Source organism: Phocaeicola sp. RTP21198st1_B8_RTP21198_201120 (genome assembly GCF_040929485.1).
Lineage (GTDB): Bacteria > Bacteroidota > Bacteroidia > Bacteroidales > Bacteroidaceae > Phocaeicola > Phocaeicola dorei.
The window spans coordinates 230,686-288,356 of record NZ_JBCOCI010000002.1 but is presented as its reverse complement, the minus strand read 5'-3'; the positions used below and the strand labels follow the sequence as shown (position 1 = coordinate 288,356).

Here is a 57,671-nt window from a genome sequence, read left to right as displayed (position 1 = left end):
AATTTCTAGGGTACAACTATTATCTGGATGGAACGGTGGTAGATGGCTACAAAGTAGGCAGAAAAATAGGATTCCCCACAGCTAACTTGCAAGTGGATTGTAGCGACAAATTAATTCCCTCGGAAGGAGTTTATGCAGTATACGTGTATGTGGAGGGGAAAAAATGGGTAGGAATGTTAAACATAGGACACCGCCCTACTATCAATAATGGCAACAATGTAAGTATCGAGGTAAACATCCTCAATTTCTCGGAGGATATCTACCACAAAGAAATGCGCATAGAGTTCGTAAAGTATCTTCGCCCTGAAGAAAAATATGGCACAATAGATGAGCTCATCGCCCAAATGCACAAAGACAGGGAGGAAACCGCTAAAATTCTTCTTTAATATGACGGAAAAAAGCAAGTGCACTTACTTTTCCGAAAAAATATATAAGTGGTTTTCTTCCCGAAAGATGTAACCTCCCCCTTCCACCCCTCTCTTCTCGCATAAAAAACGTTTCTTCATTCATTTTTGTCTTATAAAGTATGATAAAGGATATATTTTTATCGTTTTTCGATAATTTTTTCTTGTTTTTCTTTTGTAGTATCAAAATAAGATGTACATTTGCATATCGATAAACGATAAATGAATATCGAAAAACAAGAAAGAACAAACACAAACATTTAAAACACAAAGTAAAATGAAAAAGTCAGTATTTAAATCAGGTTTAGTAGCAGCAATTGCAGTAGTGATGATGAGTTGTACAACAACAGCAAACGCACAAACAGGAAACACGAAGTACATCTACGGTCAAGACGGCACAAACACAACAGTGTATACACTGAATGAAGACGGCAAAACATTGACACGCAAATTGAAGTATGAGTACAAACACGATGAAAATGGTCAGGTAATTAAGAAAAAAGCCTATCGCTGGGATGCTTATCGGGAACTGTGGAAACCGGCTTATTTACTTACAGTAACTCCCGGAGTGTATGAAACCAAACTCAACTATGCCGAATGGAACGTCAAGGAAAGCGCCTTCAACAACAACAAACAACAAAGTATTTACCGTGAAGACAACAACATAAATTTGCTGGCCGACACACAAAACAAGAAATAATGGAAGCACAAACTCAAAAGAACAGTATAACCAACCGATGGCAAACCATCGGAGTTTGTATTGGAATGATTATCGGATTTGTATATCCATCAATCGGTCTAGCTCTGGGTATGCTCATGGGAATAGTTTTTGGGAAACTCATTCTGGTTGAAATTCCATTAAATACTCCTCTGGCACAAAGAGCACAACAAAAGTCCGAGATTATCTTTCTTTTAATATTATTCATCCTATTCATTGAACATTGGTACGTTCCTTGTAAACAAGCCATTGAAAATTTAATAAACTGATAAAATAACAACTTTAAAATACATCAAGATGAAAACATTAAAACACATTTTAGCCGCAACAACCTTACTGGTAACACTCGGTTTCGCCTCCGAAGCCAATGCACAAGTTCCTTTAGAAAACTTCTTCAAGAATCCTGAAAAAGCGGGATACCAAATCTCACCGGATGGCAAATACTTCTCATATATGGCTCCGTATGAAAACCGCCTGAACTTATTCGTACAAGAAGTCGGTTCAGACAAAGCAACCCGAATCACTTCAGAAACGGTACGGGACCTTGCAGGAAGCATGTGGGCAAACGGTCATCGGATACTTTATATAAAAGATACTGCCGGCGATGAAAACTTTCAGCTCTACGGAGTCAATGTAGACGGTACTGACCCCAAAGCATATACCGCATTCCCCAAGGTAAGGACTACTATCATTGATCCGTTGGAAAATATCGACTCACTGGTCATCATCGGTCTGAACAAGCGTAATCCACAAGTATTTGATCCTTATCGCTTGAATCTCAATAACGGTGAACTGACCCAATTAGCTGAGAACCCCGGAAACATACAAGGATGGATGACTGACCACAACGGAAAACTGCGTGTAGCCTTAGCTATTGTAGACGGAGTAAATACCCAAATTCTCTATCGCGAAACGGAAGAGCAGCCCTTCCGTCCGGTACTAACTACCAATTTCAAGGAAACGGTAAGCTTTGCCACCTTCACCCCCGACAATAAAATGGTTTATGCCCTGACCAACATCGGACGGGACAAGACCGCCCTCGTCCTAATGGATCCGGCTACCTGTGAGGAAAAAGAAGTACTTTACACCAATGATAAATATGATATCTCCGGATTGGGCTATTCTGAGCTGAAAAAGAAATTAATCTCCGTATCCTGTACCGGACACAAAGGTACTATCCGCCATTACTTCGATAAGGACGAAGAAGCTATCCGTACCAAGTTGGAACAGAAACTGGAAGGTTATGATATCAACACCACCAGCGAAGATAAAAGCGAAAATATCCGTATTATTTATGCTGGAGGCGACCGCACTTATGGAACTTATTATACCTATAATGTAAAAGAAGACAAACTGACTAAAATAGCTGACTTGGCTCCCTGGATTAAAGAAGAAGATATGGTCCCGATGCACCCCATCACCTATACCAGCCGGGATGGTCTGACCATTGAAGGATACCTCACTCTCCCGAAAGGATACACCATGGAGAATGCCAAAAATCTGCCTGTAGTAGTCAATCCGCATGGGGGGCCGTGGGCACGTGACAGCTGGGGATATAATCCGGAAGTACAGTTCCTTGCCAACCGTGGCTATGCTGTTCTTCAAATGAATTTCCGAGCCTCAACCGGCTATGGACGCAAATTCACCGAACTGGGCTACAAACAATGGGGACAAACCATGCAGAACGACATCACCGACGGCGTAGAGTGGTTGATAAAAAAAGGAATCGCCGACCCGAAACGTGTAGCCATCTACGGCGGAAGCTATGGCGGATATGCAACATTGGCAGGGGTCACCTTTACTCCTGATCTTTATGCATGTGCCATCGACTATGTGGGTGTATCCAACTTGTTCACCTTCATGCAGACTATCCCACCCTATTGGAAACCCTTATTGGACATGATGTATGAAATGGTAGGTGATCCTGTGAAAGATAAAGAAATGATGGAAAAATATTCACCTGTATTTCATGTAGACCAAATCAAAGCTCCTCTCTTTATCGCACAAGGCGCTAACGACCCTCGTGTGAATAAAGCAGAATCCGACCAAATGGTGGAAGCGCTGAAAAAACGCGGTATAGAAGTAGAATACATGGTAAAAGACAACGAAGGACACGGTTTCCATAACGAAGAGAACAAATTCGATTTCTATCGTGCCATGGAGAAATTCCTGGATGCTCACCTGAAAAAATAAATATCATTGAAAGTGTGTCAAAATGATAGGTCGTTTTCATTTTGACACACTTCCAACCTAATAAAATTTTAAACCAATAAACAGATTATTATGGGACGTGCAATTAAATTGATACTTTACTATCTGGCTTATCAATTACTATTCATTTTTCTGGCAACCGGAACCGATGCCACCATTGCTCTTATCGGCGGAGCAAATATTACAGCCAACTTCCGCCCCGGAACAATGGCAATATCCATCGGTATGTTACTCTCCGCATTAGCCATGACATGGCACTTGGTACATTTCCACTATGTCAAGTTCAATAAAGAGAGTATGTATGAAGTTTCAAAAAGAATCATTCTTTTGTGCCTCCCTCTCCTGTTATCCGCACAATTCATAGCAGGAATATTAAATGAAGCGCTCGATCTGACAGACACTAATCAAGAACTATTTATTTCGATGAGCCATAATATCTTCGGTGTTCTCAGCATTGCTATCGTCGTCCCTATTTTGGAAGAATTTTTATTTCGTGGAGCTATAGAAGGACATTTACTAAGAAAAGGATGGTCACCTAAATGGGCCATACTGGTTTCCGCACTCATATTCGGGATCATACACGGCAATCCTGCACAAATACCTTTTGCATTTCTCATCGGTCTGCTCTTCGGATGGTTATATTATCGCACCGGAAGTTTAGTTCCAGGTATTGTGGGACACATTATCAACAACTCATTCGGCGCATGGACCATGTTCACAGCCACCCGAGAGGAACTCAGCCAAACGACTATGGAGACCTTGGGCACAACAATCACTTACATTCTCTTAGTACTAGCCATAATCGTTTTTATAGGTATGTATCTCTACCTGAACAAATACTTGCCGAAACCTACCAACATACAAGTCAAAGCTATTAATGAACAAGATATAACCATTTAACAAACACAACCAATCATGAAAAAGAGACTCAATCTTCTCTGTGCCTGCGTACTTATCGGCCTGCTCCTTTCTACTTCCACGGTAATCAGTCTGATGGTTCAAGCCGTCAGTACCGGGTTTAAAGCCGGATATGAAAGTGTAGAAAAAGGAAAAGACCTCAACATATCCGACTACAAAATAGTCTGTACAATACCTTCCGACCTATTTGCAGAAACAGGAAGCGTGACAAATCTGAAAAATTCCTCACAGGCTTCCATCAAACCAATCATAAGTTTAATAGAAGCCCCGACAACAGGAAGCAGCCTATCCCGAACAGCAAATGAAATCACTACATTAGTTTCGGTCATAGCAGGCATCTTCTGCCTGATACAATTTTTCTATTTGATCCGGAATATCAACCGTGGTGACATTTTCAGTTGGAAGAATGTCAAGTTTCTCCGCAAGCTGGGCGTGTCACTGATACTTCTATTCATTTGTTCTTTTACCACCATCATGATCGGGAACTACGAAGCGGCACAAGTTTTGGAACTCAAGGGATGCGAATACTCTAATATATTTGCGTTTTCCGAACCAACCTTCATATTGGGATTCATCGCATTGCTGGTTGCTGAAGTATTCGCTGTTGGATTGAAAATGAAAGAAGAACAAGATTTAACCATATAAAAATCATACGGTATGAAGAAGTTCAGGATATTAGGTATTATAGCCATTATTGCAATCCTTGCAAATTTCATCGGAGGATTGGATGAAGATTGGAAAGATTTCAAAAAGGGATTTGAAGAAGGACAAAGCGGTGCAACAGAGATGTATGAATCCGGACACCACATGATAACCCGTGTCAAACTAAATGTAAAGCCATTATCTGGAACGACAGTCGATTCACTGAACAACAACCGTGTAGATAGTCCACTTCCTTATACAATAACTGAAATAGAAACGTATGCCAAGCCATCTGCCTGGTATATCCTTGTCATAGGGTTAGCCATACCCGGACTATTCTTTTTTCTAATCGGTTTCTACTCATTAATCCGGCTGCTCATCTCCATCTCACGCCGCGAAGTATTTATACCAGCCAATGTGCTACGCCTACGTTGGTTTGCATACACCAGCGCAAGTTTAAAAATTCTCACAACCATTGGAGAATGGCTAACAGGAAACGCAGCTATGAATCAAATCAGCATACCGGGGTACAAAATCATCAGCTATGTTGGTTACTCCCCCGACTGGGTGGCAATAATCCTTCCTATCCTCTTTGCCGAGATATTTGCTATCGGAGTAAAAATGAAAGAGGAACAAGACCTAACCATTTAAAAAAGAAAAGTTATGAAAGAAAAGAATACTCTACCCTCAAAAGGGAAAAGCATTTTTTATTTGATGCTTTCCTTGATAGCTACTCTGTTTGTAAGTTCATTCATCTATTTCCTGGTGTTGCATCCATCGTTGGACAACAAAGCAGTGAGGATATCAATCAACATTGGATGGACTTGCTTCTGTCTGTATGCCTTTAAAAGACTAACACAACGCTACACCTTTTGGTGGCACGCATTAGATGAGAACCCGAATAAATCCCAAAATAACTAACCTATGCCGATTATAGTAAACTTAGACGTAATGATGGCGAAACGAAAGATTTCGCTAGGAGATTTAGCCGAAAAGATAGATCTGACGCCTGCCAACCTCTCCATACTGAAAACCGGGAAGGCAAAAGCCATCCGCTTCTCAACCTTAGAGGCTATCTGCAGGGAACTAGACTGTCAACCTGGAGATATTCTAGAATATAGGGAAGAAGATGAATGATATAAACAGTCACATACACAAACACTCGAACACTATAAAATTCTCTCATCTTCACCCATACCCCCCCGCAATGAAGCAATTAAAGATTAATTGCTTCATGCGGAGTCTTTTTATGATGCAGTTATAATAAAGTTTTTAACCAAGATTGATATTTCCTCTTTTTCCACTAGGTGGTTAAACCCCTTTCCACTCTGATATAGCATCTTATTTATCAGTCATTTAAAGCCACGAAGTGGTGCAAAAGAGTTCCCAAAATATCCATTCCATCGTTTTTTCCCTCTTATCACATAGCATCTCATCTATTTTCCTCTTTCTTGTTTACAACCATCCTCATCTGCTTTCGGCTGTTTGCCACGGATATCATCCTTCTGCTTACTCTCATTTTCAACAACAGTAGCTGTATAATGAATCTTGGCAAATCCAGCAATTATTTTTTCTACCGTGGTTTTATCAGCATCATACTTAATAGTAACCGTTTTATCCGCCAAATTTGTTTCAATTTCTTTTATACCCTTCTCAAAACGAATATTGTTCTTAATCTTGCTCTCACAGTTGGCACAGTGCATCTGAGGATCAGTGTTTAAAACTACAATTTTAATGTCTTTTGCAAAGCAAGTGGCAGTAAAGCAGACAGCTGCCATAATAGCGATTAATTTTGTTCTCATAATCCATTTCTATTTGATTATCAATATATTAGTTTCTATCCCAATTAAAGCGAAAACCTACATAATACATCGCTCCGTGTACAGGTCCCCAAATCATGGTTGAATCAAAATTTGTCCCCCAAGGATTCGACGCTCCTACAATCGGATTCTTTTGCTTAAAGTTCGTCATATTCTCTCCTCCCACATAAATAGACCAATGCCGGAACCAGCGAGTAATCTGAGCACTTAACAATTGATAAGACTGGTATCGGGTATTCCACGAAGGAGCACCGTCCGGCAATGTATAAGGGGAGGGCATTCTACCACCACCATTCATCTGCAAAGTCACATCAAATTGCCATAGGCCCAGTGGTGTTTGGTAAGAAGCAGTCAAAAGTCCCTTATATTTTCCGGTAAGAGGACGCTCCAATAATTTCTTATTATAAGTAGTTTTCACATCTGTCAAGCGATAAGCTGCAGTTAATGTAAAACCCTTAAAAAAAGGATAAGTTGCCTCGGCTTGAAAAGTATGAGAATAAGACTTCCCTTCCAAGTTAGCAAAATGTACAATGTGGGGGTCCGTATCCAAATCAATAATCATTTGACGCCTAAAATCAGTGTAATAGTATTCGGTATTCACATTCAAGGTTTTACCGAATACCGGAATATAAAATGAAGAGCTGAAACCATAATTCCATGCTTCTTCCTGATCCAAATCATTATCTATCTTTACTTTACGACTGCTGGCAAGTAAATAATTGTTCTCCGCCAACACATGATTAGTGCGATATCCTTTGCCTACAGACACACGTAGGTTCACCCAATCATCAGGAGCATATTTGATATGAGCACGCGGAGTAACAAAGGTACCATATATATCACTATGATCAGCACGAATCCCTCCCATAAGAATAATTTTATCCTTCCAATTATACGTATACTGCACATAAGCACCAGGCACGGTCTCTTTCTCCTTTCCATATAATAAACCTGTATCATCATTTTCTAAACGATAGGTCTGATTGAAATAATCATAGTTCAAACTTAACCCTGCAGAAATACTGTTACGCTCATCGAAATTCGTTTCGAACATTAATGAAGTATACAAATTCTTCTGGTCCACATTATATAATTTATAACCGTATCCTGCATCCTGCTTATGCAAAGATCCCGAGAGAATCAAAGCCAAGTTAGTTCCCTTTTCCTTATCAAAAATATAAGCATTTTTAGTAAATGCCTCATAACGATCCGTATGGATACCTATTTTATAAAGTTCCCTACCTACAAAGCCACCAACAGAATTATCCATATGTAAATGAGTAGCTTGTCCGCTTGTACGATCCTCTTTCATTGCTTTGACAGAAGCCTGAAATACATACTGATCTCCCATCCAAGCCCAACGGTTCTGAAGATTATATTGCTCTACTTTAGGCATATCCAAGAATCCATCTCCATTATCATCATGCGACCTAGTACTATTCTCATAATGTGCCAATACTCCAGTACTCAGTCGGCTATTCAAATGTACATTAGCATCAAAATTAGCCTCATACTTCTCTTTACTGCTAGCAAAAAGATTGACATTCAAGGACTGGGTAGTTTGAGGCTTCTTAAATTCAACATTTATCTGTCCGGTAATCGCCTCATAACCATTCTTTACAGATGAACTACCCTTGGACACCTGTATGCTTTGCATCCATGGGCCGGGAATATACCCCAAAGCAAAAGGAGCGGATGCTCCACGATAATTAGGAATATTCTCTGTCAGCATTTGTACATAAGTTCCCGAGAGCCCCAACAATTTAATTTGTCTGGCCCCTGTGGCAGCATCAGCATAGCTTACATCTACAGAAGGGTTTGTTGTGAAACTTTCACCCAAGTTACAACAAGCCGCCCGAGCCAGTTCCGCACTTGAAATCATATCCTGATTCAACACACTGGAACGGGATTTTACAACTCCTATCTTACGTTCCACCACTTGGACCTCATCCATCATTACACTACCTTGTAATATGATAGCCAGCTCCTTATGGTCATTTTCAACCACAATCGTATCATTCTCATATCCTATAAAACTTACTACCAATTTTTTTGCACCAACAGGCTGTTCAATAGTAAATGTCCCATTCTCATCTGTGACAGTTCCATTTGTTGTATTTATCCAAAAGACATTGGCAGCAACAACAGGTTCACCTTGGTTGTCCTTCACCATTCCTTTTACTTGAGCGCTTACAGGCATCAAATGCCACAGAAAAGCACCTAAGAAAACTATAAATTTCATGTTTTTATTTTTCTTTATCTGTTACACACTTATACAAATTTAGCAATTCCTCCCTACTCAAAGAGTTATCTTACTAAATCAAAAGTGTACAAATAAGATTCAAATACCCTCTTGGAGGCTGTCGACACAATGAGGTATCCGTATAGCAGCTCTCCTTTTTTACAGAAGACAACAGATCGAAGTTTATACTGTATGCATTGAATATCAAATGAATAACGGACAGTGTTACGTTGTCCAAATGAAGTGATGTACCTAAAACAGGCAAGTTAATTTTCTGGATTTTCACGCTAGAACAAGGAACATCTGATGACTTCCGCTCCATCATCTTGTCATGATGGCAAGAACATCCCGAACCAGATTTCACGTTTTTATTTCCAACATCACCACATCCGCAAGTACATCCATAATTGGAAATATCCACCACTGTCAATAATGCCGCATCCTTATCAGCGCACTGATAGCAACGGGACTGCACAATAGGTATTCCGACTCCCATATATATAATCATGGAAGAAAGAAAGATTGAGAATAATATGTAATGAAACTCTTTCATTGTTCAAATTGCAGTCCACCAATGTCATATACTACATTCGGGTACAAAGATAACGACTTTTTTCTTTTGCTCCCAAACGGCATTTAGCCAATATTCCCTAAATTCTATCCCTGAAGAAAACAAATATTGTATAAATACTATATAATCCCGTGATTATCCGTATCTTTGTAACGAATTAGATATTTGAAAATAAATGAAGACATTTGAAGAGTTAGGCGTTTCCCCGGAAATACTAAAAGCAATTAAAGAAATGGGGTATGAAAACCCCATGCCGGTACAAGAAGAAGTAATACCGTATTTATTGGGGAACGGCAACGACGTAGTAGCCCTAGCACAAACAGGGACTGGAAAAACAGCCGCATTTGGTCTGCCGCTTATCCAAAAAATTGAAGTAAAAAAACGTGTGCCTCAAGCACTTATATTATGCCCCACACGTGAGTTATGCTTGCAGATCGCAGGTGATCTGAATGATTATTCCAAGTATATTGATGGACTGAAAGTCCTTCCTGTATACGGTGGCTCATCCATCGAAAGCCAGATACGCATGTTGAAGGCAGGTGTACACATTATTGTAGCCACTCCCGGACGACTGATTGACCTGATGGAAAGAAAAGTCGCCAAACTGGAGACCATTGCCGATGTAGTAATGGACGAAGCTGACGAGATGCTGAATATGGGATTTACCGACAGCATCAATGCTATTCTTGAAAAGGTTCCCGAAGACCGGAACACTTTGATGTTCTCAGCTACCATGAGTCCCGAAATCTCGCGTATTGCAAAAAAATACCTGCACGATGCGAAAGAGATTACAATCGGTACTAAGAATGAAGGCAGCAAGAACGTAAACCACATTGCCTATCTGGTACACGCCAAAGATAAATATGCTGCATTGAAGCGTATCGCGGATTATTACCCACAAATTTACGGTATCATTTTCTGCCGTACCCGTAAGGAAACTCAGGAAATAGCTGATAAATTGATTCAAGATGGTTATAATGCAGATTCTCTACACGGCGAGCTTTCACAAGCACAACGTGACTTGGTGATGCAGAAATTCCGTCAACGTCATTTACAGCTTCTGGTTGCTACAGATGTAGCTGCCCGCGGTTTGGATGTAAATGATTTGACACATGTCATTAATTATGGCCTGCCCGATGATATAGAAAGCTATACTCACCGTAGCGGACGTACAGGACGTGCCGGCAAAACCGGTATTTCTATCGCTATCATCAATCTGCGTGAAAAAGGAAAAATGCGCGAGATAGAACGTATCATCAACAAGAAATTTATCATGGGTGAAATGCCTAGCGGTAAACAAATCTGCGAACAACAATTAATCAAACTGATCGATGATATAGAAAAGGTAAAAGTGAACGACGAGGAAATCGAGTCCTTCCTACCCGGTATCTATCGCAAACTGGAATGGCTTTCGAAGGAAGACCTGATAAAGCGTGTAGTATCGATGGAGTTCAACCGCTTCTTGGAATATTACAGCAACGCTCCGGAAATAGAAACTCCCAGCATGAACGACCGCCGTAGCGAACGTGAACCGAAAGGACGCAAAGACCATGGTAGCGCCCGTGAAAAGACAGAACGCAAGGCCGAGAAAGGATATACCCGCCTGTTCCTGAATGTGGGAAAGACAGATGGTTTTTATGCCAATCAAATCATTGAACTGATTAACCGCAACATGAAGAAGCAACGTACCACCATCGGGCGAATAGATCTGATGCAGAATTTCTCTTTCTTCGAAGTAGCAGAAAATCAGGCACAGGATGTTATCAAGGCGTTAAACAAGGTCAATCTGAATGGCGGCCGGAAAATTGTAGTAGAAGTTGCCGGTGACAATAATGGCAAAAACGACAATGGCGAACGCAGGAGCAGTGCGGCAAGGAATGCTTCATTCGGCAAAAAAGGTGACAGGTCCAATAAAAAAACGACCTCAAAAGAAGGAAAAACTAGCCGTGCGGAACGTGGCTACATTGAAGAACGAGGCCCCAAAACGAAAGACGACTGGAAACAATTCTTTAACAGCGATAACAATAAGAAAAAGAAATCCAAGAAATAAGGAATCCAACTTAATGAAAGAGGATTGGACATAGTAGAAATATGCAAATAACATCCACTTCTCTTGAATAATAGCGGAGTATGCGGAATTGAAACAACCTGTCATTTCAAGGATATTCGGCAAATAATATAATAAACCCAACAGATTTATTATATTATTTGCCGAATATCCTTGTTTACATCGAATTAATATTAACAGATTTTTTACTATCTTCCAGATGAAAGATTATATGATAAGCTATCTATCGGAACTTTGACATACTCAGCTCCCTGTCATTTCATACTTTTCCTTTAGTCTTTCAATTTCAGTTCATCGATTAAACAGGAAGCTTTCCCATATTTTTCAATCATGTAAAGAACATAGCGGATATCCACCCCGATACAACGCTGCAAATTAGGTTCAAAAACAATATCTCCACTCATTGCTTCCCAATTCCCGTCAAAAGCAAGACCTATTAATTCCCCTTTTCCATTAAACATTCCACTACCGGAATTCCCTCCTGTAATATCATTATCCGAAATAAAGCAAACATTCATATTACCATCCCCAGCAGCATAACGTCCGAAATCCTTCCTTCTCAAGCATTCGACTACAGAAGGAAGCACATCGAAATCACTATCTCCCTTATACTGCCTTATCTTGTCAAAAATTCCTTTTGTCGTCGTAAAATAAGAATACTCAATAGCATCTTTCGGTGAGTAACCACCCACCATGCCAAAACTCAGACGCATAGTAGAATTAGCATCCGGATAAAACACCCTATCTGCCTCCATCTCACGCATTGCTTCATTCAGCAAACGTTCATTTTTCTCAATATTCATACTAGCTTCTTCCACCGACTGATTGAATTCATAAAATTTCACCAACATATCGATGGCAAAAGAAGCCGCAGGGTCATCAAACAAGACATAAGTGGTATCTCCTCTCACTACCTGTTCAAAACCATGTGGTGTCTTTAAAGAGGAACGAGTATACAAATCATCTACATAAGCTTGGTAATCACCTTTAAAATCTTTCTCTATCAATGAATAAACATCAGGTAAAAATTCCTTGCCTACCTCAGTTGCATATTCTTTCAACATAGCCACAAAGACTTGTTTATCCACACTTATATCCATATTGGCATAAATCTCCAACAATTGCCGCATATTACGCTCCAAATCACTCTCCTCTGCCTCAAAATCAAAATTCAGTACAGCTAAGGCTGCCGTAATCAACTCCGGTCCATTGGCAAATGTTTCTCCAAAATATGCCATAGCCCGTGCCGCATTTCTACGATTACGATAATTTAACTCCAGTTCAGTCAAAACCCTTGCATATTTGCTTCGTTTATCAGGTTCCCGACGAACCCATTCTTGCAATTGGCACTCCAAAGCTTGTTTTTTCTCTATCACTTTCAATTCTTTTACCGCTTGATTCATCCCTATACTATTCTTCCAATAGTTAGAGCTTTGTGCATACTTGGAAGCATATTTAATGCGGATATCATCACTTTTTTCCATTGCATTTTTCCAAATAGCTTGCTTGATGGTACGAACATTAATCATGGCGGCATTATCCGTATTGACTCTTTCGTCTATCCCAAATGAAGATAAATACCTGCTGGTAGAACCGGGATATCCCATAGTCATGCAAAATGATCCCTGTTCATACCCTCCCAAAGAAACAGGAGCAAAATAATCCGGATGATAAGGCACATTCTCCGGAGAATAAGCTGCCGGTTGATTATTCTGATCAGCATAAATACGGAAGACAGAGAAATCCCCGGTATGGCGGGGCCATACCCAATTATCTGTATCTCCGCCAAACTTGCCTACAGAAGAGGGAGGAGCAAATACCAAACGAACATCATAATAATCCTTATACACAGATAGATAAAACTCATTGCCACCATAAAAAGGAGTTATCTCAGCACGCAGCAACGTATCATTCGCCACAGCTTCCTGAGCAATCAATGTGGAAATAGAATCTACAATCAGTGCACGGTCATTTTCCTTTGTTCCGACTGGAATAGCTTGCAACACACGCTCCGTCACATCCTCTGTGCGTATCAGAAAACTGACAAATAAATCCGGATTAGGAAGCTCCTTACTTAAGGAATCGGCTACAAAACCATCTCGCAAATAATCATGCTCCACAGAACTATGCTGCTGAATGGCATCATACCCACAATGGTGGTTAGTAAAAACCAAACCATCCGGAGATACAACAACACCCGAACAAAAACCTCCAAAACTAATAACAGCATTAGCCAATGCTTTTCCACCAGGATTATACAATTGTTCAGATGAAAGTTCCAACCCCATTTCTTTCATCACTTGTTGAGTTTGTTTGCTAAGACAACAAGGAAGCCACATTCCTTCACTACCCCATATATATAAAGGTAGGAAGACTAGCAGCAACAGTAGTTTTTTCATGGTTTTATTCTACAATTAATTTAAGTTTTTTTGCTCCGACACGTGCTTTCAACCATTCGGATATTTTTTCTTGTTCTTTCTCAATGGGTCTTTTACTGAATTTCATCAAGACTATTGTCAATGTATCCGTTTTAGTTGAGTCCACCTGTAATTCCACAGTCTTTGCCATAGCTATGGCTTCTACTGTAGGATAAAGTACTTTAAGTTCAGGAATTATTTTTTTATCTACAGTATTATATGCAGCATATACTTTAAGCTCGTTTTCCAAAGACTTAATTCTCTCCTGCTGCTCCAGTAAACGTTTTTCACTATTCTTATAGAAATCCTCCATCACTTGGGCCTTTATACTACCAATATCCATCGCATCATTATTCATTCCTTGAAGAATAACTAGTTTAGTACCTGCCAAATTAAAATGTTTCAAATTATCCCTTGCGGTTGCTATTTCTGTTTCCGGGACCTCATTGCCTATTAGCACAACACGTATTTCCTTCTTCTCAAAAGAAATCTTCCGGTCTATTACTTGAGTATTATTAAAATCCAATTCTTCATTAATAAAATTATTGGCAGAGGCCTCATAAATAGTGCTTTTCACAATACCATAAGTCAAATAAATAGCAGGACACATGGTGGCTAAAGTAATAACAATGATATATTTTTTGACTAATTTTTCGCGCTCCTTATCCACAAATTCCTTACGTTGGAAATGCATGACACGTATCCCGATAAAAGTAGCCAAACTGATAAATACTGAATTAATAAAATACAAATAGAATGCACCTAAAAAATAAAGTAAATTTCCGGTAGCAAGCCCGAATCCAGCAGTACACAAAGGCGGCATCAAAGCCGTAGCAATAGCAACCCCTGGAATTACATTCCCTTTCTCCTTTGTAGACAAAGCGATTATACCGGCTAAACCACCGCACAAAGCTATAAGCACATCATATATGGTAGGAGAAGTACGTGCCAGCAACTCCGATTGTACTTCATCCAACGGAGTCAGCGAAAAATAAAGGGTAGCTGTAATCACACTAAATACAGTTGCCACCAAATAACTTTTTAGAGAACGCTTCAACAATTCAAAATCATTCTGTCCAATAGCTAACCCTACTCCCATTATCGGTCCCATCAGCGGAGATATCAGCATGGCACCAATAATAACTGCCGTAGAATTCACGTTCAAGCCCAATGAAGCTATAAAAATTGCGAAAATAAGAATCCACAAATTAGTTCCTTTGAACTCAACACCATTACGAATACTTTCTACAATCAAGGCTTCATTGTCCTTATCCTTGCGCAAATCAAGATATTCACTAAAGAACTGCTTTATATAGGGCACATTCTTTAAATTATTCTTCAGGTCACTCATTGCTATTTCTTTATGTATCGGTTTATAACAGGTATTTGCTGTAAGGGGAAATCCGTTTTCACAATATATGCCACAAACAATAACAACAGTAATGTACGAACACCCAACAACAAGAATATATTTTGAATAGGAAGATAAACTGAAACAATGTAAAGTACCAGCGCTAACACCACATAGTTACCTATTGCTTTCAAATCATAATTAATAGGATATTTTTTCTGCCCTACAAAATAAGAGAGAAGCATAGCTACTCCATATCCGGCAAAACCCGCCCAAGCACACGCCATATAGCCAAATACCGGAATAAGAAAAATATTTATCAGAATAATGATACTGCATCCCACCAGTGAAAAATAAGCTCCCCATTTTGTTTCATCAATCAGTTTATACCAAAAAGAAAGATTGAAATAAATACCCATAAACATCTCGGCAGCCATGACAATAGGTACAACCTTAAGCCCTACCCAGTAATCACGCCCTAAAATATAACGCAGTATATCAAGGTAAAACATAACAGCCAAAAAAGCCAGCAAAGTGAAGATAATGAAAAACTTCATCGCTTTGGCATACATTTCCCGACTATCCTTTTCTTTACTCTTACTAAAAACAAACGGCTCGTATGCAAACCGGAAAGCCTGTGTCAGCATGGCCATGATCATAGCTATCTTACTGGCTGCTCCATAAATACCCAACTGGATAGTCGCCTCCGCCTTATCAGGATAAACAAACGGAAAAATAATTTTATCAGCTACCTGATTTAAGATTCCGGCAATACCCAGAATCAGAATCGGGAAAGAATAATGCAGCATACGCCGCAACAACTCCCTGTCCAGCACATATCTGAAGCCCACCAATTCTTTCCACATACATAGCATCACCAAAGAAGTACAAGCCAAATTTATAGCAAAAGCCACTCCGACATTCTCTCCCTTCATACCTACAAAATAAGCGATATTCAAGACAATGCTAGCAAAAATGAACAACAATTTCAATGCAGCAAACTTAACAGGGCGTTTCTTATACCGCAAATAAGCGAAAGGAATAGCTTGGAAAGCGTCCATTGCAACTACAATCAGCATCATCCCCATATACCACGGATGCTCTCCATATCCCAAGAAACCTGCTATGGGATACAGAAAAGAAAGACAAACAATTAAAAACAAGACCGCAGTCGCCCCCACCGAAAGCAAAGTAGTGGAATAGACACGCATCGGATCATCCACCCCCTTATTGGCAAATCGGAAAAAGCCGGTTTCCATACCATATGTTAAAAGCACCATCAACAAGGCAGTTATAGCATACATATTGGTAATGACACCATAGCCCCCCGATTCCACAGACAAAGCGTTGGTATATATCGGTACTAACAAATAATTCAGGAACCGCCCGATGATGCTACTCATCCCATATATGGCTGTTTCCTTGGCTAATGCTTTTAATCCTGCCATCTTCTAATCATCAAATAATGTCTTCTGACTATTATAAATGCTCCGTCCCAAGTGTATATAGGCCAGTTCCGTGACCTCACGTCCACGCGGAGTACGTTTTAAGAAACCTTCTTTAATCAAAAAAGGTTCATAAACCTCCTCTATTGTTCCGGCGTCTTCACCCAAAGCGGTTGCAATAGTAGTCAGCCCCACAGGACCTCCCTTAAACTTATCTATAATAGTACATAAAATCTTGTTATCTATCTCATCCAGTCCATATCTGTCAATGTTCAAGGCTTCTAAAGCAAACCGGGCAATTTCCACATCAATCCTTCCGGAACCTTTCACCTGGGCAAAATCACGGACACGCCTCAACAACGCATTTGCAATACGGGGCGTTCCACGGCTGCGCGAAGCAATCTCACCCGCTGCTTTCATGTCACAAGGCACATTCAATATATTAGCAGAGCGACGGATAATGCTTGTCAATACATCATCGTCATAATACTCCAAATGAAGATTAATTCCAAAACGGGCACGCAAAGGCGCAGTCAGCAACCCACTCCTGGTAGTGGCTCCAACCAAAGTAAACGGACTCAGCTCCAACTGGATACTACGCGCCGAAGGTCCCTTGTCTATCATTATATCAATACGATAATCCTCCATGGCAGAATACAGATATTCTTCTACCACAGGGCTCAACCGATGTATTTCATCAATAAAAAGCACATCATTGGGTTCCAAGCTGGTCAGTACTCCCGCCAAATCCCCCGGTTTATCCAGCACCGGTCCTGAGGTTACTTTAAAACCTACTCCCAGTTCATTGGCAATGATATTACTTAAGGTCGTCTTGCCCAAGCCAGGAGGTCCGTGCAAAAGAACATGGTCTAACGCCTCGGCCCGCAGACGCGCCGCCTTGACAAAGATGCGCAGATTATCTACCACCTTATCCTGTCCGCTAAAATCTTCAAAATTCAACGGACGTAAGGCATTCTCAAAATCGCGTTCTTTAGTTGTGAGCTGTTGCTCGCGTATATCAAAATTTTCTTCCATTTTTTTGTTTATGACACAAAGGTACAAAAGATATTATTATTATAGAAAGAAAGATGGAGGAATTCATTTTCAGTCCCTCTATGGTCCTTCTTTTCAACATTATTATTGTATTAATTATTATTCATTATGGGAATTACATTAGGAAAGAAACAATTGAACAAAGGAAGAGTTTCGCTTTATTTAAATTACAGTTATAACGGAAAACGCCGCAAAGAGTATTTGGGTATCATTCTGGATGCTCCTACCAGTGCAGAGCGAAGAGCGGAGAACAAAAACAAGATACTAATTGCCAGGCAGATAAGAGCAAAAAAGGAACTAGAATTCTTATCCGTTGAATATCATCTGAACGATATAGAAAATACATTCGATGATATACTTCCAACAGATAAAAGCAATGTTCCCGATTTCTATATTCTGATAGGACAATTCCTGGATACCTATCACAAAAAGGACAAGAAAATGGTTAGGGCATGTATCACCCATCTGCGACTGTTTACAAGAAAGAAAAGCTTACCTGTAACCCTTCTCACAAAAGATTTTTGTATAAACTTTCTTGAGTATCTCAGGGATCATCTCCGAGGCAACACTCCCATCGGATATTTCAAGAAGTTCAGAATGTGCATTAATAAATGTATAGAAAAAAAGTTAATGACATCTAATCCTACAGATGGTATCCGCCTGATGCAGTTTGATGAAGTAACCAAAGCAATCCTCAGTTTAAAAGAGATTCAGAAACTTGCTATCACTCCATGCCCCAACAACGAAGTAAAAAGGGCATTCTTGTTTTCTTGCTATTGCGGGCTGCGCTGGTGTGATGTACATCAATTGCAATATAAAGACATAGATTTCTCATCAAACCGCCTTACTATTCTGCAACAGAAAGTACAGTCACACTCCAAAAACGCAATCTTGCATCTAAACTTAAACCACACTGCCATCAAACTCCTACAAAGGCATAAAGGCATTAATGAGGACTTGGTATTCGGGCTCCCCTCCTATTCTTACACACTAAGGATTTTAAACAAATGGGTAAAAAGAGCTAATATACACAAACACATTACCTTCCACTGTGCCCGACACTCATTTATCACCAACATTATGGCAAATGGAGCTAATATCAAAACAGCCGCCAGTCTTGCAGGACATTCTACTACCCGGCACACTGAAAAATATGTTCATATCATAGATGAACTCAAACAAAAAGCAGTAGATAGTTTACCGGATATTATTGTCAATTATAAATAAAAAAGAACCTGAAATGGCCCTTACATCATTAAAGTTGTCACACATACAACTGGTATTCAAACAATTAGTATTACTGTATAGTATCCGGCACGAATACGACCTACCTGAGTAATGCGGTGAACAACTACTTCGGATGCAACTTCAAGCGGTTGATAAATTCTTACAGAGTGGCTCGCGCGAAAGAGTTGCTGGACGGTAAAGATTGCCCTGTGAGCGAGCTTTTCAGCCGTTGCGGGTTTGCCTCCAAGAGCGTGTTCTATGTGGCATTCAGAAAAGTAGTTGGCATGACTCCCCTGCAATATATATCGCAGAGTCGGAGTCCTTTTATGATTCAACGCAATTAAGTCCTTTTATAACAATAAACATTTTGAGTTTTTAAATTTATAAATTTAAAGTTTTTCTATTATGAACAAAAAATTTTTAAGTGCAATCCTGTTCGGAGCCTTGATGGTTTCTTCAACAGGAACATTTGTATCTTGTAAAGACTATGATGATGACATAGACAATTTGCAGGAACAAATTAACAAACTGGCGACTAAGGAGGACATGACTTCTCAGATCGCTACTTTGCAGGCTGCTTTAACTACTGCCGCAAAAGATGCAAGCGATGCTCTTGCTAAGGCAACTGCCGCTGAAACTGCTGCAAAAGCTGCTGGTGATGCTGCCGCTGCTGCAAAAGCCGCTGCAGACAAGGCTGTTGCAGATGCAAAGGCAGAAGCGATCAAAGCTGTTCAAGCAGAAATTGCGACATTAAAAAAGGAAGTAGAAGAATCCACAGATGCTGCATTAAAAGATATGGCAGAGAAAGTTGATGCTGCTACTAAGAAAGTAGAAGACATTGTAGGCAAGATTGCTGATATGGTTACTAGTGTAGAACTGGTGGCTTCGTATTCTGCTAATCCTACAGGCGATGGACTGACTTTTTCTACTGCTATTGAAAAAGAAAACGTATTTAGTGAAGGTATTACAAATGCTATAACATTTACTAAGGGTAAACAAGTTCAGACTGGTGACAAGTTTGTAGTACGTGTATCTCCGACAAATGCGGTTCTTACTCCTGATATGATTTCTTTGACTAATAGCCAAGGACAGAACTTGAATGAATTTTTATCTGTTCAGAAAGTTGAGAAATATAATGGATTATTAAGCCGTGCGGCAGGAAACAACGGATTGTGGGAAGTTACAGTTGCTTTGAAGAATTATGATGAAAAAGCTTTTTCTGCTGTAACAGAAACCAAAGTTGGCAATGATACTGAATCTATTCTCTTTGCTGTACAGGTAAATAACACCTTGTCTACTGCTGAAACAAGAGAAGTTATTTCATCTTATGACTTAACTTTGGATTGGACTGAATATGTAGGTGAAAAGTCTTTAAACTATTTTGTTGATGCAACAAACGTCAAGGATATTCATAATCGTTTCACTAAAGCAGAAGATGGTACTAATGTAACATATAAAGAATTAGCTTGGAAGAGTGATGCGGCTACTACCATTATTCCTTTAGATAAGGTTAATACAAATGTTAAAATAGATAACATAGACGACCGTCAAGATAAAAAATCATATCCTGCAGTACAAGGAGAGGCTATCAAAATTGCTTTGTCTACAGCCGATGATAAAGTAACAGCTCCGGTAAATATCCGTGGTATTTATGTAGTTTTAGATAAGGCTAATGCGGTAGAATCTGCACCGTCTGAATTGAATGCATGGAATAGCTATACTTATTCTGGTTTGAATACAGTGGTTGAAGGTACTTCTACAGAAATTACCATCAACAGCACTACGGCTATTAATGATGTTATTGGTTTCCGTGTATATGCTGTAAACTTTGATGGTACTTTAGTTGATCCTGATGGTAAAGCGTTTTATGTGCAGTTAGGTAATGCTGCTACAGATTGGAATGCTACTGCCACTACTGTTACTGCACTTAATCCGACTGACAAAGCTGTTACTGCCACTCAGTCAGATAAGGTTGCTGTGTCTTTGACTAAGTTAACTGCTCCGACTGCTGCTACTTGGACTACAGACAAGGTTAATAATGTAAATCCTGCATTCAATGCTATCTTTGTTGATGCTAATAATAATGTACTGTACAATACAGCTGCTCCAAATACATTCCCGGCAGATTTCAGCAAGGTTGCCAAAGTTTATACTGTTCCGACTGTTGATGACTGGACCAAGTATGAAGATAACAAAACTTATAATGGAACATTGACTATCAAGAATGCTTCAGGACATGTATTAGCCACTATGAAAGTTTCTATGACTAAGGTATTGCCTAATACTATTCCTGCGGGATTCTCTGTTAAAACTGCACAGGTTACTGATGGCATCTATAATTGTTACATGATTCCTATGAATGACGCCAATGGTATCGCTTGGACAGCTGAAACAGCTACAAAGGGTTCTATGAAGATGTCTGAAGTATTCAACTATGGTACAGGTGCTGCCGCTAACTATAACATAACATTCGCTACATCTAAGAAGGATGGAAATAAAGACGTTGCTGTAGTAGTTGCCGGAGACAAAACGTTGGAAGTTGTTAAAGATTACATCAACAACTCAGTTAAACATACCACTACAGTGGTTTACAACTATGGTAAGATTTCTTCAATGAAGAATTCTGAAGGTGGTTATGATGATGTAACTAGAGAAGCTGAAAGATTTGAAACTATCTACAACTGTATTTATAATAGCACTTATACTTGGGCATGGGCTACTCGCGAACAATTAGGCGCTCCGTATACTGATAAGGATGGCGACGGTAATTATACCACTGCAATGCCGTCTACAAAATTAACTTATGGTACAGATCGTCTTGACTTTGCTGCTGACAGCTTCATTTTTGGAACAAGTGCTAAAGATAGCAGATATAGCAGACTGTTAAGTACACCTTATGAATCAAGTCTGATTATTACAGATGCGACTTTGACCAGTGATGCAAATGGTGAAGAAGAATACTTTGATGTAATTATAGATAATAAGCATATTACAGGTTTCAAGGCTACTGCTTTGTCTTCTGAAACGAATCCGACTGCTGCTGTTCCTTCTACATTGACTATCAAGTGCAAGGATATGTATGGTCACGATGTAATAATTAAAGTTGCTATGACTGTTAACAAACGATAACATAGAAGAATAGATTATGCTTTAAATGTATATTCTTTCTATTACTCTATAAAAAAAGAGTGGCTCTTTGCAGAGTCACTCTTTTCTATGTTTGGTTTACTCAAAATCAATGAAATATTATTCACCAACTTTCACTGTTACTTTCACTTTTTGGGTTAATGTATAACCCCAAGCATCTTTAACTGTTACAGTCATGTTTTCAGAAGTTGTTTCCTTCAAGTTCTTCGGGTATACAGTTACTGAACCCAAGTTTTTAGCATCTACGTAGTCAGAACCTGTTGCATCACATGTAAAGACATTCTCATTTCCTGTAGCAAAGTTTACAGAATTAATTTCCTTACGTTTCCAGTATTCAGGTGCTTTTGCGTCAGAGAAGATACTATAAACTTCATTGTTATAAGTGTACCCCTTGATATGAGAGTCATTAACTTTATAACCATCCTGTTTTGTAGCGGGAACAATAACTTCGCCACCAATAGCGGTTACTTTACCTTCGAGGATCGGAGACAAAACTGAAATCTTGAATGTGTAAACTTCATCTTTATAGTCATATACATTCAAATACTTAACATTTGTGATGTTTACAATCAATTCTTTGCCATATCCCTTTTGAGTTCCGTTAATTTCACTCTTTTCTACATCTTTCAAAGTGATAGTCCAAGTAGCAATATCATCTTTAGCAAGCTCTGTATCATTCAATTCAGCCAATCCTTCAGACCTATAATCATCAACAATTTTGGTCTCAGCATCAAGATTTGCTTTGAATGTACTAGTACCCAACTTGTTTGCCAAGTCAACGAATGCACCCTTCACGTTATAAGATGCAGCAACAGCATTACCGCCTCTATTAGCTTTAGCATCCATATAAGCATAAGCTACACCATCTACAAAGACACCTGGTTGTTGAACAAAAATGTGAGACATTGCAGGGATAGAGAATGTAATAGGTTGATATACTGTATTCAATACTTCACCGTTAACATCTTCAAAGTTAATCTTAACACGATAAGATTTAGTCAAATCCATCTTAGTGGTGTTAGATACCATAGAAACAGTAACCTTAGAAGTCTTTTCATCAAGTTCTGCCTTAATGTTACCAGCGTTGTTTGTTCCATCAGCAGCTACCCATTTGCCATCAGCATTGAAGTATTCATAAGTAATTACTAATTCATCAACATCAGCTTTCCACAAATCTACATTATCACCCAAGTTAGTGTACATTGGGTCTAATGAATTCTCAAATTTGTTGTTAGCGTTAGTTGCAGAAATTTCAATATTCTTGCTAGCCAGAGTCGTTACGTTAGCATAAGACTTACCAACCTTGAATGGAATGTATTCAGACTTAACTTCACCTTTCAATGTTACATAGTGAACTTGTACTTGGAAGTTGGCAACAGTTACATCATCAGGACGTTTATTTACAGTAAATGAAGTACCATTGACATTAGTAATGCCCCAACGTTGAATGGTAGCATTATCAATATGCAAGTGAGCGTCATAAACAGCATTATCAAAAGTGATTGCTACATCCCCTAAGCTGATTTCATTAAGCTTTTTGGATTGACCTGCTTCATTTTTCAATGCTTGCAATTCTGTTTTACCATATTCAGAATTTTGTGAACCGCTAACAGATTCAGCATTTACTTTATCAACCTTAGCAGTTAATTCCATATCGTTTTTTTTCTCAAATGATAAATCATACAGAGTTGCGAAACCGTCTTTTTCCTGCAGAGCAAATAAAATTGCTTTACCACCTTTTTTAAATTCATTTTCGTAATCAGCAGCTTTATCATAAGTAAGTCCTTCCTTAGCAGTAGCTGCGATAGTCCACAAACCATTACCAGAAATAGCTCTAACTAAAAGGTCATTACAAGCAACAGGAGCATCCAATGCGACAGGTGCTTCAGCAAGTTTTGAATTTACCAAAGAGAAAGTAAACTTACTAGCATCAAGTTTAGCAGGAGCTACACGTACTAAGAAGTTACTCTTTTCTAAAGTAGAAAGAACTTGTCCAGCAGCAAGTTTCTTAACACCTTCTTCTTTATTCCATTCTTTGTGTGCATCAGTCAATGCCTCAATGAATGTATAGTTATATTGGAATTTATTTCCTTCTGTTACTATAGAAGCAACTCCATCTTCAGACTCAACCAATCCTAACACCTCAATTTCAGTAATAACCACAGGAGTTTTCGGAAGTTTCACAGTAGTATAAGAAGAACCTGCTTTGTCAGCAGCCACATTCAAAGTGTAATAGTTACCTTCGTCTACTACATAAGCACTAGCTCCTTTTGCAGAGATACCTGTGTCAGTACCTACATATTCCTGCTTTTCTTCATTCCATTCATAAACCACCCAGTTTCCTGTAGTCGGGTCAATTGAAGGAGATTTTGCGTTGACGCCATTGGAAGAAGTACCGTTTTTACCTTCTGCACAGATACCAGTGTCAACACCATCAATCTTCCAATTCTTGGTAGTCGGATCAATAGTGATTTCTACAGCATCACCTTTATCACCCTTGTCGCCTTTAATCGTTTCAATCTTGTTGGTAGAATTATCATTCCAAGTGATGATAATGCCTTCACCATCTTTGGCTACATTAGTAACATATTTGCCACCTTCTACTTTTGTCTGCAAAGCATCCAATTTAGACTTCAAATCGTTCAACGTATTGTCGATACGATCGATGTCATCATCATAGTCTTTACAAGATACAAATGTTCCTGTCGAAGAAACCATCAAGGCTCCGAACAGGATTGCACTTAAAAATTTTTTGTTCATAATAGAAAAACTTTAAATTTATAAATTTAAAAACTCAAAATGTTTATTGTTATAAAAGGACTTAATTGCGTTGAATCATAAAAGGATTCCGACTCTGCGATATATATTGCAGGGGAGTCATGCCAACTACTTTTCTGAACGCCACATAGAACACGCTCTTGGAGGCGAACCCGCAACGGCTGAAAAGCTCATTCACCGGGCAATCTTTACCGTCCAGCAACTCCTTCGCGCGAACCACCCTGTAGGAATTTATTAACCGCTTGAAATTGCATCCGAAGTAGTTGTTCACCGCATTACTCAGGTAGGTCGTATTCGTGCCGGATACAAAAAAATATGTATAACACTGACAAACAATGATATAGCAAATTCAGAAGAAGAAGTATATCTTATTGCAGAATAGATAGATTCTAAATACTTTTCAAAGTATCCTTTAAAGGACAGAATGCCAATATATATGGACAGAAACAGGCGATTATCCATTAATAGGAAACGGAAAAACTTGTCATAAGCAGAAAAAACAAATCCTTTATTTGCTTTGTTTGTCATTTACTAATATCTTTGTTTCATCATTCATTCTAGAACCGCAACAAAATATGAAATACCCTATTGGAATACAGAGTTTTGACCAAATCCGTGAAGATGGCTATGTATATGTGGATAAGACCGGCTTGATTTACAACTTGGTAACACAAGGCAAGACTTATTTCTTGAGCCGTCCACGCCGTTTTGGCAAAAGCCTGCTGGTAAGTACCCTTGCCTGTTATTTCCAGGGACGCAAAGATTTGTTTGCCGGACTGGAAATCGACGGATTGGAAAAAGACTGGTATGAGTATCCTATCTTTCGTATAGACTTTAATGGAGGACTGTATACACAATCCGGAATTCTGGAGGCTACCATTGAAGGCTATTTAGGGAACTGGGAAGATATTTATGGCAAGAATCCCAATTATACAACCATAGGAACCCGTTTCATTGAAATACTTCGTCGGGCTTATGAACGGACAGGGCGGCGTGCGGTAGTTCTGATTGATGAATATGACAAACCTATTCTGGATGTATTAGATACGGAAGCTTGTTTTTATGATGATTATGGAAAGCAAGTTCTATTGGAGAACCATAACCGGGAAATATTGAAATCCTTTTATTCTACCTTTAAAGGAGCCGATCAATACTTGAGATTCGTATTGTTGACCGGAGTAACAAAGTTTTCCCAAGTAAGTGTTTTCAGTGGATTTAACCAGCCTAAAGATATCAGTATGGATGAACGGTACGAAGCCTTGTGCGGTATCACCCAGAATGAGCTGGAAGCATTTTTCGAAGAACCCACCATACAGTTAGCTGCTAAATATCAGTACACAGTGAAAGAAATGAAGGAACTTCTCAGACGGCAATATGACGGATATCATTTTGGAGAGAGGATGACCGACATTTACAATCCGTTCAGCATTCTTAATGCTTTTGACAGTATGGCAATTCGTGATTACTGGTTCTCTACAGGTACTCCCACCTATTTGGTTCGTCTGCTGCAACACAGCCGCGAGCAGATAAACGAACTTGCCGGACGTTATTATGTTCCTTCTTTGTTTGTGGATTATAAGGCTGATGTGGAACAGCCTCTACCCATGATTTATCAGAGCGGATATCTCACTATTAAAGAATATAATAGACGTATGGGAACTTATCTGCTCGATTTTCCCAATAATGAGGTGCGTAAAGGGTTCTTGTCCGTATTGGCAGCACATTATTTGAAACCCGGAGGTGGAGAGGTCAACAGTTGGATTATCGATGCTGTTACTTGCCTTGAGCAAGGGAACACCTCCGCTTTTTGTGATTCTCTGACCGCCTTTCTTGCAAGCATCCCGTATGACTCTCACACTTCCTTGAAGGAATTGGATATGACTGAGAAACATTTCCAATACACTTTTTATCTGATTCTCCGTTTGATAGGAGTTTATTGCCGTGCAATCCATTGTGAGAATCGCCAGAGCTTCGGACGAGTGGACTGCATATTGGAAATGGACGAATATGTTTACATTTTCGAATTCAAGATGGACGGAACAGCAGAGGAGGCTTTACAGCAAATAGCAGAGAAAGGCTATGCCCGATCTTATTTGACCGATAACCGTAAAATAGTCTGTATCGGGGTGAATTTTTCTTCCCTTACACGTACTGTAGAAGAATGGAAGGAGATAATTTACAGGTAAGATTTAGTCATAGTCAGCCTAAAGCGTTAAACAAAAGATTGCCTTCCACTATTTTTTATGGGAATATACCGGTAAGAATGTTCATGCTGTTGCCGGCATAACACATTTAATTTTCATCTTTTTATCATTTTATTTTTCTTTTTGCTAAGAATGAATTATTTTCGCAGCCGAACACAAGTTTAATTTCTTACCGACAATAAGCAGACATGCTTTAATCCTCGACCAATTCAACTTGTCCTCATTTTAATTTTAACGGATAAGCTGATGTTTTGTCCCTCACTATTATAAAATAAAAGAATGAAAAGATCATTGTATGTATCGCTATTGACGTTCATGTGCTTCTCTGCCTGCCAAGGTAGTGAGGAATTAGAGCAATCACAAGAAAAAGAGTACACGGTATCCATTATGGCAAGAATCGGGAAAACAGTTTCCGGAGCACGCTATTTGCAAGATAATGAAAATGCCATCGCTAGTTTTAGTAAAACCGATGATATAGGTGTTTTTATGGACAATGACAGCGCCGTCTGCTGGATATTCGATGGAACTTCCTGGACTACAGAAAAGAGTGTCTTTTGGAAAGATAAAAACCAGGAACATACTTTTTACGCATATTATCCCCACTCCGGTTCCAAAGCCGAAAGTAAGGAAAATATAAAAATGCCTTCTCTCGACAGCCAGAACGGGACTTGGGAAAATATTGACCAATATGACTTTCTAGTAGCATCCAGGAAGCTTTCCTACGATACCGACCTTGGCAATGTGGCCTTTTCGGGCGATTATTCATTTAAGCACGTTTTGTCACTATTAAAGATAAACATAAAGGGTGAAGGAGATATGGCACAGGCCGTTATTGACAAAATCAGACTTGAAGGAAATGGGTTGACGACCCAAGGATACTACTCCTTTGAGACGAACAGCATCACCATCAGCGAAACTCCCAAGGAAACCTTCCAGATTACTCCGTCACACACCATGAACAATCAGGATGTTTCTTTTTATTTTATCCTGAACGGGGGCGAGAATGACGGAAACATTGATCCGAAAGCTGTGAAAAACCATTCTGTTAATCTCACCATTGAATATACCCGTAACAACAAATATTACATAACACGACGAGACGACCTGTCTCCGGGCTTATTGTCCGGATGTATTCATAAATACAATATTGTAGTAAAAGACGGAAATGTAATTATAACGGGAGGAAGTATTTCGGGTTGGACTCCGGGAAATGAAGAAGAGGATATAGTTATAAATGGAGAAGAAATAAACCCACAAACAAATAATATGTTATGAATTATAGATTAACCGAATTAAAGGTGCTTCTGTTTCTATTGCTGCTGTCTGCTGTTTCTTGCCAACGCCCGATGTATGATGAAGAAGACGATGAAGACGGAGTCTCGCAAACAAATCTTCCTTTAAAGATATCTGCCAGGTCTAGCGGAGAATCCCAGATTAATTATCCGGCCTATATCTATGCGTTTGCAGAGGACGGCAGCTGTTCTGCCAGTCTGAAAATGACAGATAACGCCCAGATTGAAATGAAGTTACCTCCTGCCCGATATACTATTGTTGCAATAGCCGGTTTGGGAGAGGAATATATCGTTCCGAAAGATCCTAGCCTTGATGATGTAATTGTTATGAAAGAAAATAACAGAAGCTCACGCGCGCTAATGATGGGCACTTCAACTGTGACAATTGCCAATAAGAAAAATATATCTGTTTCTGTAACCCTCTATTATGCTGTATCTTTAGTCAATATCAGTTTGGAAGATATACCGGCAAACGTTAAAAAGGTGAGTTTGCAGATTTCGCCTTTATATTCTTCCCTGTCGTTTACAAGGGAGTATTCCGGCAAAGACAAGAGTACGGAAATTATTTGTGAGTCTGAGCCGGGTGGAATCTGGAGTGCAAAGCCTTTTTATATTTTTCCGGGGAGCGGCTCTCAGACTGTTTTTTCCATAACCTTGGAAGATAATAGTCAGACAAAGACGTTTGGATACACTTTCAAAGGAAAGCCGGAAGCGAACGTGCCATTGAATATCGGGGGTAGCTATTCGGGTGATGTCACGGTAGGGGGCAGTTTGATATCAGGTGAATGGAAGGCTCCGGTAGACATCAAATTCAATTTTGGCGGTGCTGATGAAGGTAATGGCGGTAGTGAGCCGCCTCCCATTAATCCGGATCTTTCCGGGCTACCCGAAATTGGCGGTATCTGGAACGGCGGTATTGTAGCTGGCATAGAGAATGCAAGTTCCACAGGGGCGGATATTTTGTTGATGAGTCTGGATGAGTGGAGTGGATTCGCTTCCGATGTGCGGAATATCATACAGGAGGAGGAAGCAGACGGATGGCATCTTCCGACTGAAGAGGAGGCAAAAGTATTGCATAAGACGTTCAGCGGATCATCACTGGATGAACTGAATGAAACCATAGAGGGATTAAGAAACGGAGACCCGTTATTGGATATTGAGAAACGGTATGTATATGATCATAACGGAAGCATATATGCATTCGGATTTAAAACCTCATCCAAATTTTTACAGGCGGGGAGTACGGTGAAATACAAAATACGTTTGGTATGCAGCGCTCATTATGATGCCGGATGACCCATTCATATACTAGAAAAGGGCATTCACACTTCTTGACAATATATGCTTGAGAGTGTGAATGCGTCTAATCGACTTCCATACCGGGAATCTCATTTCCATAGATAAATTCTCAATTAATTGAAAGTTAACATTCTACCACCCGGTATACATTTCCTTTGGTGGTATGTACCCGTTCGCCCAGCTGGGGCAGGATACGGCTCAGGCTGTAAGCGGTCATCCCTCTCATGATCGAAGGATGGGCTGCCTTCATACGTTCAAACAGCTGGGTGGCGGAGAGGCTAAGCACTTCCTGCGGATTGTCCTCTTCTGTAGCAAAGCGAAAGCAAAGGCGGAACACCTCTTCTTCGGGTACATGCTTGTAGAATAGGGCATTATGTTGCTGTATAGTCTGTTCCTCTTCTTTATTGAACCAGCTTCGTTCACCGGATAGAAGTTCTGTTTTAAGCTGGGCGTACAATTGCTTATGCTCTACGGACGTGGTGCAGTCTATGGCATGTTTCAGACTGACGCAAAGAAAGCGGCGTGAGCCGGTGCGGTCTACCAGCAAATCCTCCCGGTTGCTGGTGCCGATGAACGAGGCAATACGGGGAAGCGATGAAGCGCTGTGTTTGTAAGCCTTGCGGATATTCAGTGCGGAGGCTTGCATCAAGTTCTTCAGCAAAGGCATTTTGGATGCACCTAGTTTGTCGAATTCATCCAAGTTGATTAATCCGTAGGCGGCCAGCTTGGCTTCGGCGGATGCCGGGGAACTTAGGTCATAACTTTCCGTGTAGTAGGATTTCAGCGTATCGGGCATCAGCAGACGGCAGAACGTACTTTTCCCCAATCCCTGGCGGCTGCTCACCAGCAGGGGAGCCACACTGTTGGCGCGGTTGTTATCCGGATTGAGCTGCATCCATTGAGCGGAGAGTCCCAGCATCCAACGGTGGAAACCGTTCACCCATATCGGGTCGTCGGACACCCTGCGTGCCAACGCGGACACCCGGTCCGTGCCGTCCCATTCGGGAAGCTGCTCAAAATAGGCAGTAAAGGGATGGTATTCACTGATGCGGCGTGAGCGCACAAAGCGTTGAATGTCCCTGTCCCAACAGTCTATGCCCGTTTCAATAGCCTCCAGACTTAGTGAGTTCATCCATCGTTCGTCCACCTTGGTGTAACGCAGATGAGTATCGGGAATGTTGTTTTCTACACTTGCTACTTCAGTTTCTTCAGTAAGCACATTGAACCGGAAGCGGTAGCGGGAGGTGAGGAAAGCGGTCACTTCCTGCATCAGGGTATGTGATTTCGCTTTCTTGCCAGTATCTTCTGGGGAGGTTGGTCCTGCTTTTTTCTGAACATCTTTTTTCAAGTGAGCGGAATCCTTCTCTGTTTTTTCAGTTGAGACTATCGGATGTATCCGAGAATCGTCCATACTCCCCGGCAGGTTATCCTTACCGTTTTCAGTGAGAAGAACCTGTGAGTCGGCCATCTCTCTTACTCCTTCTTCGTCCGACACGATGTAGTGGTAACTGCCCGTGGAAGCATTCCCGTCGGTGCGTGGAGTCCAGTTCAATGCCAGAACTACTTGGCCCTCGCGGATATCCAGCGCCAGACGCACGCCGGGTATAGTCCGGCAAAGCGGCATCAGCCCGTTGAGAGCGGATACGAGATCACGACGCGGTGTTCCGTCAATAGGAACAGGGCTTGACAGGAATTTGCTTCCGAAGAAGACTGTTTTGAGAGTAGCGAATACATTCATGAGTTACTTTTTTAAGTTTGGCAAACTACAAATATACAACATAAAAAGGCGTTTGTCAAGAGGGGGCGGAAATATGGCAGATCTTGGTGCAAAGTTCAATGAAACTTGGTACAAGATATGGTGAAACTTGATACAATATATACGTACAGGCCTACACATTACTAACGTTACGGTTCATACGTTACTAATGTTGAGGCTTGCACGTTACTAATGTTTATTGTTGAATAAGCCGACATGTTTTTAAAATATACCTTCAGGTTTTAAATATACATCTTCAGGTTTTTAAAAAACAACAATACGTTTAAAAAAAACGTCAGCATGTTCCGTGTACAAAGTTGCCGTGTTCTGCGTACAGGCCTATCATGTTCCGTGTGCCAGCCAAGCTTGTTCATCGCATTACTTCCTTGTTAAGCCGATATGCTTCCTTCTCCATTCATCCTGTCATTTTATTTAAGACATACAGACGATCAGCTGGTTAAGGTTGAAATTACTTCCTCTCACTCCCGTTTCAGCCGTATGTTTGTACCCTTTTACGGAAAGGTGTGAAAGAACGGTAGGAAAGGAGAATGAAAAGGCAATGACAGGATGTCCCTTCATAGCCGGAACGCCTATCGGCAGGGTGTTTCGACGGTAGATGAAAGGAAGAAAGAAACAACCGGCTTTTATCGCTGAGCCATTCAAGATTAAGAGAATCTCAGAATCCCGACATGCTAATAAACAGATAATCATCAATGTTTTGAGCCTGATTTATGATCGGTATGAAAGATTTATATTTTTCAGACTATGTAACAATAATCCTCCCAGCCTTTCCATTCTCAGGATACATTGTTGCTTCATACAGATGAAAATGAGATTCCGGATAGCTTCTTCTTCCAGTTTATCAGGTCCGATAATTCTTTTCAGCTTTTTTTTCAGATAAATTATATCACAATTCTTGCTGCTCCAAATAAACAAAAGTATATTTGCAAAAATAACCATGGTTATTATAACCGTTATTATTTTTATAAACAGCTAAATGTTAACAATATATGAATTTCTTTGGCAGAGAAAAAGAATTAGAAATTCTCAGAAGAGAGGAAGAATTGTCCGCATCATCGGCACGGTTCACCATAGTCATGGGCAGACGCCGCATCGGCAAAACCAGTCTGATAAGACGGAATTTTCAAGGTAGGCAATGCCTTTATATATTGGCGAAAAACGAGGCGGAAGCTACCTTCTGCAGTTCTATACAAAGACAGATACAGAGGGAACTTGGTATATCCGTTTATGGCTCGGTACGTTCTATGCGTGATATTTTGGATATTCTTTTTTCGTATGCCACTCAGAACCAGCTGAATCTAGTGATAGATGAAGTACAGGAGTTCTTTTATGTACGCAAGAGTATTTTTGCCGACATGCAAGAATTATGGGATAAATACAAGTCGGATATGAAAATAAACTTCATTACTTGCGGCTCCATTTATTCACTGATGAAAGAACTGTTTGAGGATAAAAAATCGGCCATGTATGGACGGATGACCAAGCGTCTGGACTTGCAGCCGTTCAGCATAGCAACACAGAAACAGATTCTAAGGCATTATCATCCTGCTTATACTCCGGCGGATTTACTTTGTCTTTATATGCTGACCGGTGGGGTAGCAAAATATATAGAAACATTGATGGACGAAGGTGCTTTCAAGAAAGAACGAATGCTTACTTGCTTTACCAATGAATACATGCCTTTTCTTACAGAAGGGAATGATTTGATCAATATGGAATTTAGAAAAGAGGGAGCCGTTTATTATTCTATCTTGAGCTTGATAGCTGACGGGAAAAATACATCCGGTGAGATCGACTCAGTTTTAGGTATCACCACAAGTGCCTATCTGCGCAACCTTGAAATCAATTATACCCTTTTGAAGAAGATGCGTCCCATCTTTGCGTCTGAACGGAGCAAGGGAGTCAAGTACAAGCTGAATGACAATTTTCTGCAGTTCTGGTTCCGCTTTATCTATCCTAACCTTGATTTGGTGGAGAATCACCGGTCGGATTTATTATTGGATATTGTAAAGAAAGGATATGATGTTTATTCCGGTTTGGTATTGGAGCGATATTTCCAACAAAAGTTATGGGAAGAGGAGCGTTTCACGATTATAGGAAACTGGTGGGATTCAAAAGGAGAAAATGAAATTGATATCGTAGCTGTAAACCGTATTGACCGTACAGCCCGGATAGCAGAGGTAAAGATTAACCGGAATAAAATATCTATGCCGGTCTTGAAAGAAAAATCCCAAAAACTTATAGGCGAGTTAAAAAGATATCAGATAGAATATACAGGCTACTCATTGGAGGATATGTAAGATACGGAATAAAGGCATTCACACCCCTATTTTATGGTACGCCTATCAGCTGGGAGATACACAATGGATTACAACATGACACGTTTGGAATTGTATATCAGTTCCATCGCTTTTTTCAGGAACCTTCCGGAATAAGAAATCTTACCCTGGGGAAGCTTCATGCCGCTTTCCCTTTATAACGACAGGTACAGTTCACCAATGGGCATTTGTTACTGAAATTCCTCATTGACCGGCTTTTTAATAACCCAAACCTAATTGCCACAAGGGTATGACATTCATTTATCCGGCTTCTTCAATGTACAGGCTATAATCTTCAATATTATTACGGCTGGCGCTCAATATGGCGGCAATTTCAGATTCCAAAGTATGGTTGATAATCTGTTGCAATCGCACATCGAAATCATCTTCCAAAACGAAAGGATAATAACCTCTCTTTAAATAATTAGTAAAATATACCAAGGGGCGGAAATCTTTCGGCAATTCGACTTTGTGTTGCAGGATATCTGATAAAGAATAAGTATTGATGGAAATACGGTGAAACAGTTGGAGATATCCCTGAAAGAGAGGCTCTGCATTTGATACATAACGGTACGGCGGCTTAAATCGGCCCCCCTTTTATCTGCACACTCTTGCTGTACATATATTTGCTTATTTTGCACTATTAAGGTGCATTTTGAAATAATAGAAAACCTTTCCTATCTTCAATAAATGTAATTATTCGTGCAAACTGTCCTCCGTTGATAATATATAAAAATTTATTTAGACCTTCTATAGATAACCAATAGACAGAGTAGTTTTTTATTTGGTAGTTACATTGTTGATTTATAGTGATATAAGTATTCTTTTGTTTTCGGCACGAATACGACCTACCTGAGTAATGCGGTGAACAACTACTTCGGATGCAATTTCAAGCGGTTAATAAATTCCTACAGGGTGGTTCGCGCGAAGGAGTTGCTGGACAGTAAAGATTGCCCAGTGAATGAGCTTTTCAGCCGTTGCGGGTTCGCCTCCAAGAGCGTGTTCTATGTGGCGTTCAGAAAAGTAGTTGGCATGACTCCCCTGCAATATATATCGCAGAGTCGGAATCCTTTTATGATTCAACGCAATTAAGTCCTTTTATAACAATAAACATTTTGAGTTTTTAAATTTATAAATTTAAAGTTTTTCTATTATGAACAAAAAATTTTTAAGTGCAATCCTGTTCGGAGCCTTGATGGTTTCTTCAACAGGAACGTTTGTATCTTGTAAAGACTATGATGACGAAATCGATGAGATCAACGCTACGTTGACCGATTTGAAATCTCAGCTGGCAGCTTTGCAGACAAAAGTAGAGAATGGTGATTATGTAACAGGTATCACCAAGACTGCTGATGGCAAAGGAATGACTTTTACTTTCTCTAAAGGAAGTACTGTAACCGTTACTTTGGATGTAAAAGATGGTGAAGCTGGTGCTCCTGGAACTCCGGGTAAAGATGCTCAGCAAGTTACTGTTGATGAAAAGACTGGTGAATTGAAGATTGATGGTAAAGGTACAGGTATTTTCCCTGCCAAAGATGCTGCAAAAGCTCCTGTCAAAGCAGAAGGTGGATATTGGTACACTTTGAATGAAAAGGGTGAATATGAAAATACAAATATCCCTGTATCTGGTATTACTGTTACTGGAACTGAAGCTACAGGCTATACATTGACAGTATATAGTGCTGATGGTGAAAAGGTTATCAAATTACCGACTGCCTCTTCTACAATTACAGAAATCATGATTGGCGATCTAACATTCGGAGCTGTTACCACCACCTCTTCTGCAACTGGGCTTGATTGGGGCTATAAGAGCAATGGAAAGATTGATTGGAAAGGACCCAAAGGAAATATTGCAGCCAACCAGTTGATGATTGGACAAATAGCACCTGCTGAAGGATTATTATCTGTTACTCCTGCCAGTGTGGATTTATCAGGCATGACACTTGAATTAATTGACACAAAAGGTGATATCGCTCCCGTTAATATCGTTGCCACTCCGAATAGTACTGATGGTGCTGCAACCGCTCCTAGAGCTGCTGCAACTAATGGTAAATGGAATTTAGCTATCACTTTGAAGAGTGATGTTACTAAAGATAATATTACAAAAGTATTTGGTGCATGGGATAATTCCACCTATAATGCAAAATTGTACGCTTTACGTATTAATGGTAAAGTTTATACCGATTATACAATTGCTGTAAAAGTGGCTAAAGATAATGCCATTACAAATGCTACAACAGTTGGAAATGGTATTACTTTGAGTACAACTAACCTGAAATCAATAGGAAACAATCATAACAAAGCACTGGACAACAACAGTAATATTGAAGTACCTGTTGGCTCTTCATCATTAGTTTGCTCAGATTCTAAGTTCTATGATGGTTACATTGCTTTTGAAGGTACTCAGACAGCAAAAGCTGAAAAGTTAGGCGTTTCTGCTAATGGTATGAATCTGTCTATTAAAGAATCTGCAAAAGCAGAAGAAGTGATTGCTACTGTCCATATCATGAGTGTTGACGGAAAGGAAACAACCAAAAACATAACATTGAAGATTGGTGGTGTCAAATCTGATGATACTCAAACTATCGCCGCTACTACTTATGAATTAGGTTTGGATGACAGCGGAGATTTAAATGCTATTGTTGTAGATTTGAAGGATGCCTTCTCTAGCTTGTCTGCTGCTAATGCTGAAGAAATTAATAAGTTAACTCAGATTACTGTTGAAAATGTTAAAGATCAAGTTAATTTCTTGGCAAATGACTTGACTTCTACTAATGTAACATTCTATACTGATAAGGATGGTAAACCTGCTGATAAATTTGTAGATGGATCAGCAAATAATGGTGAAGTAGTATTAGCTAACTCAGATGCTCGCAATATCCGTTGGATGAAGATTGCCGTAAATGGTAATGTTAATGCTAAGGCTAAGCCAGGTAACTATAATTTGACTTTGACAATCAAGGATCAAAAATCAGGTACTGCCGTTAGCACAATCAAGACAGTTACAATTCCTGTAACAGTTGCTCTGCCTGCTTGGGATAAACTGTTCAAGAACACAACTGCTTGGGAAGATGGTAAGTTTGTTGCCCGTTTGACAGCTTCAGTTGCTAATACACCTGTGGTAAACTTCACAAGAGCATTCCTTCCCAATACAAAGGCTGCTGTAAATGATATCAAGTTGGCAATTGACAAAGTGGATAATAAGGATGTTATAGCAAACCAATCAAGTGCTTCTGTAACTCTACAGAATATCCAAAATACTAATAAGACTTTGAAAGTTAATGAATTGGGTGTTGTAGCTTCTTATACATTTGGAGGTGTAAATGACTTGACTGTTAAGTCTTCTAAGTTCACTACTAAGATCATGTCTATCTTTGAAGGTGCTAAGTTGGTTTACTATACTAATAATGTAGCTGGTGCAACTGCTAAGGTTGGTGCGGACTTTACTATCGCTAAACTTACTACTGCTAATAATAAGAAGAATGGTTTGGCATTACAGTATGGTAAGGGAGAATCTGCTGTATGCAATAGCATTCCTGCAATCGAAGGTGTAACTGTTCAAGAATCTAATTCTACTGCTGCAGACAAAGTTAAAGTAGCTTATGGCGTAGACGGCTTGAATAATGTTACTGCCGTTTCAGATAGCGAAGGTATTAAATTGGTAAATACCCAAATCGGTGATAAGGGTACTTTAGTTCTAACATTCACTGACTTCGCAGGCATTGTGACAACCGCTACAATTGCATTCGAATAATATTAAAATTGGTATATAATATAAAGGGGCTGTTTTTCAGGGACAGCCCCTTTTAACTTATAGAATAACTATCTTAGTTATTTATTTCTTTGAATAGTAACATCAATGTTTAGTAATAATTTCTTCTGTTAATTCTATTCCTTTGAGCTAATAATTTTCTGTATATTATAATAATTAAATTGTATTCTATTGATGTAAAAAAGTAGTAGATCTTTATATATGTCTTATCTCTTTGAACTGATAAAAGATTTCTCCCCAAATGTCATTCCATAGAAAGTTATCCTACATATTCTCTAATGTGTATTAGTATCTTTATACCATTGTAGTTTTGTATATTCCTCATTTAAGTCATTAAGTTCTCTCTGCATGATAAAAGTGGTCATACCTGAAAATGCTGTGATAGGGAATGTTCCTTCTTCCGTAGCATAAAAAGGAGTATTTCTTTTGTAAACCACACATTGGCTGATACACTCTTGAAGTGCATTGTATGTATTTTCATCTGATAATGATTGATAACATTGAGCGAAATCAAAAAAATAGAATGGGGCTTTTAAAACTCCATCATAATTTTGAAGGTTACCGACCGGGAGGAAAGAACCAGATATTTCTGTATTGATCTGTCGTATCAAATTCGCTAAATTTGATAATCCGGCAGTTTTTATTATGCTAATGGTAGCAGAACGTTTATCGCCTTCCATCAAATTCCAATAATGAAAATAATTTTCTGCAAATCTTTGCAAATCAGCAGTTTCTTCAAGCAGACAGGATATGCTGCCGGCATAGATAGGAGTGAATCCCGGAGATACTACTGGGGCAGAGGAAGCCATGATATATGCTGCTTTATTTCTTAATTCATAAGCCACCTCAATACCTGCCATATTACATGCTTCAAAGATAATGAATTCAAATAAATGGTCTGGAAGAGCCATGGCAAAATCTGTTATTTCCATTTCATTATCATTATCAATGATGATGGACCGCGAGCCATTGACCAATGTATGTGAAGGAAGCCAGCCACTGCCATGGGAAAACACGATTAAACCGTAGCTTTTAGCAGGATAAAGCCGAGTTACGTCATTTATAACTCGTTTAAGTACTTGGGGGGAGGCTGAGTTTTCTTGATCATAGGTATGTATGGTAATATAGCCTTTCTCACTTTTTCCATCAATTTCCATCAATCGTGGAGAGTCCTTAAATGGTGTATCCTGATACACTATTATTTTTCCATCTGTTCCGTCTTGCCATCCATTTTTAATTTGAACAAGTTTGTCATAGGTTTCCGCATCAAGATTATTATCTCCTCCCAGATAAACCAATAGTGTCCGTGCAGGTAAAACAACGGGGGTGTCATTTTCTTTATGACAGCCACATACTAATAACAGAAAACAGACAGCATATATATACTTCATACACAATATAATTGGATAAACGATTGTAAAGACTAAAAGAGGGGAACATTTTGCCCCCCTCTTTTTAAATAAACAATGAGCGTATTAATTACTTATCATTGTGCTTTTTAACCTGAATTTGGATAGTTCCGACAGAATGTCCGAGATCTCCCTTCCAAGTATGCTCGCAGATACCGCCCCACTTGTGATTTACACAAACTTCTACATCAATAGTAAACGGTTGGGCAATATCTTCACCATTGTTAATCCATGTGATAGTCTGCTTAGTATTATCAAGCTTGATCTTATTCATGTTTTCAGCATCCAATTCACTTCCATCAGCAAAGTATGCCTTAGAAACCTGGAAGTTAACTGTTGTATTGACATCGAATACGTTGTTGGTAACTACCAGTTTTTGTGACCAGCCTGCATTATTACCAGTTTGAACCAAAGTATTATTCTCAGCCATATCTTTGTGGTCATAGATAACATGGTTGTTATTGAATTGTGCCTGAGCACCTTCAGACCACAGATAATCTGACAAGAAGAATGCATCCTTCAATGATACTGTATTTTCAGCTTCTTGGTACTTGTCATACAAAGGACCTGCTTCGTAAGCGTGGAATACCATCGGAGTTACAAATGCAACTTCAAATTCATCGATAACCACTGTAGAACGTCCATTTTCAGGAGCAGCAGCACCAGTATAATTAGTAGTATGATCTTTAGCCCAAGGAGTATTGTTTACCATATTGATAGTATCGCAAGAGAAGTTATTGTAATCTTCTTTAGCATACTTGTTATGAGCATTGGCTTCCTTGTTGCAAGTACCATACAATCCGTCAACATCTTCGTTGAAGCTTACTACAGCACGCATTTTGATCTTCTTCAAATCTTTAGCGTCAGCAGCATTGATCCAAGCACGTCCTGCGTCTGTTGCTTCCAAGGCGATATACCACTTATTGTCTTTACCTTGATACAAACGAATACCGGAATTGTGACCGTCAGCTATCTTAGATGCATTATTATGCTGGTCAACCAATTCGAATGACAAGGTAGCTCTAGCCCAATCCTTATCATGAGTCTGACCCTTATAAGGATTATAGTTGATCAAATCGAATTCGTCATTCAATGCTGCAACCATTTCATAAGTTTTAGGAGCATCAAAGTTATCATATCTACCGTGAGCAATGAAGTAAGAATCATCTACCCAGTTCAACTTGGTCTTTTCAGGAGCAACCACATTCGGATACTTCACATTGATAGTATAAGTAACATGGATGTCAGGTAATCCCTTATGATCAGCATTTGGCTTGTATGTACCCTTAACAGTGTAAACGTCGTGATCGTCATGACGAGAGAATGCTGTATTCTTCACTGTAACGAACAGCTGATTATATTCTTCAGGAACAAAATTCGGATCTAATGAATAGTCTTTATTATCTTTTCCGTCCCATGCATATACAGCGTGTTGTTTAGCCTCGTCTGCTGTCGCAAATTCAGGAACAAACTCATAAGTCTTACGGAATTCGTCTTTGCTCAACTGTACATCTTTATGGTTGAATATCTTATCCATATCCATATCAAGAACTTGATTGATATGTTTCAGAGTGACATCTTTTGTTTCTGTAACATTAATTTCAGGAACAACTGTCTTGCGTACAATGTGAATCTTGATGATTGCTGTTTTAACTACATTACCATTGTCTTCACCCGGTGCTACCAGTTTCACACGAACAATAGGAGTTCTGTCTATAGCAGCTGTGTGACTGGCATCAGTTTCTGCACCCCAAATCGGGTCCGGAGTTTGTTTTACTGTAGCAACACCATCTTTGGTAACTTCCAAGTAACGTTTAGTCTGGTTAACACCATCATAGTAGAAGTCAACCGGTTCAAACACCAATGAATAGTCATCAAAACCATTATCCATCAAAGGATACTGAGCATCTTTGGCTTTTCCACTACGGTTATCAAAGAAAGAAGTTACGATATCTCTTAAATCTTTTGAATGTCCATCGCCCGTGTAATTCAGTTCTACAACAATACGGTTTGCATCATCTTTAGATTCAGTATCTCCCTTATATAACTGGTTTTCAGCATTGGCTTCGAACTTGGCTTTATCTGCTTGATAAGCTTTTAATTTAGCCTCTTCAGTACCAGTCGGATTCAAGGTGTTAAGATAATATTCATCTTCGATGAATTCTCTATAATTTACCTTGTTAGGAGCAATTGCATTTTTAATCTGAGCAGGAGCGTTAGTTTGGTCAAATGCATCAGCGACTTTAACCAAATGTACGTTCTTCTGCAAAATTACTTCATGCTTGGCGGGAACAAAATCAGAATGAACGATTTGGTCATTGTTCTTAATTCTCAATGAATATACTGTTCTTTCGTCCAGATTAGATTGCTCAGCAAAAGCCCAATCCTTTACACGGAAGTTTAACATACCATGTCCTTCTTTATAAGAATCAACGGTGATTTTTCCATCAGTGTATAGCTTTTGTCCGGCATTGAACAATTCCCAATTCTTGTTATTTGTATTGTAGTTCCATATTTCAGCAGTATCACGAACAAATCCTACCACTTCCATATCCTTGAATGATACGCTGTTAGGATTTACCTGATACTTCACGTCTGCCTTACCTGAGTAAACGATTTTAAATGTATTAAAGTTACTTTCACTCCAATCTGCACCTGCAATCTCTGTTTTACCTGCCACACTATCAGTAACGATGGTAGGGAAATGGATTCTGGCAGCTTCACCTTCAGAAAGGAAAGTAGGGATAAACTTAACTCCGCTAACTACAGAAGTAGCTTTAGGCATACTGATAGTCTTTTTAGTGCCATTAGCGTAAGTAATAACTAATTCATAAGCTGACTCACCTTCTTCTACTGATACTACATAATCATCAGCAGAAGTACCCGGAGTACCTGGTTTGCCTGGTTCACCTTGTTCTCCTTTTGCACCATTGTATAATTTAATGGTCTCTCCATCACTGAATTTGATTTCATAACCACCATTACCATCAGTGAACGGAGTACAGCTTTCGACATATTTGCCTGAGCCTACTTTGTCTTCAAGGGCCTTGATTGCATCTTTCACATTGGATATTTCTTGATCCAAGCGGTCGATGTCGTCATCGTAATCCTTACAAGATACAAATGTTCCTGTTGAAGTGACCATAAGGGCTCCGAACAGGATTGCACTTAAAAATTTTTTGTTCATAATAGAAAAACTTTAAATTTATAAATTTAAAAACTCAAAATGTTATTGTTATAAAAGGACTTTAAATCTTTTTCCGCGTTTGGATGGTGCTTTATATAGAAACTGCAAGGGAGATGCGCCGACCACTTTATGAAATGCGGCATAAAAAACGCTTTGGGATGCAAACCCACACTTCCTAAAAAGAGAACTGGTTGAATACGTACCCTCTAGTAATAAGGACTTTGCATACTCAACACGATATTTATTAAGAAGCTGCTTGAAGTTGCATCCGAAGTAGTTGTTCACCGCATTACTCAGGTAGGTCGTATTCGTGCCGACTATTGAACTAAACTTTTCTAAAGAGAGCTTTGAATCCAAATATACTTTTCTGATTTCTAGGTTATACAAAATGCTTTTATAGATCTCAAAATCAACTTTTCTTCCGGGCGCTCCTTTCTCGGAAGACAGTGTATTCCACTGCCGTTCTGCATCTTTAAACAGCTTTTCTTTCTGCGTTATAGTAGAAAGCTCATTGCTTTGCGTTTGAAATAGAGCATCCATATTTTAGTCAGTTTCTATAATAGCCATAATTTCATCGGACAAAAGTACCCATTTTACTCTATTCTGCAAGACTTTCCACTAAAAATCTTTATAAAATACAGGAATATTTTAAGAAATAGGAATATCTATATATTCTTTACCTCACAAACAACTATAGAAAGCCTTAAAAGCCTATTAAAGTCAGTAATTACTTTCATTATATATCTTATATATAATAGTATAAATACATCGACAAAGCAAGGTTTATAACAGATGAAACGCACTTTATTCTCTATAAAAAGAAAAACAAAAATCTAACATTCTCCTTTTATATAACATCTCAAGTCAGTAAGGATTAACAATCATCACATAAAATCATGTCACTTATTTTCCGGTTAAAAAATCTTTTAATCGTCCTAAACAGGGGCTTTTTATTGTTCACAACTAAGTATAATTTAACCTGTATAATCTATTATATCACTTCTATTAACCAAAGGTATAGAATACCATTTTACCAATCATATTTTACACCCATGTTACAATAATCTTCGATATCCTTGTACATCTTATCTATATATTTGGTTACCTTTGGACAAAAGTCACTATATTTGCGTTTATGAAAACATATACAAGCAATCACATCATATTTTTTTCGCCTACACATACGTCCGCGAAAATAGCCCGTGCCATCGGAGGAAGTATAGGTATGGGCAAAAGAATAGAAATAGATCTCACTACAGATGAGAATAGTAGTCCGATAGAAATCAAAGATTCTATCACGATCATTGCAGTTCCTGTGTATGCAGGAAGGGTAGCCCCAATAGCATTGCAACGGCTACGAAGATTAAGAGGCAACAATGCTCCGGCTATTTTAATCACTGTATATGGTAACCGCGATTACGAAGATGCACTAGTCGAATTGAGAGATGAAACTATTCAATTAGGGTTCACTCCACTGGCTGCCGGTGCCTTTATTGGTGAACACAGTTATAGCCGTCCTAACATGCCCATTGCGGAAGGTCGTCCGGATATTACCGATTTACAGACTGCGGAACAATTTGGGAAAGACTGTCTGACAAAACTGGAGAAAGATGAAATATTATCCGATTTTTACATAAAAGGAAATATACCTTATCGCTTTGTAGGCCCCTCTACTCCTGCCGCTCCAGTTTGCACAGAAGAATGTTTTGCCTGTGGCGAATGTATCGAAGTATGTCCTACTCATGCCATTGCTTTAAGCGATGAAGGAAAAATAGAAACAGAGATTACCAAATGCATCAAGTGCTGCGCTTGTGTAAAAGAATGCCCTAATGGTGCACGAGTTTTTGATACTCCTTACACTCCCATGCTGCACCAAAAATGTGCGGCACGCCGTGAACCTGAACTATTTATATAATGAATAACAGAGATAAAAGAGTCTTGGTAGGAATGAGTGGCGGAATAGATAGCTCCGCCACTTGCATCATGCTGCAAGAACAAGGATATGAAGTGGTAGGAGTTACCATGAGAACGTGGGATGTCCCTTCCCGCTTTTCCACCCCCGGTCAAGATGAACCTGATGATGTGCTGGAAGCAAAAGCCTTGGCAGAACGGCTGGGAATAGAACACCATGTAGCTGATGTGAGGAAAGAGTTCAAACAGATTATTGTAAAACACTTCATTGATGAGTATATGCAAGGAAGAACTCCCAATCCTTGTGTCCTTTGCAATCCGCTATTCAAAGAGCGAATTCTCTGTGAATGGGCGGACCAAACGAATTGTGCTCATATCTCTACCGGGCATTATTGCAGACTGGAAGAACGGAAGGGAAAACTGTATATCGTAGCGGGAGATGATCAGACAAAAGACCAATCCTATTTTCTATGGAAACTTCCTCAGGAGATACTTCAACGTTTTCTCTTTCCATTGGGAACTTATACCAAGCAGGAAGTACGGGAATATCTCCGACAAAAGGGATTCGAAGCGAAGGCTCGTGGAGGTGAAAGTATGGAAATCTGCTTTATAGAAGGGGATTACCGAAACTTTCTGCGTTCGCAATGCCCGGATATTGACACCCAAGTAGGACCGGGATGGTTTGTAAATAGTAAAGGAGTCAAGATAGGTCAGCACAAAGGCTTTCCTTATTATACAATAGGTCAACGGAAAGGGTTGGAAATCGCTTTGGGGCATCCTGCATACGTTCTACGCATCAATGCAGAAAAGAATACAGTCATGTTAGGGGACGCCGAGGAACTTAAAGCAGAATATATGTTGGTAGAAGACTATCATATCACAGAAATGCAGGATTTACTACAATGCAAGGACTTGTCAGTACGTATCCGCTATCGCAGCAAGCCTATTCCATGTCAAGTGCTCGTATTAGATGAAAAACAACTATTGGTCCGTTTCCTTTCCGAAGCATCCGCCATCGCTCCCGGACAATCAGCCGTTTTTTACGAGGGGAAACGAGTATTAGGAGGTGCATTCATAGCTTCACAGCGCGGCATCCGAAAAATTGCAGCAGATAACCAAGATAAATTTTAGATGATGAAAACATATATCGGATATCTTATTGTCATGTGCAACTTATTATTATGCAGTTGCCAACAGACAACAAGCAATCCTCGTTTCTACGACGAGGGCGTATCGCAAGAACTGGCAATACTGCGCAAACAGGAGATTAAAGAGTTGAAATATAAGCTATATTTCTCCATTCCTGAACAAAAATCAGTTCCGGTAAATGGAGAGATTGCCATTGAATTTAATCTGGATGCACCGCAAGAAATTATTCTCGACTTCAGAGAAAAGCCTGAAAAAATAAAATCGGTATCCGTCAATGGACAAACTGCCCGTTATGAATTCCATAACGAGCACATCATCCTACCTGAAAAAAATATAGTAGAAGGCAAAAATAATATCACTATCAAATTTATTGCCGGCAACCAGTCGCTAAACAGAAATGATGAATTTCTGTATACGCTATTAGTGCCCGACCGTGCCCGTACCTTATTCCCTTGTTTCGAACAGCCGAATCTGAAAGCCACATTTTCCCTACGACTGGATATACCAACAGCATGGAAAGCTGTTTCCAATACCTATATTACTAAAGAAGAAACAAAAGGCAACTGCAAAACGGTAACTTTTGCCCCAACTGAACCATTAAGCACTTATCTCTTTTCCTTTGTCACCGGTAAATTAGAACATCAAGAATATACAGAAGGCAATCGGAAAATCTCAGCATACTACCGCGAAACAGATTCTAAAAAAGTAGCCCAATTAGATACCATCTTCAAACAAGTGACCGCTTCGCTGAACTGGCTGGAAGAATACACCAATGTCCCCTACCCTTTTGCCAAATACGATTTTATTATCTTGCCGGGATTCCAATATGGAGGTATGGAGCACACAGGCGCCACCTTATATAATGACACGCAAATGTTCCTAAGCGAAAATCCCACTCCTGATGAAGAACTTCGCCGAACCCAATTAATCGCCCACGAAACCGCTCACATGTGGTTCGGCGATTTAGTAACGATGAACTGGTTTGATGATGTCTGGACTAAAGAGGTATTTGCCAATTATTTTGCAGCTCTGATTACCGAACCATTATTCCCACAAGTCAATCACCAGCTGAATTGGATGAAGACTTATACAGCCGCATCCTTGTCAGAAGACCGTACACCCGGAACCACTGCAATCCGGCAACCGCTAGATAACCTTCAAAATGCAGGATTAATTTATGGACAGATCATTTATAACAAAGCCCCTGTCATGATGGTAAAACTGGTGGAATTAATGGGAAAAGAAGCATTTCGGGAAGGGATTCAAGAATATTTAAAAACTTACGCTTACGCCAACGCTACTTGGGATGACTTGATACAAATTCTAAACAGTAAAACAGAGCAAGATCTAACCGCTTTCAGCGATGTATGGGTAAACCAAAAAGGAATGCCGATAATCAATTTCGAAGTATCCGGCAAACAGCTGACCATACATCAGCAAGACTCATATCAAAGAGGATTAAACTGGCCTCAAAAATTCAATATCACCCTTTGCGGAACAAGAGACACAACGATAGAAGCTAGCCTGACAGACAACTTATGCCGTATTACGTTACCCTTTACCCCCACCCGTATTTTGCCCAATACGGACGGAAGAGGATATGGTTTGTTTATTCCTGACAACAACAGTCTCCACTGGCTGCTGGAACATTGGCAAGAAATAGACAATGAAACAACCCGACAGGCAGTTTTAATGATGATGCATGAAAATTATCAAGCAAAAAGAATTCCGAATACTACATGGATGAATGCATTACTCAACGGAATACATTGTGAAAAGAACCCGTTGATAGCTTCGACATTAACCAATTACTTGTCCTCTCCTCTGCAAGAGACATCTTCGGTAGAACGTGATAAAATAGAAAATGAGCTTTATAGACTCAGCTATTCTCATCCGATTCCTTCTTGTCGCATCCAGTTATTACGCCTTCTAATTACAGAAACAGCAAGTCCGGCTATGATTCAGTGCCTTTATTCCTTATGGGAAACCGAAAGAGTCCAACAATTAAATGAAAAAGATTACACTACATTGGCCTACGAACTGGCCTTGCGTATACCTGAACAAGGAAAAGAAATACTTAAGACACAGCGCCAACGCATCCACAATCCGGACCGTCTACGTCAATTCGATTTCATATCACGTGCGATGACTGCCGATACTTTAAAATTGGACAGTTTGTTCCAATCTTTATTGCAAGCGGAAAACAGAAGGATTGAGCCCTGGGCAGCTACGACCTTAAGCTATCTGAATCATTCTACAAGAAAGGATTATGCGGTGAAATATATCCGTCCGGCATTAGAAGAACTAACAGAGGTTCAACGTACCGGAGATATCTTTTTCCCCCGCAATTGGGTCGGGGCTTTATTAAGGAATCACGATAGCGAAGCGGCCTACAAAGCAGTAGAAACTTTTTTATCGGTTTATCCCGACTATTCTCCTTTATTAAAGAACAAAATACTGCAAGCGGCTTATCCTCTCTACAGGAAATATGCAGATAAAGAAAAAATAAGCTGAAAGAGTCAAGGGTTCATTACACCTTGATAGACGGCATGGCGTAATGTACCCTTTTCATCATCGCTATCATAATCCCAGTACATAGCCCCCAGCATCCCTTTCTGATGCAGGAACTGACACTTGAATGCGATGGATTGGGCATTTTCATAATTAACGACCACATGTCCTTGCGAATTTACCATATAAGGAACTTGTGCCGCGCTATCCCAACAACTCTGTAAAGAATCCAAAGCGATAATATGACGATAATCCAATAATTCTGGAGCTTCATTAGTCCCATGCCCATAGAACGGAATACCCAATACCAAGCGTCCGACAGGAAAACCTGCGGCAACATGGGCGGCAACCGCATCCTCGCAAGACCATTCCTCAGCCATTTCCGAACGGTACAAGGCCGAATGGTGATTAGGAGATTCCTCCATATCGTATGTCATGATATTGACATAATCCACATAAGGTTCGACAGCCCTTAAGTTGTAATATTTGGCACCTGCCTGTGTAGCAATGGTCAGCAGTTTGTCTTTACCGATAGCATGGCGTACATCCTTCATCAACAAAGAAAAGTTATCAGTATCCTCCGGCGAAAAAGATACACCGGCAGTTCCTATACCGGGATATTCCCAATCTATATCAATTCCGTCCAAATCAAACTGGTCTATCACCCGTTTACAATCTGCAGCAAACGCCATACGTGTACTATCTGTCTGTGCCATCTCACTAAACCTACTGCTTCCCCATCCGCCTACAGACAGCAAAACTTTCAAAGACGTTTTTTTTTCACGCAGCCCCACCACCATTTGCAAACGTGGTTCATTATCTATACGTATTCCTTTGAAATTATCTGTAACATGCCCAAATGCATAATTAATATGGGTCAAACATGCCGGATCGGGCGTACTTTCTCCCCATGAAGTGACATATGCCAGAACCACATATTTCGACTCATTCTCCGCTACCTTAATCTGCGAAGACCGCTTTTTGTCCTGACAAGCAACCACCAGTAGCAAAAAGAAAAGACCTGCTATTAATTTAAAGGTTCTCATACATAATAAAAGAGTTTAAAACAATGAGAGCTATTCGATTTATTTGTAACCGGCAGCAAACTCTTTTGAAATTGAATTATTCAAACTCATACAAACATCGGCACTGAAATCCTTTCCACAACGAATCACATGGTCCCAGTCATCTTCCGACAGTTCATCCAAATCATCCCGACGGATACGATATTTTAGCAATCCGAAAACTACTCCGGCGTTAAAATTATCTCCGGCTCCCACTGTACTGACAGTCTGCAAAGGATCCGCTTCATAATGCTTTTTTATATTCTTTGTATACAGGCGAATTCCTTTTCCACCGTGCGTGCAAATAAAATGCGGACAATAAAATTCAATCTTACTTTTATAAACCTTATCCGCATCTGTCAAACCAAACATATTCTCAAAATCCTCAACGGAGCCACGAATAATATCAGCATATTCAAAATTCTCAAGAATAACAGGAAGCAGCTTTATCGCCTCGTTCTTGTGAGTACTGCGGAAATTCACGTCATAATAAATGATAGCCCCTTTTTCACGAGCTTTATCCAACAGTTCTTTTACTTTATCACGCAATTGAGGCGTTACAGCATAATAAGAGCCGATCATCACAATGTCATCCCGATGTATTTCAGGCATTGTCACATCCAGCCTCAACCGTGGATAATCTTTATAAAAAAGATATTCAGCATCATTCTGTTCATTCAGAAAAGCTAAAGACACAGGTGACTTTCCTTCAGGAAACACATTCACATGATCTGTGCTTACTCCATTCTCTCGCATAAACTTCAGAATAATATCGCCCACTTTATCATTTCCCGTTTCACTGATAAAAGTTACATTGACTCCCAAACGCCCCAATGAAATAATTCCATTGAAAACCGAGCCACCGGGAACTGCTGCCGTAGGTTGGCTATCTTTAAAAAGAATATCCAGAATGGTTTCACCTATACCTATTACTTTTCTCATTTTTATATTTACAATTTAATATATACATAAAACCGGAACACAAATGACACAAGTCCTTTAATAAAATTCTATTTGTGTTCCTTGCCTTCCGGTTGGTTCTATTTTTTTTACTTACTTAACTCACGTGAACGCTCACCTAAGTATCCTCCATGATGACGTTTACTATACTCTTCGATGGTAAAACCGGTCTTTTTCATGGTTTCCACTACCAAAATATCACCTATCACAGTCATAACCGTAGTTGAAGTTGTGGGGGTCATACCCAGAGCACACACTTCATCAGGATGCCCTGTACACAAGCAAATATCAGATTCTCTAGCCAATGGACTATCCGCATTTCCGGTAATAACAATATATTTCAACTTCGGGTTCAAATTATGTGCAAGTTGTGTCAGTTCCACAATTTCACGGGTTTTTCCTGAATTAGAAATCAGAAGCAGCAAATCATTCTCCTGCAAAATCCCCAAATCCCCATGTTGGGCTTCACTGGGATGTAAAAACACTGCCGGAATACCTGTAGAGCAAAAAGTCGTAGCTATATTCATAGCTATCTGTCCAGCCTTACCCATACCGGTAGTCACCAGCTTTCCTTTTTTACGGTGTATTTGCTCAACAATCAATTCCACTGCTTTCTCATAAGCATCAGTTATAGGAATATTCAAAACAGCCTGAGCCTCTTTCTGCAACAATTCGTGTATAGATGTCATCATAATAGGTTACATGAATATTATTTAAGTAGTTCGGTTAGTTCTCTCAAGTCATTGGCAACAGCAAAATAACTGTTCAACGGATGATGGGCAAAATGCTGCCTCTCCAATCCGGCCAAAAAGTCGATAATGCCATTCCAAAAGCCATTTATATTATAAAAAATTACTTTTTTACGATGATAGTCCAGCGTAGCGGCCGCCATTACATGAAAAACCTCATCCAGTGTACCCACTCCTCCCGGCAAAGCTATCACTACATCCGACTCATTCAACATCACATCTTTACGATCACTCAAATTATCCGTACGGAAAGTCACATCCACCAAATCGCTGGCTCGTCCACGTTCTTCCAATTTGGTCGGAATAACTCCCATTATCATCGAACCGTTGTCTTTGGCTGCCTTGGCAATACATTCCATCAATCCGATATTAGCACCTCCATACACTAACGTCTTCTTGTTTTGTCCCATCCAAACGCCCAACTCACGTGCTTTTTCAAAAAACACAGGCTCTATATTCTCGGATGCGGAACAGAAAATAGCAATTTTATCCATCATCTTGTTTTCTGTTAGTAAATACAAATATCTGCATTTTTTGAAGAACGGCAATAACTTTTGTTGTATTTTTGCCAACCGAAACTTATTTGAAGCAAAAAACAATGTCATACAATACTTTCACCTTGCCTAACGGGCTGCGCATTATTCACGCTCCCAATCAGTCTAATGTAGCCTATTGCGGCTTTGCCGTCGATGCCGGAACCCGTGATGAAAACGAACAAGAACAGGGAATGGCCCATTTCGTGGAACACCTTATCTTTAAAGGAACACAAAAAAGACATGCATGGCACATCCTGAACCGCATGGAAAATGTAGGCGGAGATTTAAATGCATATACAAATAAGGAAGAAACAGTGATATACAGTGCTTTCCTGGTAGAACACTTCTCACGGGCAGCAGAATTGCTGGCAGATATTGTATTTCACAGCACCTTCCCACAACATGAGATTGACAAAGAAGTGGAAGTGATTATTGATGAAATACAAAGTTATGAAGACAGTCCGTCAGAACTGATTTTTGATGATTTTGAGGAATTGATATTTCCCGATCATCCTTTGGGAAGAAATATTTTGGGAAAACCGGACTTATTGCGTAGTTTCAAAAGCAAACATGCCTTGAATTTCACTTCCCGTTTTTACAAAGCTACCAATATGATCTTTTTCATTCAAGGCAATATAGACTTTAAAAAAGTGATACGCACCATAGAGAAAGTGACAGCCGACATCCCTTTTTCCATTACTGAACGCCAACGGACAGAACCTTTTCTCTATATTCCTAAGGCATTGACACTGAATAAAGAAACACATCAAGCCCATGTAATGATAGGCAGCCGGGGATATAATGCATATAATGAAAAACGAACCGGACTTTACCTGCTTAACAATCTGTTGGGCGGACCTGGTATGAACAGCCGGCTAAACGTTTCCTTGCGCGAACGCCGGGGGCTGGTCTATAACGTAGAAGCCAATCTGACCTCATACACAGACACAGGAGTGTTCTGCATCTATTTCGGAACTGATCCGGAAGATGCAGACCGTTGCATCGGACTAGTTCATAAAGAATTGAAAAAACTGCGTGACAGCAAACTAAGTTCCTCACAACTGAATGCTGCAAAAAAACAAATCATCGGACAAATAGGGGTTGCCGGAGACAATTTTGAGAACAATGCATTGGATATGGGAAAAACTTTCTTACACTATGGTAAATTTGAAGGTCCGGAAGAAGTATTCAAACGGATAGAAATGCTGACAGCAGAACATTTGTGGGATATCGCCAATGAAATGTTCGATGAAAATTATCTTTCAACCCTGATATACCTATAAAAACAGGAAATCACCCTAAATTTCAAACATTACATTTCTCACAAATAAAAATCTAATTGTATTTTTGTAGAAATACCTTTAACTAATATCATTAATTTATGAAGAAACTTCAGCTATGCATTTTAGGAAGCCTATTCGCAGCTTCCTTACAGGCACAGAGTACAGATTACACCAAAGGATTGAGCATCTGGTTTGATACCCCTAATAATTTGGACGGACGCGCTTCCTGGTATTCTCCTGCAACAGACAAAGCGTGGGAAAACAACTCGCTCCCCATAGGAAACGGCAGTTTGGGAGGCAATGTTATGGGATCTATAGCGGCAGAACGAATCACTTTAAACGAAAAGACACTATGGCGTGGAGGACCAAACACAGAAAAGGGAGCAGCTTATTATTGGAACGTAAATAAAGAGTCAGCACACCTATTACCCGAAATCCGCCAAGCATTTACAGACGGCAACCAGAAAAAAGCAGAAGAACTTACCTGCAAAAATTTCAACGGACTAGCCGATTATGAGCCAAGCCGTGAAACACCTTTTCGTTTCGGCTCCTTTACTACATTAGGAGAAGCTTACATCGAAACCGGTTTAAGTGAGATCGGTATGACCAATTATAAACGCATCCTGTCTCTTGACTCGGCCATGGCAGTAGTCAGTTTTCGCAAAGATGAAGTGAACTACGAGCGTAAATACTTTGTTTCCTATCCCGACAGCGTGATGGTGCTGAAGTTCACAGCCGACCGTCCCGGTATGCAAAACCTGATATTCAGCTATGGCAGCAACCCTGAAGCCATAGGTGATATCAAAGCAGACGGTCCCAATCGTTTACTCTATACCGGTTGCCTCAAAAACAACCAAATGAAATTTGCTCTCCGCATACAAGCCATAAACAAAGGAGGAAGCCTGAACACGACTGATGGCAAATTCATTGTCCGCAATGCGGATGAGGTCATTTTTCTGCTGACCGCAGATACCGATTATAAACTCAACTTCAATCCAGACTTCAAAGACCCCAAGACGTATGTCGGTCCTGATCCGGAACAAACAACCCTAGCCATGATGGACGCTGCCGCCGCCAAAAGTTACAACGAATTATGCGAACGGCACAAAACGGACTATACCCAACTGTTTGGAAGAGTCCAACTACAACTGAACCCTCGTGCTCCCATGACCTTACAATATCCTGCCGTTACAGACCTCCCCACCTATCAACGTCTAGCACGCTATCGCAAAGGAAATCCGGACTACCGGCTGGAAGAAATCTATTATCAGTTCGGGCGATACTTATTAATTGCCAGTTCACGCCCCGGCAATCTCCCGGCCAACCTGCAAGGAATGTGGGCCAACGGGGTAGATGGCCCATGGCATGTAGATTACCATAATAATATCAACATCCAGATGAACTACTGGCCTGCTTGCTCCACCAATCTGAACGAATGTGTATGGCCTTTGATAGACTTCATCCGTACCTTGGTGAAACCGGGAGAAAAGACAGCCCAAGCCTATTTCGGCGCACGTGGATGGACAGCCTCCATCTCCGGAAACATTTTCGGATTCACCTCCCCTTTGACCGATGAAAATATGTCCTGGAACTTTAACCCGATGGCAGGTCCTTGGCTGGCAACTCACATTTGGGAATACTATGATTACACCCGCGACAAAAAATTCCTGAAAGAAGTAGGCTATGATCTTATCAAGAGCAGTGCCAACTTCGCTGTAGACTATTTATGGCATAAACCGGACGGAACCTATACTGCTGCTCCTTCCACTTCTCCCGAGCATGGACCTGTAGACCAAGGAGCCACTTTTGTACATGCTGTAGTCCGCGAAATATTACTCAATGCTATTGATGCCAGCAAAGCACTGGGTGTCGATTCCAAAGACCGTAAACAATGGCAATATGTATTGAACCATCTTGTACCCTATCAAATAGGACGTTATGGTCAGTTAATGGAATGGTCAACAGACATAGACGACCCCAAAGACGAGCATCGTCACGTCAACCATTTATTCGGACTGCATCCGGGACACACCCTCTCACCAATTATGACTCCCGAATTGACCCATGCCGCCAAAGTTGTTTTAGAACACCGCGGTGACGGAGCTACCGGCTGGAGTATGGGATGGAAACTGAATCAATGGGCACGTCTGCAAGACGGTAACCACGCCTACAAACTATTTGGCAACTTACTAAAAAATGGGACTTTGGACAACTTATGGGATACCCATCCGCCTTTTCAAATTGACGGTAACTTTGGCGGAACTGCCGGTATCACAGAAATGCTGTTGCAAAGTCACATGGGATTCATCCAATTGCTCCCAGCCTTGCCAGACGCATGGAAAGAAGGTTCTGTAAAGGGGCTTTGTGCCAAAGGTAACTTTGAAATTAACATTACCTGGCAGGATGGTAAATTAAAAGAGGCCGTTATTTTGTCCAAAGCCGGTGAACCCTGCAATCTGAGATATGGTAACCGGACTTTTACCTTTAAGACAACTAAAGGAAAGAAATATAAAATAATGGTTGAGAATGAAAAACTGAAAAAAATCCCATTATAAGGACAAAAAACCTGTCAGACAAATCCCCCTCATTCTCCAATCTATTTTGTCATTCTGAACACTATGTTATCTTCTACATCTGTTCAGAATGACAAATTACATATAATATCACAGCTATTCTCGATTATCAATATCCTCTTTACCGCTTTGAATTTCAAAACCTATTTCTTATATTTGTACAAATATTTGTTTTAAGACCTTATCTGAATGAGAAAAACCGTCTATGTAATCCTGGCTCTATGTTGTTTTATCATAAAGACTTATTCCATCAACCGTCCTTATTATCATTTTAAACAACTTTCTATTAAAGAAGGGCTTCCAACCTCTATAACATCCCTATACGATGACAAAAACGGTTCATTATGGGTCGGAACCACTCAGGGAATATATCGTTTCTATGGAGAAAAAATCAAGAAATATAATCTACCGGACTTATTACGTAAAAACAGCCACTACATCAACGATATTTTCGGAGATAATGAAGAGCGGATATGGGCGGTCACCTCACAAGGAATCAGTTATTATGAATATGAGAAAGACTCCCTGCAAATCTTTCTGCGGCATAATAAACCGGTAAAGACTTCCATTATAGCAACAGAAGGAAGCAAACTGTTGATACCTGTAACCGACACATTACTTGTATATGAAAAAGAATTAAAACATTCCAAAGCAATCCCTTTAAAAACAACAGGAATCCGTATTATCAAGATGGAGCCTTTCGATTCCACTCATTACTTGATAATAAACAATGCATGGAAAATAAAGTTATTAAATAAACATACAGGAGAAATAACCGATTCTCCATTCGGTGAATCATCCAATGCATACGATCTATATAAGGATTCTTCCGGACATTACTGGGTTTCCTTCTATGGGCAAGGAGTAAAATGTTATAATCAGGACGGACAACTGCTGACCTCCTATAATACCCGTAATTCAAACTTGAGCAACGATATCGTTCTTGATATAACAGAATGGAATAAAACCATTTGGCTGGCAACAGACGGAGGCGGAGTGAATATCATCTATCCGGACACTCGTGATATTCAAATCTTATCAAACAAGGAAAACCGACAATTCCCAGCCAATTCAGTAACATGCCTATGCCATAGCAACAACCACATGTGGATAGGTATGGTCCGGGAAGGAGTATTAGGAGCAGAAAAAGGCTTTATCACCACCTATACCAAAGCTGCACAAAACCCAGCCTCAGGTTTATCCGACAAATGCCCCTTATGTTTATGGGAAGACAAAGACGGACGAATCTGGATTGGTACAGATGGAGGCGGCATCAACTGCTTTGACCCGCAAACGGAACATTTTACCCACTATCCGCAAACATTGGGAGAAAAGATAGTATCTATTTGTCCTTTATCCGAAACCGAACTGCTAGCGTCCAGTTTCTCAAAAGGAATTTTTCGTTTCAATAAAAAGACTGGAAGCTACCAACGTTTCTCTCTTCCGGACAAAGATGCAGAAACAAAGCTGGCAAGCTCCAGTGCACCCACCAATATACGAGTTAATGATCAAAACGAAATCGAACTATATGGCAATGCTTTTTATCGATATATACCCGGTAGTCAACAATTGATTCCCATTTTTCCCAGTAATCAACAATTGCAATATTCCTGGGTCTATATGGGAAAATACCGTACTTATCCTTTTTTTCACGACCGAAGCAACGTATTCCAGTACAATAAAGAAAAGAATGAATACGAAACCATAGCTTATGAGAAGAACAACCAAATATTAGCTGCAAGCATTGACACTTTAGGGACTCTATGGATAGCAGGACCTAACGGAATTACCCGAATTTACCTGCCCTCAAACCGTAAAGAGCCCTTAAAGTTACCCGATGGAAACGACGTAATCACTTCTTTAGTCATCGATCATGAAGGAATCGTATGGATGGGATCATTAGGGATCATATACGCTTATAATCCACAAAAAAATCATTTTGTAATCTACAATGAAATGGATGGAGTATTACCTAATGATTTCTTGGCCAAACCTGTATTGGTGGCTAGTGACGGCAATATATACATGGGTGGTTCTGAAGGATTGGTACGAATAAACAAAGCCCTAAAATCTGCCTCCATTCCTCCGCCCATCACTCTTGAATTACAGGAAGTATCTTTAAACGGTACTATAGTCCCCTTCAATTCCCAATCAACGATGGAAATTCCTTACAATTTCTCCTCTCTACAAATACATACACAACTAGAAGGAGAAAATGTTTTTCACAAGCGTATATATCGGTTCCGCATAAAAGGGTTAAATAAAGAATACACGGAAACATCCCGTCCTCATCTTATTTTGCACACCATCTCTCCGGGTAATTACAGCATAACTGTTCAATGTACCCAAAACGATGGGAATTGGAGTTCTGAATTCACGTTACTGAAATTTACCGTTCTTCCTCCGTGGTGGCAGCAGTCTTGGTTCATCCTAATATGTGCAGTCATCATTATTCTTTCCATTATCTATGTCATACGAGCCCACGACCAACATCTGAAACGAAAATACAAGGAACAAGAACGTACCATCTATAAGGAAAAGGTAAAAGCGTTAATCAATATCAACCATGAACTACGCACTCCTTTAACCTTAATCTATACACCGCTGAAACAACTCACAAACAGCAAGCAAATCCCATACGAACTCCGTAGCAAGCTATATGGTG

Annotated in this window: 43 protein-coding genes and 1 pseudogene (2 of these 44 only partly in view); 25 read left to right on the top strand and 19 right to left on the bottom strand. The window is 39.8% G+C overall.

Annotated features, from left to right (window positions below; genetic code table 11):
- From AB5935_RS02560 to AB5935_RS02520, 9 genes are all read left to right on the top strand, one after another.
- Positions 1 to 386, top strand: partial view of a bifunctional riboflavin kinase/FAD synthetase gene (locus AB5935_RS02560; protein WP_008674247.1) — the 3' portion only. It extends 535 nt beyond the left edge of the window; the window shows 386 of its 921 coding nt (coding positions 536-921); its start codon lies off the left edge, out of view; its stop codon occupies positions 384 to 386.
- Positions 387 to 681: 295 nt separating this feature from the next.
- Positions 682 to 1,104, top strand: coding sequence for a DUF3836 domain-containing protein (locus AB5935_RS02555; RefSeq protein ID WP_038608510.1), 423 nt, complete (start codon positions 682 to 684; stop codon positions 1,102 to 1,104).
- Positions 1,104 to 1,391, top strand: a complete 288-nt coding sequence (locus AB5935_RS02550) for a hypothetical protein (RefSeq protein WP_038608507.1) — start codon at positions 1,104 to 1,106, stop codon at positions 1,389 to 1,391. Before AB5935_RS02555 ends, AB5935_RS02550 begins: the two co-directional genes overlap by 1 nt.
- A gap of 28 nt (positions 1,392 to 1,419) precedes the next feature.
- Positions 1,420 to 3,315: a S9 family peptidase gene (locus AB5935_RS02545; RefSeq protein WP_008655408.1), complete on the top strand. Its 1,896-nt coding sequence runs from the start codon at positions 1,420 to 1,422 to the stop codon at positions 3,313 to 3,315.
- 90 nt (positions 3,316 to 3,405) lie between these two features.
- Complete coding sequence (locus AB5935_RS02540) at positions 3,406 to 4,233, top strand: CPBP family intramembrane glutamic endopeptidase (RefSeq protein WP_038608504.1); 828 nt, start codon at positions 3,406 to 3,408, stop codon at positions 4,231 to 4,233.
- Positions 4,234 to 4,248: 15 nt separating this feature from the next.
- Positions 4,249 to 4,896, top strand: a complete 648-nt coding sequence (locus AB5935_RS02535) for a DUF2975 domain-containing protein (protein WP_038608501.1) — start codon at positions 4,249 to 4,251, stop codon at positions 4,894 to 4,896.
- Between the two features lie 12 nt (positions 4,897 to 4,908).
- Positions 4,909 to 5,544 (top strand): DUF2975 domain-containing protein, encoded by a 636-nt coding sequence (locus AB5935_RS02530; protein ID WP_038608498.1) that lies wholly within the window; start codon positions 4,909 to 4,911, stop codon positions 5,542 to 5,544.
- Positions 5,545 to 5,556: 12 nt separating this feature from the next.
- Entirely contained in the window at positions 5,557 to 5,814 is a 258-nt protein-coding gene (locus AB5935_RS02525) for a hypothetical protein (protein WP_038608496.1), read from the top strand.
- Positions 5,815 to 5,817: 3 nt separating this feature from the next.
- Positions 5,818 to 6,030 (top strand): helix-turn-helix domain-containing protein, encoded by a 213-nt coding sequence (locus tag AB5935_RS02520; protein WP_007834480.1) that lies wholly within the window; start codon positions 5,818 to 5,820, stop codon positions 6,028 to 6,030.
- Positions 6,031 to 6,329: 299 nt separating this feature from the next.
- On the opposite strand, the gene AB5935_RS02515 is transcribed toward AB5935_RS02520, so the two are convergent.
- The 3 genes from AB5935_RS02515 to AB5935_RS02505 form a co-directional block, all read right to left on the bottom strand.
- A complete protein-coding gene (locus tag AB5935_RS02515; protein WP_007841840.1) occupies positions 6,330 to 6,695 on the bottom strand; it encodes a cation transporter in 366 nt (121 codons plus the stop codon).
- A 28-nt stretch (positions 6,696 to 6,723) separates the two neighbouring features.
- Positions 6,724 to 8,955, bottom strand: a complete 2,232-nt coding sequence (locus tag AB5935_RS02510) for a TonB-dependent receptor (protein WP_038608492.1) — start codon at positions 8,953 to 8,955, stop codon at positions 6,724 to 6,726.
- Between the two features lie 73 nt (positions 8,956 to 9,028).
- Complete coding sequence (locus AB5935_RS02505; RefSeq protein WP_227191548.1) at positions 9,029 to 9,451, bottom strand: hypothetical protein; 423 nt, start codon at positions 9,449 to 9,451, stop codon at positions 9,029 to 9,031.
- Between the two features lie 250 nt (positions 9,452 to 9,701).
- Here AB5935_RS02505 and AB5935_RS02500 point away from each other — a divergent pair, with 250 nt between their 5' ends.
- Positions 9,702 to 11,576, top strand: coding sequence for a DEAD/DEAH box helicase (locus AB5935_RS02500; RefSeq protein ID WP_007834472.1), 1,875 nt, complete (start codon positions 9,702 to 9,704; stop codon positions 11,574 to 11,576).
- Positions 11,577 to 11,866: 290 nt separating this feature from the next.
- On the opposite strand, the gene AB5935_RS02495 is transcribed toward AB5935_RS02500, so the two are convergent.
- From AB5935_RS02495 to ruvB, 4 genes are read right to left on the bottom strand one after another with little or no spacing between them, the layout of a single operon-like run.
- A complete protein-coding gene (locus AB5935_RS02495; RefSeq protein ID WP_038608489.1) occupies positions 11,867 to 13,993 on the bottom strand; it encodes a S46 family peptidase in 2,127 nt (708 codons plus the stop codon).
- Positions 13,994 to 13,997: 4 nt separating this feature from the next.
- Complete coding sequence (locus tag AB5935_RS02490) at positions 13,998 to 15,362, bottom strand: TIGR00341 family protein (RefSeq protein WP_007847622.1); 1,365 nt, start codon at positions 15,360 to 15,362, stop codon at positions 13,998 to 14,000.
- Between the two features lie 2 nt (positions 15,363 to 15,364).
- Complete coding sequence (locus AB5935_RS02485) at positions 15,365 to 16,810, bottom strand: lipopolysaccharide biosynthesis protein (protein WP_038608486.1); 1,446 nt, start codon at positions 16,808 to 16,810, stop codon at positions 15,365 to 15,367.
- 3 nt (positions 16,811 to 16,813) lie between these two features.
- Positions 16,814 to 17,842 (bottom strand): Holliday junction branch migration DNA helicase RuvB, encoded by a 1,029-nt coding sequence (ruvB, locus tag AB5935_RS02480; protein ID WP_007834464.1) that lies wholly within the window; start codon positions 17,840 to 17,842, stop codon positions 16,814 to 16,816.
- Between the two features lie 126 nt (positions 17,843 to 17,968).
- On the opposite strand from ruvB, the gene AB5935_RS02475 reads away from it, so the two are divergent.
- The 3 genes from AB5935_RS02475 (at position 17,969) to AB5935_RS02465 (ending at position 22,216) form a co-directional block, all read left to right on the top strand.
- On the top strand, positions 17,969 to 19,087 hold the full coding sequence (locus AB5935_RS02475; RefSeq protein WP_008674231.1) for a site-specific integrase: 1,119 nt from the start codon (positions 17,969 to 17,971) through the stop codon (positions 19,085 to 19,087).
- A gap of 116 nt (positions 19,088 to 19,203) precedes the next feature.
- Complete coding sequence (locus tag AB5935_RS02470) at positions 19,204 to 19,431, top strand: helix-turn-helix domain-containing protein (protein WP_080565222.1); 228 nt, start codon at positions 19,204 to 19,206, stop codon at positions 19,429 to 19,431.
- A gap of 61 nt (positions 19,432 to 19,492) precedes the next feature.
- Positions 19,493 to 22,216 (top strand): cell surface protein, encoded by a 2,724-nt coding sequence (locus AB5935_RS02465; RefSeq protein WP_134771468.1) that lies wholly within the window; start codon positions 19,493 to 19,495, stop codon positions 22,214 to 22,216.
- Between the two features lie 117 nt (positions 22,217 to 22,333).
- On the opposite strand, the gene AB5935_RS02460 is transcribed toward AB5935_RS02465, so the two are convergent.
- Both AB5935_RS02460 and AB5935_RS02455 read right to left on the bottom strand, forming a co-directional pair.
- Complete coding sequence (locus AB5935_RS02460; RefSeq protein ID WP_120053624.1) at positions 22,334 to 24,994, bottom strand: PL29 family lyase N-terminal domain-containing protein; 2,661 nt, start codon at positions 24,992 to 24,994, stop codon at positions 22,334 to 22,336.
- Between the two features lie 61 nt (positions 24,995 to 25,055).
- Positions 25,056 to 25,319: pseudogene (locus tag AB5935_RS02455) on the bottom strand (helix-turn-helix domain-containing protein); the annotation flags it as partial.
- Positions 25,320 to 25,587: 268 nt separating this feature from the next.
- Between AB5935_RS02455 and AB5935_RS02450 the strand changes: the two are divergent.
- From AB5935_RS02450 to AB5935_RS02440, 3 genes are all read left to right on the top strand, one after another.
- A complete protein-coding gene (locus tag AB5935_RS02450; protein ID WP_038612155.1) occupies positions 25,588 to 27,198 on the top strand; it encodes an ATP-binding protein in 1,611 nt (536 codons plus the stop codon).
- A 297-nt stretch (positions 27,199 to 27,495) separates the two neighbouring features.
- Positions 27,496 to 28,491: a fimbrillin family protein gene (locus tag AB5935_RS02445; protein WP_038608474.1), complete on the top strand. Its 996-nt coding sequence runs from the start codon at positions 27,496 to 27,498 to the stop codon at positions 28,489 to 28,491.
- A complete protein-coding gene (locus AB5935_RS02440) occupies positions 28,488 to 29,804 on the top strand; it encodes a FimB/Mfa2 family fimbrial subunit (protein ID WP_038608477.1) in 1,317 nt (438 codons plus the stop codon). The genes AB5935_RS02445 and AB5935_RS02440 overlap by 4 nt, the downstream gene beginning before the upstream one ends.
- A gap of 127 nt (positions 29,805 to 29,931) precedes the next feature.
- Here the strand turns inward: AB5935_RS02440 and AB5935_RS02435 are convergent, their stop codons facing one another.
- Together AB5935_RS02435 and AB5935_RS02430 are read right to left on the bottom strand one after the other, a co-directional pair.
- Entirely contained in the window at positions 29,932 to 31,545 is a 1,614-nt protein-coding gene (locus AB5935_RS02435) for a VapE domain-containing protein (protein ID WP_007847646.1), read from the bottom strand.
- A 450-nt stretch (positions 31,546 to 31,995) separates the two neighbouring features.
- Entirely contained in the window at positions 31,996 to 32,274 is a 279-nt protein-coding gene (locus tag AB5935_RS02430) for a hypothetical protein (protein ID WP_007847648.1), read from the bottom strand.
- 299 nt (positions 32,275 to 32,573) lie between these two features.
- On the opposite strand from AB5935_RS02430, the gene AB5935_RS02425 reads away from it, so the two are divergent.
- Positions 32,574 to 33,884, top strand: a complete 1,311-nt coding sequence (locus AB5935_RS02425) for an ATP-binding protein (protein WP_007841811.1) — start codon at positions 32,574 to 32,576, stop codon at positions 33,882 to 33,884.
- Between the two features lie 279 nt (positions 33,885 to 34,163).
- On the opposite strand, the gene AB5935_RS02420 is transcribed toward AB5935_RS02425, so the two are convergent.
- Positions 34,164 to 34,364 (bottom strand): hypothetical protein, encoded by a 201-nt coding sequence (locus tag AB5935_RS02420; RefSeq protein WP_227216432.1) that lies wholly within the window; start codon positions 34,362 to 34,364, stop codon positions 34,164 to 34,166.
- Positions 34,365 to 34,766: 402 nt separating this feature from the next.
- On the opposite strand from AB5935_RS02420, the gene AB5935_RS02415 reads away from it, so the two are divergent.
- On the top strand, positions 34,767 to 34,994 hold the full coding sequence (locus AB5935_RS02415; protein ID WP_373873948.1) for a helix-turn-helix domain-containing protein: 228 nt from the start codon (positions 34,767 to 34,769) through the stop codon (positions 34,992 to 34,994).
- Between the two features lie 61 nt (positions 34,995 to 35,055).
- Positions 35,056 to 37,656 (top strand): PL29 family lyase N-terminal domain-containing protein, encoded by a 2,601-nt coding sequence (locus tag AB5935_RS02410; RefSeq protein ID WP_038608483.1) that lies wholly within the window; start codon positions 35,056 to 35,058, stop codon positions 37,654 to 37,656.
- 293 nt (positions 37,657 to 37,949) lie between these two features.
- On the opposite strand, the gene AB5935_RS02405 is transcribed toward AB5935_RS02410, so the two are convergent.
- The 3 genes from AB5935_RS02405 to AB5935_RS02395 all read right to left on the bottom strand — a co-directional run bounded on the left by AB5935_RS02405 (position 37,950) and on the right by AB5935_RS02395 (position 42,810).
- The gene (locus AB5935_RS02405; protein ID WP_032934427.1) at positions 37,950 to 39,065 is read right to left on the bottom strand and encodes a clostripain-related cysteine peptidase; all 1,116 of its coding nucleotides are present in this window, start codon (positions 39,063 to 39,065) and stop codon (positions 37,950 to 37,952) included.
- A gap of 88 nt (positions 39,066 to 39,153) precedes the next feature.
- Entirely contained in the window at positions 39,154 to 42,270 is a 3,117-nt protein-coding gene (locus tag AB5935_RS02400) for a PL29 family lyase N-terminal domain-containing protein (protein ID WP_120053420.1), read from the bottom strand.
- A 48-nt stretch (positions 42,271 to 42,318) separates the two neighbouring features.
- Positions 42,319 to 42,810 (bottom strand): helix-turn-helix domain-containing protein, encoded by a 492-nt coding sequence (locus tag AB5935_RS02395; RefSeq protein WP_195593477.1) that lies wholly within the window; start codon positions 42,808 to 42,810, stop codon positions 42,319 to 42,321.
- 595 nt (positions 42,811 to 43,405) lie between these two features.
- On the opposite strand from AB5935_RS02395, the gene AB5935_RS02390 reads away from it, so the two are divergent.
- Genes AB5935_RS02390 through AB5935_RS02380 form a run of 3 tightly spaced genes read left to right on the top strand, consistent with a single transcriptional unit; the run spans position 43,406 to position 47,844 of the window.
- Positions 43,406 to 44,185 carry a 4Fe-4S binding protein gene (locus tag AB5935_RS02390; RefSeq protein ID WP_007834423.1) on the top strand — a complete coding sequence of 260 codons (780 nt, stop codon included), beginning with the start codon at positions 43,406 to 43,408 and terminating at the stop codon, positions 44,183 to 44,185.
- Complete coding sequence (mnmA, locus tag AB5935_RS02385; protein WP_008653979.1) at positions 44,185 to 45,312, top strand: tRNA 2-thiouridine(34) synthase MnmA; 1,128 nt, start codon at positions 44,185 to 44,187, stop codon at positions 45,310 to 45,312. Before AB5935_RS02390 ends, mnmA begins: the two co-directional genes overlap by 1 nt.
- A gap of 3 nt (positions 45,313 to 45,315) precedes the next feature.
- A complete protein-coding gene (locus AB5935_RS02380; protein ID WP_038612152.1) occupies positions 45,316 to 47,844 on the top strand; it encodes a M1 family metallopeptidase in 2,529 nt (842 codons plus the stop codon).
- Between the two features lie 5 nt (positions 47,845 to 47,849).
- Here AB5935_RS02380 and AB5935_RS02375 read toward each other — a convergent pair whose 3' ends face one another.
- The 4 genes from AB5935_RS02375 to AB5935_RS02360 all read right to left on the bottom strand — a co-directional run bounded on the left by AB5935_RS02375 (position 47,850) and on the right by AB5935_RS02360 (position 51,108).
- Positions 47,850 to 48,887 carry a glycoside hydrolase family 18 protein gene (locus AB5935_RS02375; protein ID WP_007834417.1) on the bottom strand — a complete coding sequence of 346 codons (1,038 nt, stop codon included), beginning with the start codon at positions 48,885 to 48,887 and terminating at the stop codon, positions 47,850 to 47,852.
- Between the two features lie 39 nt (positions 48,888 to 48,926).
- Positions 48,927 to 49,847 (bottom strand): carbohydrate kinase family protein, encoded by a 921-nt coding sequence (locus AB5935_RS02370; RefSeq protein WP_008653984.1) that lies wholly within the window; start codon positions 49,845 to 49,847, stop codon positions 48,927 to 48,929.
- A 107-nt stretch (positions 49,848 to 49,954) separates the two neighbouring features.
- Positions 49,955 to 50,557 (bottom strand): SIS domain-containing protein, encoded by a 603-nt coding sequence (locus tag AB5935_RS02365; RefSeq protein WP_007834415.1) that lies wholly within the window; start codon positions 50,555 to 50,557, stop codon positions 49,955 to 49,957.
- A 17-nt stretch (positions 50,558 to 50,574) separates the two neighbouring features.
- Complete coding sequence (locus AB5935_RS02360) at positions 50,575 to 51,108, bottom strand: TIGR00730 family Rossman fold protein (protein ID WP_011965115.1); 534 nt, start codon at positions 51,106 to 51,108, stop codon at positions 50,575 to 50,577.
- A gap of 104 nt (positions 51,109 to 51,212) precedes the next feature.
- Here AB5935_RS02360 and AB5935_RS02355 point away from each other — a divergent pair, with 104 nt between their 5' ends.
- The 3 genes from AB5935_RS02355 to AB5935_RS02345 all read left to right on the top strand — a co-directional run.
- Positions 51,213 to 52,433 carry a M16 family metallopeptidase gene (locus AB5935_RS02355; RefSeq protein ID WP_007834412.1) on the top strand — a complete coding sequence of 407 codons (1,221 nt, stop codon included), beginning with the start codon at positions 51,213 to 51,215 and terminating at the stop codon, positions 52,431 to 52,433.
- Between the two features lie 98 nt (positions 52,434 to 52,531).
- Positions 52,532 to 54,988 carry a glycosyl hydrolase family 95 catalytic domain-containing protein gene (locus AB5935_RS02350; RefSeq protein WP_038608460.1) on the top strand — a complete coding sequence of 819 codons (2,457 nt, stop codon included), beginning with the start codon at positions 52,532 to 52,534 and terminating at the stop codon, positions 54,986 to 54,988.
- 207 nt (positions 54,989 to 55,195) lie between these two features.
- Positions 55,196 to 57,671, top strand: partial view of an ATP-binding protein gene (locus AB5935_RS02345; RefSeq protein ID WP_368327321.1) — the 5' portion only. The gene runs 1,418 nt beyond the window's last position; only the first 2,476 of its 3,894 coding nucleotides appear in the window; the start codon lies at positions 55,196 to 55,198; its stop codon lies off the right edge, out of view.

What these genes read in the sequence shown, in the direction of transcription:
- AB5935_RS02465 (WP_134771468.1), top strand. Translation starts at nt 19,493, where the DNA reads ATGAACAAAAAATTTTTAAGTGCAATCCTGTTCGGAGCCTTGATGGTT.
- AB5935_RS02440 (WP_038608477.1), top strand. Translation starts at nt 28,488, where the DNA reads ATGAATTATAGATTAACCGAATTAAAGGTGCTTCTGTTTCTATTGCTG.
- AB5935_RS02520 (WP_007834480.1), top strand. Translation starts at nt 5,818, where the DNA reads ATGCCGATTATAGTAAACTTAGACGTAATGATGGCGAAACGAAAGATT.
- AB5935_RS02375 (WP_007834417.1), bottom strand. Translation starts at nt 48,887, where the DNA reads ATGAGAACCTTTAAATTAATAGCAGGTCTTTTCTTTTTGCTACTGGTG.
- AB5935_RS02430 (WP_007847648.1), bottom strand. Translation starts at nt 32,274, where the DNA reads ATGATTATCTGTTTATTAGCATGTCGGGATTCTGAGATTCTCTTAATC.
- AB5935_RS02355 (WP_007834412.1), top strand. Translation starts at nt 51,213, where the DNA reads ATGTCATACAATACTTTCACCTTGCCTAACGGGCTGCGCATTATTCAC.
- AB5935_RS02475 (WP_008674231.1), top strand. Translation starts at nt 17,969, where the DNA reads ATGGGAATTACATTAGGAAAGAAACAATTGAACAAAGGAAGAGTTTCG.
- AB5935_RS02515 (WP_007841840.1), bottom strand. Translation starts at nt 6,695, where the DNA reads ATGAGAACAAAATTAATCGCTATTATGGCAGCTGTCTGCTTTACTGCC.
- AB5935_RS02435 (WP_007847646.1), bottom strand. Translation starts at nt 31,545, where the DNA reads ATGAATGTATTCGCTACTCTCAAAACAGTCTTCTTCGGAAGCAAATTC.
- AB5935_RS02540 (WP_038608504.1), top strand. Translation starts at nt 3,406, where the DNA reads ATGGGACGTGCAATTAAATTGATACTTTACTATCTGGCTTATCAATTA.
- AB5935_RS02365 (WP_007834415.1), bottom strand. Translation starts at nt 50,557, where the DNA reads ATGATGACATCTATACACGAATTGTTGCAGAAAGAGGCTCAGGCTGTT.
- mnmA (WP_008653979.1), top strand. Translation starts at nt 44,185, where the DNA reads ATGAATAACAGAGATAAAAGAGTCTTGGTAGGAATGAGTGGCGGAATA.
- AB5935_RS02350 (WP_038608460.1), top strand. Translation starts at nt 52,532, where the DNA reads ATGAAGAAACTTCAGCTATGCATTTTAGGAAGCCTATTCGCAGCTTCC.
- ruvB (WP_007834464.1), bottom strand. Translation starts at nt 17,842, where the DNA reads ATGGAAGAAAATTTTGATATACGCGAGCAACAGCTCACAACTAAAGAA.
- AB5935_RS02370 (WP_008653984.1), bottom strand. Translation starts at nt 49,847, where the DNA reads ATGAGAAAAGTAATAGGTATAGGTGAAACCATTCTGGATATTCTTTTT.
- AB5935_RS02490 (WP_007847622.1), bottom strand. Translation starts at nt 15,362, where the DNA reads ATGAGTGACCTGAAGAATAATTTAAAGAATGTGCCCTATATAAAGCAG.
- AB5935_RS02505 (WP_227191548.1), bottom strand. Translation starts at nt 9,451, where the DNA reads ATGGGAGTCGGAATACCTATTGTGCAGTCCCGTTGCTATCAGTGCGCT.
- AB5935_RS02555 (WP_038608510.1), top strand. Translation starts at nt 682, where the DNA reads ATGAAAAAGTCAGTATTTAAATCAGGTTTAGTAGCAGCAATTGCAGTA.
- AB5935_RS02500 (WP_007834472.1), top strand. Translation starts at nt 9,702, where the DNA reads ATGAAGACATTTGAAGAGTTAGGCGTTTCCCCGGAAATACTAAAAGCA.
- AB5935_RS02425 (WP_007841811.1), top strand. Translation starts at nt 32,574, where the DNA reads ATGAATTTCTTTGGCAGAGAAAAAGAATTAGAAATTCTCAGAAGAGAG.
- AB5935_RS02550 (WP_038608507.1), top strand. Translation starts at nt 1,104, where the DNA reads ATGGAAGCACAAACTCAAAAGAACAGTATAACCAACCGATGGCAAACC.
- AB5935_RS02525 (WP_038608496.1), top strand. Translation starts at nt 5,557, where the DNA reads ATGAAAGAAAAGAATACTCTACCCTCAAAAGGGAAAAGCATTTTTTAT.
- AB5935_RS02495 (WP_038608489.1), bottom strand. Translation starts at nt 13,993, where the DNA reads ATGAAAAAACTACTGTTGCTGCTAGTCTTCCTACCTTTATATATATGG.
- AB5935_RS02390 (WP_007834423.1), top strand. Translation starts at nt 43,406, where the DNA reads ATGAAAACATATACAAGCAATCACATCATATTTTTTTCGCCTACACAT.
- AB5935_RS02380 (WP_038612152.1), top strand. Translation starts at nt 45,316, where the DNA reads ATGAAAACATATATCGGATATCTTATTGTCATGTGCAACTTATTATTA.
- AB5935_RS02395 (WP_195593477.1), bottom strand. Translation starts at nt 42,810, where the DNA reads ATGGATGCTCTATTTCAAACGCAAAGCAATGAGCTTTCTACTATAACG.
- AB5935_RS02530 (WP_038608498.1), top strand. Translation starts at nt 4,909, where the DNA reads ATGAAGAAGTTCAGGATATTAGGTATTATAGCCATTATTGCAATCCTT.
- AB5935_RS02545 (WP_008655408.1), top strand. Translation starts at nt 1,420, where the DNA reads ATGAAAACATTAAAACACATTTTAGCCGCAACAACCTTACTGGTAACA.
- AB5935_RS02460 (WP_120053624.1), bottom strand. Translation starts at nt 24,994, where the DNA reads ATGAACAAAAAATTTTTAAGTGCAATCCTGTTCGGAGCCTTGATGGTT.
- AB5935_RS02410 (WP_038608483.1), top strand. Translation starts at nt 35,056, where the DNA reads ATGAACAAAAAATTTTTAAGTGCAATCCTGTTCGGAGCCTTGATGGTT.
- AB5935_RS02445 (WP_038608474.1), top strand. Translation starts at nt 27,496, where the DNA reads ATGAAAAGATCATTGTATGTATCGCTATTGACGTTCATGTGCTTCTCT.
- AB5935_RS02485 (WP_038608486.1), bottom strand. Translation starts at nt 16,810, where the DNA reads ATGGCAGGATTAAAAGCATTAGCCAAGGAAACAGCCATATATGGGATG.
- AB5935_RS02450 (WP_038612155.1), top strand. Translation starts at nt 25,588, where the DNA reads ATGAAATACCCTATTGGAATACAGAGTTTTGACCAAATCCGTGAAGAT.
- AB5935_RS02360 (WP_011965115.1), bottom strand. Translation starts at nt 51,108, where the DNA reads ATGGATAAAATTGCTATTTTCTGTTCCGCATCCGAGAATATAGAGCCT.
- AB5935_RS02400 (WP_120053420.1), bottom strand. Translation starts at nt 42,270, where the DNA reads ATGAACAAAAAATTTTTAAGTGCAATCCTGTTCGGAGCCCTTATGGTC.
- AB5935_RS02535 (WP_038608501.1), top strand. Translation starts at nt 4,249, where the DNA reads ATGAAAAAGAGACTCAATCTTCTCTGTGCCTGCGTACTTATCGGCCTG.
- AB5935_RS02405 (WP_032934427.1), bottom strand. Translation starts at nt 39,065, where the DNA reads ATGAAGTATATATATGCTGTCTGTTTTCTGTTATTAGTATGTGGCTGT.
- AB5935_RS02510 (WP_038608492.1), bottom strand. Translation starts at nt 8,955, where the DNA reads ATGAAATTTATAGTTTTCTTAGGTGCTTTTCTGTGGCATTTGATGCCT.